The organism is Helicobacter ailurogastricus, assembly GCF_001282945.1.
GTDB lineage: Bacteria > Campylobacterota > Campylobacteria > Campylobacterales > Helicobacteraceae > Helicobacter > Helicobacter ailurogastricus.
Window position 1 is genome coordinate 17,071 of sequence record NZ_CDMG01000009.1, and the last position, 57,671, is coordinate 74,741.

Annotated in this window: 54 protein-coding genes, 5 tRNA genes and 1 other RNA gene (1 of these 60 running past the window's edge); 33 read left to right on the forward strand and 27 right to left on the reverse strand. The window is 47.4% G+C overall.

Going from position 1 to position 57,671, the window contains the following annotated elements; all coding sequences use genetic code 11:
* Positions 1-290: 290 nt before the first annotated feature.
* The 10 genes from HAL07_RS05365 (at position 291) to HAL07_RS07960 (ending at position 8,998) form a co-directional block, all read left to right on the forward strand.
* Complete coding sequence (locus HAL07_RS05365; RefSeq protein ID WP_053945378.1) at positions 291-557, forward strand: hypothetical protein; 267 nt, start codon at positions 291-293, stop codon at positions 555-557.
* A gap of 214 nt (positions 558-771) precedes the next feature.
* Positions 772-912, forward strand: a complete 141-nt coding sequence (locus tag HAL07_RS07955) for a hypothetical protein (RefSeq protein ID WP_156295952.1) — start codon at positions 772-774, stop codon at positions 910-912.
* Positions 913-958: 46 nt separating this feature from the next.
* A complete protein-coding gene (locus HAL07_RS05370) occupies positions 959-1,192 on the forward strand; it encodes a hypothetical protein (protein ID WP_053945389.1) in 234 nt (77 codons plus the stop codon).
* A 197-nt stretch (positions 1,193-1,389) separates the two neighbouring features.
* The gene (locus tag HAL07_RS08210) at positions 1,390-1,584 is read left to right on the forward strand and encodes a hypothetical protein (protein WP_233702513.1); all 195 of its coding nucleotides are present in this window, start codon (positions 1,390-1,392) and stop codon (positions 1,582-1,584) included.
* Between the two features lie 467 nt (positions 1,585-2,051).
* On the forward strand, positions 2,052-2,180 hold the full coding sequence (locus HAL07_RS08305; RefSeq protein WP_274377886.1) for a hypothetical protein: 129 nt from the start codon (positions 2,052-2,054) through the stop codon (positions 2,178-2,180).
* A gap of 475 nt (positions 2,181-2,655) precedes the next feature.
* Positions 2,656-4,770, forward strand: coding sequence for an AAA family ATPase (locus tag HAL07_RS05385; RefSeq protein WP_238374495.1), 2,115 nt, complete (start codon positions 2,656-2,658; stop codon positions 4,768-4,770).
* Positions 4,767-6,416, forward strand: a complete 1,650-nt coding sequence (locus HAL07_RS05390; protein WP_053945391.1) for a coiled-coil domain-containing protein — start codon at positions 4,767-4,769, stop codon at positions 6,414-6,416. Before HAL07_RS05385 ends, HAL07_RS05390 begins: the two co-directional genes overlap by 4 nt.
* Before the next feature lie 10 nt (positions 6,417-6,426).
* Complete coding sequence (locus HAL07_RS05395) at positions 6,427-8,259, forward strand: AAA family ATPase (protein WP_053945392.1); 1,833 nt, start codon at positions 6,427-6,429, stop codon at positions 8,257-8,259.
* The gene (locus HAL07_RS05400) at positions 8,253-8,837 is read left to right on the forward strand and encodes a 4Fe-4S single cluster domain-containing protein (RefSeq protein WP_053945393.1); all 585 of its coding nucleotides are present in this window, start codon (positions 8,253-8,255) and stop codon (positions 8,835-8,837) included. The genes HAL07_RS05395 and HAL07_RS05400 overlap by 7 nt, the downstream gene beginning before the upstream one ends.
* Positions 8,838-8,845: 8 nt before the next feature.
* Positions 8,846-8,998, forward strand: a complete 153-nt coding sequence (locus HAL07_RS07960; protein ID WP_156295953.1) for a hypothetical protein — start codon at positions 8,846-8,848, stop codon at positions 8,996-8,998.
* Between the two features lie 2 nt (positions 8,999-9,000).
* Here HAL07_RS07960 and HAL07_RS08215 read toward each other — a convergent pair whose 3' ends face one another.
* From HAL07_RS08215 to HAL07_RS05425, 5 genes are read right to left on the reverse strand one after another with little or no spacing between them, the layout of a single operon-like run.
* The gene (locus HAL07_RS08215) at positions 9,001-11,700 is read right to left on the reverse strand and encodes a molecular chaperone DnaK (protein WP_238374496.1); all 2,700 of its coding nucleotides are present in this window, start codon (positions 11,698-11,700) and stop codon (positions 9,001-9,003) included.
* A 26-nt stretch (positions 11,701-11,726) separates the two neighbouring features.
* Positions 11,727-14,804 carry an acetate and sugar kinases/Hsc70/actin family protein gene (locus HAL07_RS05410; protein ID WP_053945394.1) on the reverse strand — a complete coding sequence of 1,026 codons (3,078 nt, stop codon included), beginning with the start codon at positions 14,802-14,804 and terminating at the stop codon, positions 11,727-11,729.
* 9 nt (positions 14,805-14,813) lie between these two features.
* Positions 14,814-15,740, reverse strand: coding sequence for a coiled-coil domain-containing protein (locus tag HAL07_RS05415; RefSeq protein WP_238374497.1), 927 nt, complete (start codon positions 15,738-15,740; stop codon positions 14,814-14,816).
* Positions 15,741-15,751: 11 nt separating this feature from the next.
* Positions 15,752-16,945 (reverse strand): HP0729 family protein, encoded by a 1,194-nt coding sequence (locus tag HAL07_RS05420; RefSeq protein WP_053945395.1) that lies wholly within the window; start codon positions 16,943-16,945, stop codon positions 15,752-15,754.
* Positions 16,942-17,133 (reverse strand): hypothetical protein, encoded by a 192-nt coding sequence (locus HAL07_RS05425; RefSeq protein WP_053945396.1) that lies wholly within the window; start codon positions 17,131-17,133, stop codon positions 16,942-16,944. The genes HAL07_RS05420 and HAL07_RS05425 overlap by 4 nt, the downstream gene beginning before the upstream one ends.
* Before the next feature lie 1,564 nt (positions 17,134-18,697).
* Here HAL07_RS05425 and HAL07_RS05440 point away from each other — a divergent pair.
* The 12 genes from HAL07_RS05440 (at position 18,698) to HAL07_RS05495 (ending at position 27,514) form a co-directional block, all read left to right on the forward strand.
* On the forward strand, positions 18,698-19,465 hold the full coding sequence (locus HAL07_RS05440) for a replication initiation protein (protein ID WP_053945397.1): 768 nt from the start codon (positions 18,698-18,700) through the stop codon (positions 19,463-19,465).
* 111 nt (positions 19,466-19,576) lie between these two features.
* Positions 19,577-20,590: an ABC transporter permease gene (locus HAL07_RS05445; protein ID WP_053945398.1), complete on the forward strand. Its 1,014-nt coding sequence runs from the start codon at positions 19,577-19,579 to the stop codon at positions 20,588-20,590.
* A 4-nt stretch (positions 20,591-20,594) separates the two neighbouring features.
* Entirely contained in the window at positions 20,595-22,127 is a 1,533-nt protein-coding gene (locus tag HAL07_RS05450; RefSeq protein ID WP_053945658.1) for a dipeptide ABC transporter ATP-binding protein, read from the forward strand.
* Positions 22,128-22,220: 93 nt separating this feature from the next.
* Positions 22,221-22,295 (forward strand) — tRNA-Gly (locus HAL07_RS05455).
* Between the two features lie 26 nt (positions 22,296-22,321).
* Positions 22,322-22,639, forward strand: a complete 318-nt coding sequence (locus HAL07_RS05460; RefSeq protein ID WP_053945399.1) for a TRL-like family protein — start codon at positions 22,322-22,324, stop codon at positions 22,637-22,639.
* 57 nt (positions 22,640-22,696) lie between these two features.
* Positions 22,697-22,783: transfer RNA gene (locus tag HAL07_RS05465), tRNA-Leu, on the forward strand.
* A 2-nt stretch (positions 22,784-22,785) separates the two neighbouring features.
* A tRNA-Cys gene (locus HAL07_RS05470) sits at positions 22,786-22,860 on the forward strand.
* Positions 22,861-22,891: 31 nt separating this feature from the next.
* A tRNA-Ser gene (locus HAL07_RS05475) sits at positions 22,892-22,979 on the forward strand.
* A 19-nt stretch (positions 22,980-22,998) separates the two neighbouring features.
* Positions 22,999-24,495, forward strand: a complete 1,497-nt coding sequence (locus tag HAL07_RS05480) for a Na+/H+ antiporter NhaC family protein (RefSeq protein WP_053945400.1) — start codon at positions 22,999-23,001, stop codon at positions 24,493-24,495.
* 117 nt (positions 24,496-24,612) lie between these two features.
* On the forward strand, positions 24,613-25,659 hold the full coding sequence (gene adhP / locus HAL07_RS05485; protein WP_053945401.1) for an alcohol dehydrogenase AdhP: 1,047 nt from the start codon (positions 24,613-24,615) through the stop codon (positions 25,657-25,659).
* Positions 25,660-25,679: 20 nt separating this feature from the next.
* Positions 25,680-27,185 carry an acetaldehyde dehydrogenase ExaC gene (exaC, locus tag HAL07_RS05490; protein ID WP_053945402.1) on the forward strand — a complete coding sequence of 502 codons (1,506 nt, stop codon included), beginning with the start codon at positions 25,680-25,682 and terminating at the stop codon, positions 27,183-27,185.
* Positions 27,185-27,514 carry a DUF779 domain-containing protein gene (locus HAL07_RS05495; RefSeq protein ID WP_053945403.1) on the forward strand — a complete coding sequence of 110 codons (330 nt, stop codon included), beginning with the start codon at positions 27,185-27,187 and terminating at the stop codon, positions 27,512-27,514. Before exaC ends, HAL07_RS05495 begins: the two co-directional genes overlap by 1 nt.
* Positions 27,515-27,541: 27 nt before the next feature.
* On the opposite strand, the gene HAL07_RS05500 is transcribed toward HAL07_RS05495, so the two are convergent.
* Positions 27,542-28,990 carry an outer membrane family protein gene (locus HAL07_RS05500; protein WP_053945404.1) on the reverse strand — a complete coding sequence of 483 codons (1,449 nt, stop codon included), beginning with the start codon at positions 28,988-28,990 and terminating at the stop codon, positions 27,542-27,544.
* Positions 28,991-29,263: 273 nt separating this feature from the next.
* Here HAL07_RS05500 and HAL07_RS05505 point away from each other — a divergent pair, with 273 nt between their 5' ends.
* On the forward strand, positions 29,264-30,040 hold the full coding sequence (locus tag HAL07_RS05505) for a hypothetical protein (protein ID WP_053945405.1): 777 nt from the start codon (positions 29,264-29,266) through the stop codon (positions 30,038-30,040).
* A gap of 74 nt (positions 30,041-30,114) precedes the next feature.
* Here HAL07_RS05505 and HAL07_RS05510 read toward each other — a convergent pair whose 3' ends face one another.
* Positions 30,115-31,158 carry a hypothetical protein gene (locus HAL07_RS05510; RefSeq protein WP_053945406.1) on the reverse strand — a complete coding sequence of 348 codons (1,044 nt, stop codon included), beginning with the start codon at positions 31,156-31,158 and terminating at the stop codon, positions 30,115-30,117.
* Between the two features lie 207 nt (positions 31,159-31,365).
* Here HAL07_RS05510 and ssrA point away from each other — a divergent pair.
* Both ssrA and HAL07_RS05520 read left to right on the forward strand, forming a co-directional pair.
* Positions 31,366-31,726: a transfer-messenger RNA gene (gene ssrA / locus HAL07_RS05515) on the forward strand.
* Positions 31,727-31,760: 34 nt separating this feature from the next.
* Complete coding sequence (locus tag HAL07_RS05520) at positions 31,761-32,252, forward strand: hypothetical protein (RefSeq protein ID WP_053945407.1); 492 nt, start codon at positions 31,761-31,763, stop codon at positions 32,250-32,252.
* Here the strand turns inward: HAL07_RS05520 and HAL07_RS05525 are convergent.
* From HAL07_RS05525 to HAL07_RS05535, 3 genes are read right to left on the reverse strand one after another with little or no spacing between them, the layout of a single operon-like run.
* Positions 32,245-32,577 (reverse strand): chaperone NapD, encoded by a 333-nt coding sequence (locus HAL07_RS05525; protein WP_053941285.1) that lies wholly within the window; start codon positions 32,575-32,577, stop codon positions 32,245-32,247. The two genes, HAL07_RS05520 and HAL07_RS05525, sit on opposite strands and share 8 nt — an antisense overlap.
* Complete coding sequence (locus tag HAL07_RS05530; RefSeq protein ID WP_053941284.1) at positions 32,574-33,047, reverse strand: 4Fe-4S dicluster domain-containing protein; 474 nt, start codon at positions 33,045-33,047, stop codon at positions 32,574-32,576. The genes HAL07_RS05525 and HAL07_RS05530 overlap by 4 nt, the downstream gene beginning before the upstream one ends.
* Positions 33,040-33,795, reverse strand: coding sequence for an exodeoxyribonuclease III (locus tag HAL07_RS05535; RefSeq protein ID WP_053945408.1), 756 nt, complete (start codon positions 33,793-33,795; stop codon positions 33,040-33,042). Before HAL07_RS05535 ends, HAL07_RS05530 begins: the two co-directional genes overlap by 8 nt.
* Before the next feature lie 82 nt (positions 33,796-33,877).
* On the opposite strand from HAL07_RS05535, the gene HAL07_RS05540 reads away from it, so the two are divergent.
* Positions 33,878-33,953: transfer RNA gene (locus HAL07_RS05540), tRNA-Phe, on the forward strand.
* Here HAL07_RS05540 and HAL07_RS05545 read toward each other — a convergent pair.
* Positions 33,954-34,712, reverse strand: a complete 759-nt coding sequence (locus tag HAL07_RS05545) for a TSUP family transporter (RefSeq protein ID WP_053941282.1) — start codon at positions 34,710-34,712, stop codon at positions 33,954-33,956. It lies immediately after the preceding tRNA gene.
* Positions 34,713-34,805: 93 nt separating this feature from the next.
* Between HAL07_RS05545 and gatA the strand changes: the two genes are divergently transcribed.
* The 3 genes from gatA (at position 34,806) to dnaJ (ending at position 38,810) form a co-directional block, all read left to right on the forward strand.
* Positions 34,806-36,179 carry an Asp-tRNA(Asn)/Glu-tRNA(Gln) amidotransferase subunit GatA gene (gatA, locus tag HAL07_RS05550; protein ID WP_053945409.1) on the forward strand — a complete coding sequence of 458 codons (1,374 nt, stop codon included), beginning with the start codon at positions 34,806-34,808 and terminating at the stop codon, positions 36,177-36,179.
* Complete coding sequence (gene guaB, locus HAL07_RS05555) at positions 36,170-37,615, forward strand: IMP dehydrogenase (protein WP_053945410.1); 1,446 nt, start codon at positions 36,170-36,172, stop codon at positions 37,613-37,615. Before gatA ends, guaB begins: the two co-directional genes overlap by 10 nt.
* Before the next feature lie 76 nt (positions 37,616-37,691).
* A complete protein-coding gene (gene dnaJ, locus HAL07_RS05560; RefSeq protein ID WP_053941279.1) occupies positions 37,692-38,810 on the forward strand; it encodes a molecular chaperone DnaJ in 1,119 nt (372 codons plus the stop codon).
* Here the strand turns inward: dnaJ and fliY are convergent.
* The 16 genes from fliY to fliI all read right to left on the reverse strand — a co-directional run bounded on the left by fliY (position 38,807) and on the right by fliI (position 54,673).
* Positions 38,807-39,685 carry a flagellar motor switch protein FliY gene (gene fliY / locus HAL07_RS05565; RefSeq protein ID WP_199766973.1) on the reverse strand — a complete coding sequence of 293 codons (879 nt, stop codon included), beginning with the start codon at positions 39,683-39,685 and terminating at the stop codon, positions 38,807-38,809. The two genes, dnaJ and fliY, sit on opposite strands and share 4 nt — an antisense overlap.
* Positions 39,685-40,746 (reverse strand): flagellar motor switch protein FliM, encoded by a 1,062-nt coding sequence (gene fliM / locus HAL07_RS05570; protein ID WP_053941277.1) that lies wholly within the window; start codon positions 40,744-40,746, stop codon positions 39,685-39,687. Before fliM ends, fliY begins: the two co-directional genes overlap by 1 nt.
* Entirely contained in the window at positions 40,739-41,434 is a 696-nt protein-coding gene (locus tag HAL07_RS05575) for an RNA polymerase sigma factor FliA (RefSeq protein ID WP_053941276.1), read from the reverse strand. The genes fliM and HAL07_RS05575 overlap by 8 nt, the downstream gene beginning before the upstream one ends.
* Before the next feature lie 3 nt (positions 41,435-41,437).
* Complete coding sequence (locus HAL07_RS05580) at positions 41,438-41,749, reverse strand: hypothetical protein (protein ID WP_053941275.1); 312 nt, start codon at positions 41,747-41,749, stop codon at positions 41,438-41,440.
* An 8-nt stretch (positions 41,750-41,757) separates the two neighbouring features.
* Entirely contained in the window at positions 41,758-42,630 is an 873-nt protein-coding gene (locus tag HAL07_RS05585) for a P-loop NTPase (protein WP_053945412.1), read from the reverse strand.
* Positions 42,627-43,979, reverse strand: coding sequence for a flagellar biosynthesis GTPase FlhF (gene flhF, locus HAL07_RS05590; protein WP_053945413.1), 1,353 nt, complete (start codon positions 43,977-43,979; stop codon positions 42,627-42,629). Before flhF ends, HAL07_RS05585 begins: the two co-directional genes overlap by 4 nt.
* Positions 43,976-44,458, reverse strand: coding sequence for a 2-amino-4-hydroxy-6-hydroxymethyldihydropteridine diphosphokinase (folK, locus tag HAL07_RS05595; RefSeq protein WP_053941272.1), 483 nt, complete (start codon positions 44,456-44,458; stop codon positions 43,976-43,978). Before folK ends, flhF begins: the two co-directional genes overlap by 4 nt.
* A gap of 7 nt (positions 44,459-44,465) precedes the next feature.
* Positions 44,466-45,488, reverse strand: coding sequence for a M24 family metallopeptidase (locus tag HAL07_RS05600; protein ID WP_053945414.1), 1,023 nt, complete (start codon positions 45,486-45,488; stop codon positions 44,466-44,468).
* A complete protein-coding gene (gene aroQ, locus HAL07_RS05605) occupies positions 45,485-45,973 on the reverse strand; it encodes a type II 3-dehydroquinate dehydratase (RefSeq protein ID WP_053941270.1) in 489 nt (162 codons plus the stop codon). The genes HAL07_RS05600 and aroQ overlap by 4 nt, the downstream gene beginning before the upstream one ends.
* Before the next feature lie 56 nt (positions 45,974-46,029).
* Positions 46,030-47,673: a methyl-accepting chemotaxis protein gene (locus HAL07_RS05610; protein ID WP_053945415.1), complete on the reverse strand. Its 1,644-nt coding sequence runs from the start codon at positions 47,671-47,673 to the stop codon at positions 46,030-46,032.
* A 58-nt stretch (positions 47,674-47,731) separates the two neighbouring features.
* On the reverse strand, positions 47,732-48,508 hold the full coding sequence (locus tag HAL07_RS05615; RefSeq protein WP_082346402.1) for an HpaA family protein: 777 nt from the start codon (positions 48,506-48,508) through the stop codon (positions 47,732-47,734).
* Positions 48,509-48,587: 79 nt separating this feature from the next.
* The gene (locus tag HAL07_RS05620) at positions 48,588-49,568 is read right to left on the reverse strand and encodes an iron-sulfur cluster assembly scaffold protein NifU (RefSeq protein WP_053945416.1); all 981 of its coding nucleotides are present in this window, start codon (positions 49,566-49,568) and stop codon (positions 48,588-48,590) included.
* A 12-nt stretch (positions 49,569-49,580) separates the two neighbouring features.
* Positions 49,581-50,750, reverse strand: coding sequence for a NifS family cysteine desulfurase (locus tag HAL07_RS05625; protein WP_053945417.1), 1,170 nt, complete (start codon positions 50,748-50,750; stop codon positions 49,581-49,583).
* 137 nt (positions 50,751-50,887) lie between these two features.
* Positions 50,888-51,928 (reverse strand): glycosyltransferase family 8 protein, encoded by a 1,041-nt coding sequence (locus HAL07_RS05630; protein WP_053945418.1) that lies wholly within the window; start codon positions 51,926-51,928, stop codon positions 50,888-50,890.
* A 130-nt stretch (positions 51,929-52,058) separates the two neighbouring features.
* Positions 52,059-53,351 carry a glycosyltransferase family protein gene (locus HAL07_RS05635; protein WP_082355892.1) on the reverse strand — a complete coding sequence of 431 codons (1,293 nt, stop codon included), beginning with the start codon at positions 53,349-53,351 and terminating at the stop codon, positions 52,059-52,061.
* A gap of 11 nt (positions 53,352-53,362) precedes the next feature.
* The gene (gene fliI / locus HAL07_RS05640; protein ID WP_053945419.1) at positions 53,363-54,673 is read right to left on the reverse strand and encodes a flagellar protein export ATPase FliI; all 1,311 of its coding nucleotides are present in this window, start codon (positions 54,671-54,673) and stop codon (positions 53,363-53,365) included.
* Between the two features lie 87 nt (positions 54,674-54,760).
* On the opposite strand from fliI, the gene tig reads away from it, so the two are divergent.
* The 4 genes in view from tig to HAL07_RS05660 are tightly spaced (at most 11 nt apart) and all read left to right on the forward strand, a layout consistent with a single transcriptional unit that may run on beyond the window.
* Complete coding sequence (gene tig, locus HAL07_RS05645; RefSeq protein WP_053941263.1) at positions 54,761-56,071, forward strand: trigger factor; 1,311 nt, start codon at positions 54,761-54,763, stop codon at positions 56,069-56,071.
* Positions 56,068-56,661, forward strand: coding sequence for an ATP-dependent Clp endopeptidase proteolytic subunit ClpP (clpP, locus tag HAL07_RS05650; protein WP_053941262.1), 594 nt, complete (start codon positions 56,068-56,070; stop codon positions 56,659-56,661). The genes tig and clpP overlap by 4 nt, the downstream gene beginning before the upstream one ends.
* Positions 56,661-57,176: a peptide deformylase gene (def, locus tag HAL07_RS05655; protein WP_053945420.1), complete on the forward strand. Its 516-nt coding sequence runs from the start codon at positions 56,661-56,663 to the stop codon at positions 57,174-57,176. Before clpP ends, def begins: the two co-directional genes overlap by 1 nt.
* A gap of 11 nt (positions 57,177-57,187) precedes the next feature.
* On the forward strand, positions 57,188-57,671 hold the start of the coding sequence (locus tag HAL07_RS05660) for a YifB family Mg chelatase-like AAA ATPase (RefSeq protein ID WP_053945660.1). It continues 1,028 nt past the right edge of the window; 484 of the gene's 1,512 nt are visible here — the first part of the coding sequence; the start codon lies at positions 57,188-57,190; its stop codon lies off the right edge, out of view.

Below are 57,671 nucleotides of genomic sequence, written 5' to 3' on the forward strand. Positions count from 1 at the left end.
TTCTTTGGGCGGTGGGTAAATGGCTGGTGTAATCTAGCACTTCTTTAAGGCTAAAGCCCTTGTCTAAAGTGTCTTTCACCTCTGCGCTTCTAATTTGCCTAATGAGTTTATCGGTGTTAAACACCTCTTGAAGCTCTGTTAGCTCGGGGTCTTTGACTAGGGCAAAGTCTAGGCTATCTGTGGGCTTAGGGTGATTTAAAGCTTTTCACACAAGAAGACTACAAGAGCTTAAGAGCCTTAAAAGATGAGGACAGAGATAGATGCCATTAAGAACGAGAACACCCAAAAAGATGAAAAATATCAATGGTTTAAAAGAACGGATTGCTAAACACACTCAAGAGCTTGATAAGATGAAACCCGAGCTTGCTACACTCAAAATCACAAACCAAGAGCTCCAGCAAGAGAATCTAAAGCTCAAGCCCGTGTATCTCACAAAAACACAGATCAGGGCTAGGCGTTTGGCAGAAAGGCAAGAACTCATGGGCAAGGGCTGCCCTAAAGAAGCTTTTAGAGAATTGAGTGCTTTAGATATGAGAAACTCACCCAAGCGCAATTAGATGAGCGCATTTTAGATATTTGGCTTAAGTATGCCCCCAACTATATTACCAGTCTTGAAAACACCAACACTAGCCTAGAACAAGAAACCCAAGCCCTTAAACAGAGTTAAAGTCAGCCAAAGCAGAAACAAAGAGTCAAGCACACATCAAGGCTTTTGAAAGGGAAGCTATAGGCCTTATTAGAAAGTATGTAGCCCCCGTTACAGCTGGTGTAGTGGCGCATATCCAAGCCAGTGGTGAAAAGATTACGGAAATCCATAAACAATGCCAAGAGGAGATGATCCAACAGGCGAGCGTTTGTGTGGTGTTTGGCGAAGAGTTAAAAGCAGGCAAATTCAAAGTTTTTAAAATGTGAAAAAGCTTTTTGGTAAAGGGTCAAAGACCCCATAACCTATGAGTATGTGGAGTGGGGTAAAATCCATTACAGAGAGTTTAACAGACGAGAGCGAGACATTAAAGAAAAGCTAGCCGACACCCTTACAAAGCACAGCCAAGCAGTGCAAGCCATCAACAATCAAGCCTGCACTATGATCTTAGAAGCTGTGGAGAGTGTTAAAGGTGAGATTACCAAGCTTGCCACAGAGTTTAAGAGCAGTGCAGAGTATGGGGCAGAGCTCAATCAGGCTAAAGGATAGATAGACAGCCTAGAAGGAGATAAAGAGCGGTTGCAAGGTAAAGTGAGTGCCTTAGAACAAGAAAAAGAGACTAATAAGCAAGAGGTAGAATAGGCAAAAGCTAATAATGAAGCTTTTAAACAGAGTGGCATTGAGAACACAAGACTTAAAAGTGAGCTACAGACCCGAAAACCACGCTACAGACCACACAAAAGGATTTGGAAACCACAAAGACAGAGCTTAAAAAGATAAAGGCGCAATTAGATGGCATGCAAAGCGATTTTGGAGCTTTGGATGCGCTAGAAAATAACATCCACGCCACAATCGCCCAAATAGGCAAGACTAGCCCAGAAGTGGCAAGAAAACTAGAAGCGATGGCACAAATGACTTTTAGTGGCTTTAGCACACTTTAGCACACTTAAAGAGGATTTACAAAGAGCTTTGGCACAAGTAAAAGCCATCCAAGAGCAACAGCAAAAGGGAGATGGGGTTATCATAAGTCTACAGACCCTCGCGTGATCCAAGTAAGAGAAAATCTTCTTAAAAAAAGTAAGGGGGTATCCCTTGACCATGAGAGTTGTCTCTCCAAGATGACTTTGGGAGTGATGACCCATATTATTGAGCAAGAAAGATGATTTGCGCGTGTTTTAAATGCAGAAAAGATTCAGTTTGAACGCTATGATTCAAGCTATCAACAAAAAGGATTTTCATTAAGGGTAAAAAAAGTTACTTGAGCTGCTATAACAAGGCTGAAGTGGCTCTAAACTTATTTCACACTCTACGCAACCGCTGTTACCACTGGGGAAACATCACAAAAACAAGACAGACAAAAGAGGGGAGACCCTATCCAAGAATAACAACAAAAATCCTAAATATTCCTATGGGGATACACCCAAACAAAATAGAAAATTTTCTGAATGACTTGACGGCAAGCTTTAGCGAAGAATTACTGGAATACGCCAACCACCTTTTAGACAAGCGGCTGGCTGGCGAGGGTCCGACGAATTAGGGGTCATTATGACAAAACACACATAATGGGCTTGCTGAACTGAAAGAAGCCAACGAGGATGAGAGTTTGACAGTCAAACCTACATTAACACCACTAGATTGATGCTATTTTCAAATATCGATTGTTACTGAAAACGATGAGGGGATCAAGACAAAAGCGCAAGGCTAAGATTAAGGCTAAGACTATAGTCAGTCCTGGTGAATGCGAGTCTTAAAACATGCGATGGGCAAAAATTACAAGTCACAGAATAATCTTTTCAACATGAAGTGTTTCTTCTCCGGGATTGGCTCTAGCTCAGCTGGCTTGTAACCCGGACTCGGACGCTCGGTTACGGCTTACTTAAACTACACTTTTTAAATCTTGTTTGGGCTCTGCCCGCCTCCAATTTACCAAGCGGTGCTATAATCTCGCCAGACTGGGGGTTTGGATGCAAAAGCTCTATATCAAGGTTGCGCAAGGGTTTAAGGTTGCTTGTTTGCAAAGCGATATTATCTATTTGCGACAACGATTCCCTAAAATAGACACCGCCTTAAAAATTTACGATGGCGTGCCCAATAAAGAGAGGGCGATGCTGCGAGCCTTGCTTGAGATCTGTTTTCAAGCACGAAGCGCACCAGAGGTTTTATATGGCATCAATGCCACAAGAGAGACCCAACAGAGGGCGTTCATCTATGGCGATCCTAGCCGCTCAAGCGCGTTTTTTAAGGGAGAGAGCCTTGCTTTTGGAGGCTGTGTGGATGGGGGCTTTTTGGTGTTGGATCGGGTGGTGCTTGTGCCTTTTGGGTTGGGGGTGCGTTTTGAGGGGGTGGAGCTTTTGATTGATGCGAGTCAAGCACAAGGGCAAGATTTAGCCAATGCTCTAAAATCTATGGATAGCCCACAAGAGTTTTTAACACAACTGCAAACACACTTTTCTTGGGAAAAATGGGGGGGGTATTTGGGGTCTTGCACCCATAACGCCAGCCACAATGCGCAAAAGAGGGTGTGTGTCTTGCAAAACGCCCACACTTTGCCCGGCTTGCTTGGTGTGCGTCCTTATCCTCTATGGCTTTTAAACCCCAAAGAGGCGCAAGAATTACACCCCGATCACATCTGCCAAAGCGTTTCGCAGAATATGGCAAAAACCCTCATCAAGCGTTTTGCACCTCCCTTGCGTGCCGCCCTTGTAAAGATGATTGCTAGCTTGCAGGTTTGCTTGATCCAAGTGGAGGGCCAGTTACAACACAGCCTAGAGCTCATAGCCACAGTGATCAAACACCACACCAACCAGCAAGATAAAATTTTACTAGCCAGCTCCATAGCCTTTAAAGAGTCCTTAGAAAACAAGCTAACAAGCCCACACACGCCCTTGAGCTTTTGTGATTTGAGCACCCAAGAGTTAGGGAAAGTGATGGCACAATGTGTTGCCTTGCAAGCGGATTTAGATAACTTTGGGAGGCTTTATGCCCAAAGCCAAAGCATGGATATAACTAGCCTACGAGCCCAGCTAGAGGCAAGTTGCCAACAACTAGAAAGCCTCCAAGAGCAAACCAGCAATGCCCCCCAACCACAAACAAATTTGGATAAATTCCTCAGCTTCTTAGAGGGGCAAAAGGGGGATTTTATTTTGCCTAGCGGGCTTTTAGAGCCCATCTACAATGCCCTCAAAGAGGATTTAAACGCCCTTGCTCCCCTTAAATTTAGCCCCCTCTCTTTAGGCATGCCCGCACACGACTTTTCAAGCGCGCTGAAAGCGATTTACCAAGACATTTTGCACTTTGAGCAATGCGATCAAGAGGTGGCAAAGATTGATTTTAGTGCCTTGCAAGAAGGGCGCGCCAAACTCACCCAAGAAATCCAAGAGCTTAAAGCCCAAAAGGACAAAGCCACCGATATAGAGAGCCTAGAGGCGCTCCAAGAACAAATCCGTCACAAAGAACAAGAGCAAAGGGGGGCGTTTGCTTTGGGCAAGTATGCTAAATTCTTTGGCACGGGCAAATTAGAACAGATCAAGCATTTATTAGAAACCCATAGAACAAAAGTGGCGCAATTAAAGGCGCATTTTAGCACCACCCTACGCGCCCAAGCGCAAAATTTTAGACCAGAGCCAAAAACACAGCCCACGGAATGCCAAGTCCTAAAGATACAAATCCAAGATTTAAAAGCCCAAATGGAGCAAATCACCACCCGAAAAGCACAAGTGCAAGCCAGCTTAGAGCAAATCCAAAAAAAATACAGCCTTGAAAATTTGGAGCAAATCCCAAATGCTCTAAACACCCGCCTAGAGGGCTTAAGAGAGGCATTGAACCCAAGCACCCCCACAGACACAAGTTTGTGCTTTATCCCCTTTGGGAGCGATCCTAGTATTTTAGAGATGGCTAGCCCTTTTGATGTGGTGGTGATTTTAGACGAGGGCGGGTTGAATCTCGATCTCTTGCCCTTGATTTTGAATACCAAAAAGACCATTTGGCTCAAAAGCACGCATACCCCTAATTTGGCAGATTTACCAGAAATGCCTAGCCTAGAGTTACAAGAGTCTTTATTTGCAACTTGTTTTGCCAATGCCCCAAGTGGAATCAAGGCACAAATCCATTTAAGGGAATTACCATGAGTCAAGAACATTATGCCCGCATTGAGCTAGAAAGACAACGCGCTAAAGAACGCCAAAAACGCGCCCTTGCTAAGAGGGCACGCGCCCTAGAGATGAGTCTAGCCCATTTGGAGCAAGCCAAACAACACATAGAACGCATACACGCCCAAGGCTTAGATGCCTTTGTCTCCTTGCAAGAGATCAAGGCACAAATGCAAAATGCCCGTCAATTAACCCAAAACACCCGCCTAGAATTGCCACCCCCCGCACAAAAATACGGGGGTTACGATTCGACTTTTGAAGATCATGTGCGTCTTTTAGATGACAACCCCTTTAAAGCCCAAGAATTAAGCCATGCCATCCTCTCCCAGCTCAACAGTCTTGAAAAGCATGCTAAAGGATTGCAAAAGGCACAATTTAGGGCCAATCAAGCCAGCGTTCAAGAGTATTTTTACACCCAAAGGGAGCAAATCCAAGATGATTTGGTGCTGGAGTTTGCCAAAGAGGGTTTACAAAAACTAGAAGCCCAAGTGAAAGCCTTTGATGGGCGGGATTTCAAGGGCTTTTACTCGCAATTACAAACCCAAATGGGCGTGCTTTTGCAAGAAGCGCAAGACAAAGCCTTAAGGCACCGCCAAGAACTCGCCCGCCAAGAGATCAAAAAAGAGAACGCGACCAAGAATGCGCAACAAAATTGCAGGGATTTACAAGGCAACTTGCAAAAAATGCAAGCACAAGGGCTGGATGCCTTTATATCTTTAGAATCTCCTAAGCAAGAGCTAGAAAACTTGCAAGCCCTCATCCAAACAGACCCCCTAAAAGCCCAGCAACAAAGCCTAGAGGCGCTCTACAATTTAGAAAAATTGCAAAGGCAGGCTTTGGATTTGCAAAGGGCACAAGCAGGGGCAAACCAAGAGAAAGCCCAGCAAGATTTTTACGCCCGTTTGCAAGAGATCAAGGACCCGGCAATCATCGCCTACGCTAGAGGAGATTTAGCACTTTTACAGGAGCGTCTAGCCGCCTTTGATGGGCTCAATGCAGACACACAGCACCAAATCCAAGCAGATTTAGAGCAAGTGTTACAAAAAGCGCAAGCGCAAGCGCAAGCCAATAATGCCCAACAAGAGAGCCAAAGGCAGATGTGGCGGCAAGAATTAGAGCACCTTAAAAACGAGGTGGCACAAATAGCAACTAGCCACGAGCAAGCAACGCTTTTAACACAAATCACGCAAACTATGAGCGCGCTAGAGAGCCAAGATTTTAACGCCTTAGAGAGCCAAGTGGCGCAAATTAACGCCCAAGCCGATTCGCTCATTGTGGAGGAAAATGCCCGCAAAGAGGTGGTGATCTCTATTGTCAAAACCCTAAGAGGGCATGAGTTTGAAGTGCAAGCCCCCGTTTTAAAAGAGGGGGCAGTGATCATCAAGGCGGCTCGCCCTTCGGGTAAAAGGGTGCAATGCCGCATTGAGCGCGGTGGGGAGCGTATTTTGTATAAGTTCGACCAATACGAGGGGCTCACTTGCAAGGAGGACATTGCCAAATTTAAAAAAGAATTGGAGGATGTCTATGGCTTTAGGCTGGAGGATAAAAAGATTCTTTGGGAGAATCCCGATCGCATTTCTAAGGGGGCGATTGATTTAAACAACCCCCATAAAAAATCGCTATAAGGAGGTTTGCATGGAGAAAGAAAGCGAATGGTTGCAACAATTCGTGTGCGATGCCAAGCTTAGAGGCGTGGTGATTTTAAGCGGGAATGTAGGCGATCTTTTTAAGAGCAAATTTGATAAACAATACAAAGATCTAGATCGCTTTTTGATTGAGTTGTTGCACCAAGAATTGGGCTTTTCAAGCGTGTGGCTGTGGGATTGTGTGGGAGGGGTGGATTGTGATCTATCCATCTTGCCAGAGGCCAAAGCCGCCCCACAGCCTCAAGCTAAGGATGCCTATGATATTGGCGAGGCCAATACCTCCCAAGAGCGCCCCGAACACAAAAGCCCGGAAGAGTTTTTCTCTGTGATTATGAATGAGCTTGCCAAAAAGTCGGGGCAATGCTTTATCTTAGATTACACAGATTATATCTTTGGCGTGCAAGCCAGCCTTAGCGAAGCAGAACGCCATTGGATCGTTCGGCTCAAAAAAGCCATCCAACGCAACGCCCATTACACCTTAAGCGGTGATCAAGCCATGCAATCTAAAAATTTGGTGATCTTTTTAGCCCGCAAACGCACCGCTTTGCCCTCTTCCTTTTACATCAATGATTGCCACATCAGCAGCCTAGAAATCCCCTTGCCTAGCCGTCCTGAGCGCAAAAGCTTTATTGAAAAATTTGAGGAACTCCCCTTTGAGCCGCCCATCACCCAAGACCCCAGTAAATTAGCCGACTTCATTGACATGCTAGAGGGTTTTATGCTCAAAGAAATTGCCCAAATCTTGCAACTCGCCCATAACAACAAGCATTTAAGCCCTGAAAAGAGCGTGAAATTCTACCGCTACAAACAGAGTCGCAGCCCGTGGGAGGATTTAGACAAGCATAAATTAGACGGCATTCACCAAGCCCTAGAAAAGCGCGTGAAGGGGCAAAGCCATGCCATTAGCAAGGTGGAAAAGGTCATTATCCGTGCCTTTACGGGGTTTTCAGGGGCGGCACACTCGGCCAAGAGTCAAAAGCCCAAGGGAGTTTTATTTTTTGTAGGGCCTACGGGGGTGGGCAAAACCGAACTTGCCAAGTCTTTAGCCGAGTTTTTATTTGGCGATGAGAGCGCATTTCTGCGCTTTGACATGAGCGAGTTTAACCACGAGCAAAGCGATCAACGCCTTGTAGGCGCGCCCCCTGGATATGTGGGGCATGAAGAGGGCGGGCAACTCACCAACGCCATCCGCGCCAAGCCCTTTAGCGTGATTTTGTTTGATGAAATTGAAAAGGCGCATGGGAAGATTTTAGATAAATTCTTGCAGATTTTAGAGGATGGGCGGCTCACGGATGGGCGGGGGGAGACTGCCTCTTTTGGCGAGTCGGTGATCATTTTCACCTCCAACATTGGGGCGGCTGATACAGACATTGATGTCGATGACGATCCTAAAGAAGTGGCACAAAAATTCATACAAGCCGTGCGAGATCATTTTAACAAGACATTGAAGCGGCCCGAATTGCTAAACCGCATTGGCAATAACATTGTCCCCTTCCATTTCATTAAAAACGAGGATTTTTTGATCGCCATCATTCAAAGCAAATTTGAAAAGATTGCCCAACAGGTCGCTGAAAAATACAAAATCAGCCTAGAGTTTAAAACCCAGAAGAGCGCGCAAGAGGGCTTTAGGGCATTGGCAAGGAATGTCAATAAAGAGCAAGGGGGGCGGGGGGTAGTCAATCGCCTAGAAAGCCAAATTGAAAACCATTTGAGTATTTTTATTTTCGATCACTGGGAAGAAATGGAGGGCTGTCAAAAAATCTACATCAAACAGACTAGGCCCGAATTTGACAGCTTTGAATTTGAGTTAGGGCCGTGTTGAATATCGCCAGCGTGCGCTTATGCACGCAAGCAGAAGGCCCGGGAAAACGCATGGCTATTTGGTTGCAAGGCTGTTTAAAGCGTTGCTTTAATTGCTGTAACCCACACATGCAACCCTTGATAAAAAGAGAGTTGCATACAGAAGAGGCATTGATCGCCAAAATCCAAGAGGCGCATGAAAAATATGGCATTTGTGGGATCACGCTTTTAGGCGGGGAGCCCCTTTTACAAGCTAAGGGTTTATTGCCAGTAGTGCGCTGGTGTAAGCAAAAGAATCTATCGGTGTTGCTCTTTAGTGGCTACACTTTGGCACAAATACAAAAACTACCCCTTGAGGGGGCACAAGAATTATTGGACTTTGTGGATGTGCTGGTGGATGGGGAGTATGTGGATTCTTTATACGATGAGAGTCGGGGGATTGTGGGCTCAAGCAATCAAGAAATCCACTTTTTTACAGACACTTATAGCCTCAAAGATTTTAAAAGCCAAGTGCAAGTTGAGGTGTTGGTGGATGAGCAGGGAGTGAAATTTAATGGCTGGGCACTCAGCCCTAAAGACTTAGGCGCATTTAAAGCTTAGGGGATTGTATGCAAGATCAAGAAATTTTAACGCTATTAGAGGCGATTGCACAAGGCAAGATGCGGGGGAGTTATCAAGAGCCAAACTCTACAGAAGAGGGCAAAGAGGGCATAGTCGCGCATGCCAAGCGCATGCTCGCCAAAGAGCGCAAAAAACGCTAACCCTATAATTCTACCTTTTGGATTGGGCTTAAATAATTCTCATCCTCCAAGCCCTCATCAGTAGCCACCACAAACTCAAAGGCACTCGGGCTCACCAAACGGATAAAAATAAAAGCATGGGGGTTGCTTACGCCCGTTTCTAGGGATTTTTTCTTAATGGCCGGGTCGCTTAAGTGGCAATTATAGGGGTTGGTTTGCAAAGTGTAGTAAAGCTCAAATCGGCTTTCACTTGCATCTAAGAATTTGACCCATTCTTGGTAGGCCTGATCTCTTTCTAGCACGATTTCAAATTTTTGTTTGCGCCCCCGCCCCAAGATGTATTTAGAATGTGCTCCGCCTTGCGTGTAATTGTTGATCACTTGGATTTGCCCGCCCTTACGGGTGCGTATCAGCCCAAAAGCGACCCCTGTTTTGCCATTGGGCTTGGCTAAATCACGGCTTTCTAGGGGCGGATAGACTTGGTAGCGGGCTTGGGTGTCTTGGGTGATTTGATTAATCTTTGCTTCAAAGAGTTCTCGCACAAGACGCGATTTGCTCGCATTGCCTGCCAAGAAAATATGGAAAGTGTTGATGTCTCTTGCCTCTTGCACGCGCTCAAAATACGCATCTGTGGCGCGCCAAAACTCGCTAAAGAATAAATCTACCCCCCTTTGGATGCGCTCTTTGAAAAGATTTTGCACTTCTTGGGTGCTAAAATCCAAATCCACGCCGGCGATGTTTTGCCCACCGCTATCAAAGAGATTTAAAGACAACACCCCCTCATCTTCAAATTCTCTACCCTCCCAAAGGGGGCGGAGTTTCTCCATGAGGGTTTTAGTGTTGGTGTGGGCTTCTGCCGAGTCGTTTAACAAGGTTTCAATGCCTAAAGTGCCTTGCCCCTCGGCGGGTTTTTTAAAGGGGATTTGCCTAGACAACAATAAAGCGTGGTTGCGCTTGAAAATTTCAAAGCTGGCTAATTCTAATAAATGCTCCCCGCCTAAAAAGCGATCCCCTGCCCCGCCAAAATGCTCCAATTCATAATCATAGCGGCTAGATTCTGGCGTGCCCTGCAAAACCCCAAAGTCAAAATCCGTTGTCCCGCCCCCAAAGTCAAAGACCCCATAATACACCCGCTCGTTTTCGCTCGGATCAAAATTATAATTTTCTAAAGCGATGATCGCATAAGCCGCCGGCTCGCTTGCCCCTTCTTCAACTTTAAGTTGTTCTACCACCTTTTGAGAATGCAAAGTATTGGGCAAGGATTTAGCCAAGCCTCTTTTAAAACTCTCTAAGATCATGTTACGCACCGCTGGCTCGTAGGTTACCGGGAAGGATAAGAGATAATTTAAAAACACCCCATGGTGTTGGTTGTTGATGTATAGACCCAAATAGTAGGCATAAAGCTCGATGGGGTTTAAATCCCCCTCTTTGATCGCTAAACTCTCCTTGATCTCAAAATGTGCCCCTTGTTTGTCTAAAATTTGTAATTTTCTCTGCTTGTCCCCCGCCCATTGCTTTAACCCGCTCAAATAGGCGTTATAATCGCTTGAGGGGCTACCTAAAAAGGCGCTATAAGCGGCGTGGGAGACTTGCACTTGATCCCATTTTGTGGGGGGTCTGCCTCTTTGGGATTTATAGGCTTGTAAAAAGCTGGCTAAATCGTTAAAGCTTAAAATAGTGGGGTTTTCATAGTGGTTTTTCTCAATCTCTTGGGTTAAATCCCCTAACCCTACGCGCATGGGCACGCTTTGGTTTTCCTCTTGGCACACCACGACACTACTAGTCGTGCCAAAATCAATCCCCACTAGCCCCTCTTTGATGTCTGCTTTGGGGTTTCTAGCAATCAAGGGTTTTTCAAAACGCACAAAAGTTGCCCTAGATACGCTCAAGCTCTCTGCTAAATCCCACAGCTCCCAAGAGCCCCGATTAGCATCGCTTAAGATTTTAGAGTCATAGGGGGTGATGTCGGCACGCACTCTGTCAGCTTGGAGTAGGGCATTAATGTAATCTTGTGCCCACTCTTGGGGCATAGTCAAGCCCTGCACGCTTTTAATGCTCTTTTTAGAGTCAAGGCGTATTTTGACAAATAAATACACGAGCCACACCACAGACATAAATAAAATGATTTGCAAAGCAAAGAGGATTAAAGACCCAAAAATCGCCCAAAGCACGCCCAAGACCATGATGCCTGCTAAAATGCTTGTCAAAAGCAAGGACACATGCGACAAGTAGCGTGAGGCTTGGGTGTTTTTGTCCAAAATGTCTTGCCACGCATTTTGATACACTGCCCTCACTTTATCCCTAAAGGGAGCATTGTTATTGGTTGTTAAAAACACAAAAATAGAATAGCCCATCCACAAGAAAGCACAGTAAGAGAGAAAATATAACCCCTCACTTGTGGCTGATACAGCGATGGCAAACACTAAAACCCCTACAACCCACGCAATCAAGCGATTCTTAAGCCAAAAAAAGCGTTCCTCTTTAAAAACTCTTGTGAAAAATGGACTGCCCCATCTTTGAATCAGCCGATACCAAAGCACTCCCTCAGCCCAGCACAAGCCAAAGACAATCCCAAAGCACACCAAACCCAAACAAAAATCCCACACAAATTCCAAGAAAGATTTCAGCATGCCCGGGGCAATTTTCTCTGTAACCCACACCACAACCCCCAGCACGGCGAGCAACACCACAGACCCCCGCATTTTTGCAACCCATGCCATCATTTTTAGCCCCCTTTATCTGTTGATTTTCATAACTCCACTTTTTGCACGCTGCTTAAATAATTCTCATTCTCCAAACCCTCATCAGCGGCGACCACAAACTCAAAGGCACTGGGCGCAACTAAACGGATAAAAATAAAAGCATGGGGGTTGCTCACGCCCGTTTCTAGGGATTTTTTCTTAATGGCGTGATCCTCAAGGCTTAAATGATTATTGGCCGCGCTGGCTTGCGTGGTGTAATACACCTCAAATTGGCTCTCAGAGGCATCTAAGAATTTCACCCATTTATTGTAAGGGTGATCGCGATCAATGAGTGTATAAAACTTGCGCTTTTTGGATCGCCCTAGATAGTATTTAAAGCGGATATTCTCCTCCACATTGGAGTCAATGACTTGAATTGCCCCGCCCTTGCGGGCTTGCACCAAACCAAAGGCGACCCCGGTTTTGCCATTGGGTTTAGCAAAATCGGCACTCTCTAAAGGGGCGTAGAGTTTGTAGCTAATGGGGGTTTGGGCTTGGTTGGCATCTTGCTCGGTAATTTGGGCGATCTTTGCTTCAAAGAGTTCTTTGACGAGGGGCGATTTGCTCGAATTGCCCGCTAAGAAAATATGAAAGGTGTTAATGCCCCGCCCCTCCTCTAACATGCCTTTCTTTTCAAAAAAGCGCGCGGTTGCCCTAAAAAACTCGCTAAAAAAATTATCCACCCCTCTTTTAATGCGCTCTTTAAAAAGCTCTTGCGCTTCTTGCACGCTAAAATCCAAGCGCACGCCCACGATCTCTTGCCCGTGGCTATCAAAGAGATTTAAGGCTAGTTCGCCCTCATCGTTAAACTCTCTGCCCTCCCAAAGTGGACGCAATTTTTCCACTAGGTTTTTGGTGTTGCTACGGGCTTCTTGGCTTTGGCTAAGGAGCACCTCGCTACCGGCAAAAAACTGCCCCTCAGCTGCCCTTGTGAAAGGGATTTGCTGCTTTAACAATAAATTTTGGTTGCGCTTGAAAATTTCAAAGCTGGCTAGCTCTAGCAAATTCTCTCCGCCCAAATAGCGATCCCCGCCCGCTCCAAAATGCTCCAAGACATAATCATAACGGCTATGCTCGGGTGCCTCCATGAATAGCCCAAAGTCAAAATCTGTCGTCCCGCCCCCAAAGTCAAAAACCCCATAATACACCTGCTCCTCATCGCTAGGCTCAAAGCCATAGCCCTCTAAAGCGCTGATCGCATAGGCGGCCGGCTCGCTTGCCCCCTTTTCAACCTTGAGGCGATCTAGCACCCCTTGAGCATGCAAAGCATTAGGCAGGGATTTAGCAATGCCCTTTTTAAAACTCTCTAAGATCATCTCACGCACCTCTAGCTCGTAGGTTACCGGGAAGGACAAGAGGTAATTTAAAAAAATCCCATTGTATTGGTTGTTGATGTAAAGCCCTAGATAGTAGGCGTAAAGCTCGATGGGGTTTAAATCCCCCTCGCTCAAATCCAAGCTCCCCTTTAGCTCAAAATGCGCCCCCTGTCTGTCTAAGATTTGCATTTTTCTAGACTTATCCCCCGCCCATGCCTTGAGCGCGCTGAAAAAGGAATTGTAATGGTGGGAGGGGCTGTTGTGCATGTCATTCTTGGCTTCGTGGGCGATTTTCACGCTCTCCCATTTGGTTTTGGGGCGTCCTTTTTGGGCGTTGTAGGCTTGTAAAAAGGCGGTCAAATCGTTAAAGGCGATGATGGTGGGGTTTTCGTATTGGATTTTTTCGATCTCTTGGGTTAAATCCCCTAGCCCGATGCGCAAGGGATAAATTTGCGCGCTCTCCTCTTGGCACACCACAACGCTACTTGTGGTCCCAAAGTCAATCCCCACAATCCCCTCTTTAATGTCGGCTTTGGGGTTGCGCGCCATAACCGGGCTGGCAAAAGCGACTAGCTCGCCCTCGCCTGTGCCTTGATCCTCCCAAAGCTCCCATAGCCCCCGATTGGCATCGCTTAAGATTTTAGGGTCGTAGGGCTTGAGATTGGCGCGGATTTTATCGGCTTGCAAGAGTTCTTCAAAGCAATCCTCCCTAGCGCTTAGGGCTTTGGGGTCTTTAAGGGTGTATTTTTGTGCTTGGGGGTCGTAGCTAAAGGCTTGCAACACGGCATGATCGGGGCTTGATTTTAGAGAGTCTAGGATTTGGATTTTCGCACTTTGCAAGGCTTCTTGGTAGGTTTGTTTGATGACTTTATCAAGGAGCGGTAATTCTGCACCTTCGTCGTGTAGCTCTATGACATCAGCGAGTATCACTAGGTCGTCTAGGTCTTGTGGAGAATGTAGCTCTTGATAGGTTTCTAAGATTTTTGCTAAAAAATCCTTTTGTTCTTGGGTGGCAAGCTCTCTAAAAGTGTAACGCTGCAAATAGTATTGTATGTCTGATGTGTAGTTATTGCGCACATCGTTTCTCAATACATTTAGCCAATTTTGCCCCTCTAAACATTTAATGCCAATTTGGGTTTTTGGGGTGTTATAAAAGCGTTGGAATATCTTTTTTAAGGATTCAGAGGCGGGAACAAGGTCTAAAAACCATCGGGTGTAGTTTGGGTTGTAATCGCGCAACCAACTATCATTATCTCCGGAGCGGTAGTAATAATTGTTATCCCTCAAATAATTTTCACAAGAACTATCTAAGATATCTAGGTTATTGCGCCAAATGCGGATACCATTTGTAATTTTTTGTTGTTGTTGGTCTCTTAGGACGGGCAATTTAGGATAAAGACTTTTAAAAGCACTTTCCACTTGCTCTTGGCTAAATTTGGTGTCGTGGTAGGCATCGCCGGCTAAATGGGCGCATAGAACATGTAGTGGGCTTGGGATATAGCCATAATAGCCATTTTTGTTATTAAAATACACAAACCCAAAAAGCTTTTGTTGGGGCAAGTAAAAGCTTGTTTTATTGAGCGCGATCACCTCTGTTTTTGTGGCGTGTTCTTTAAAAAGCTCAAAGCATGCCACAATGTGCTTGGTGAAGGACTGTTTGGGATTCTCTAAATTTTCATTTTTGATAAACTCTTGCCAGCTTGCTCCCATTTGCGTTTCTAAGGCTTCTTTAGAAAGGTAAATCCCCTCGATGGTTTTGATATGTTCCATATTTGCTCCCTAAAGTTTGATCACAGATTGTCTTTTGACTTCGCCACTTTTGGCGTGTAAAAACCCACGCAACAGCACAGAGGTGATATTGCCACTGGCATGCGTGCTGGAGTGGTGGCGTTGGTGCTTGGTGGGGTTGTAGGGCTGCCCCACTTCTAGGGGGTCTAGCTTGTAAGGGGTGGCTTTTGCATAGTAGCCAAAGAGGGCATAAAAGATTTCTACAAGAATTTGCGCCCCTTCTTTGTTTTCTTTCAGGGCGTTGTTAGTGTAATCCCACAGCATTTCGATATTCTTGCCCTGCGTGCCGATGGCTAAAAAGGCAAGCGGGTCGTTTTCGCTAAAAAGATTGCTCAAACCCTGCTTGAGGCTAGGGGGCAGAGTTAAAAACAATTCATAGGCTTGCACTTGATGCCTTTTTAAGTCTGCTTTTGTGTTTTCTAGCTCTTTTTGTGTGCTCTCCAGCACGCTTTGGCTTTGGTTTAATTCTGCTTGCGCTTTTGCTAGCTTGGCTTGGTTTTCTCTCTCTATTTGTTGCAAGGCTAGTAACTCTTTTTCTAGCCGTGCTAGGACGCTTTGTTGCTCTTGGATTTGTGCTTGTGCCTGCTCATATTGCCGCTTTGTCTCTTGCTGGGCTTTTTCAACTTGCGTTAAAAGTGCCGTGTCTCGACTTCTAAAAAGATTTAACAACCATTGAAACATCGCCTCTTGCACCTCGCTATCTTGAAATAATTCTAAAACTTGGGATTTCAAAGGGTTTTGCGCATTTAACGCTTGCGCTTGCTCCATATTTTGCCTTTGCCAAACTTGCCCTTTACCTTGCTCTAGCGTTTGCCCCTGCAAATTTGTATCTTGCGCCCCTTGTGCGCTTGCTAAACCACCTAGCCCGCCCTCTTGGGAGTCTCTTTGTATCTGTGTTAAATCGTCATTTTTGCTCATATTCACCTTTCTTACTTGTACCCCACAACCCGAATTCCTCCGATGTTTTCAAGCACCTTTCTGGGGCTATTTTTGGGTTTGGGCGGAGTGAGGGTGGCTTTGTAGTTGGCGATCTCTTTTAAAATATTTGTCCCTGTGATGCCTAAAATCTCATTGCGTAAGCATTGTGCCTCTTTTAAAGAAGTGCGTTCATTGCCATGCGCGCTCTTGTTGCGGACAGAGCGGAAAATTTCAATCACCTCTAAAAGGCTCTTAGATAAGAATACACGCACCGAGCTAGGGAGCAAATCTAAAAGGGGCTGTTGGAGGCTGGGCAAGGCGATGATGTTTTTGTAGTCGGCTAAGACGGGCTTGTCTTTGTAGTCATCGCTTAAGATTTGACACAGAGGGGTATTCTCCTTTTTAGAGTGGGAGAAGTAGCGCATTTCTAGGATTTTAGGGTTGTTTTGGGCTAAAAAGCGCACTAAATCCTTAAACAAAGCATAGGCTTCTTGCTCTAAGATTTTAGAATACCTGAGCGCGATGGGTCCAAAGTCATAGAGGGGGTCTTGTTTGTTCTTTTGATACTCCATTTCGGCATAAATGACATTGTCTAGGCTGGCGTGGTGGAGCTTGTAGGCAGTAGCCCCAAAGTTGAGCTCAATCAAGCGCTCTTTGAGCTCTAAAAACTCCGCGCTTTTAAAGACATTTGGGTAGTGTTTTTTGGGGTCTTCAAAGTAATTGATCTCTTTTTTCATCTCTATGGCGAGTGGGTAATCGTAATCATTGCCATAAATTCTAAAGGTGTGGTTGTTATGATCAGGCGTGGTGAAGTTGGGTAGGTAGCGATCGCGCACAGCGGTAAAATCGTTGCGCTCTAGTTCGCGCATGTCTGTGATGATGAACCACGCCTCCACGCTAAACTTTCTATCTTCGCTAAAATAATACTCAGGCGCGCTCACACCTTCTAAATCCTTTTGCACCGCCTCCACTTTTGCCACGAATAAGCTGGCGAAATTAGTTAAAAAAAGTTGTAAAAAGTTTTGGGACGTGGTGCTTTGGTAAATGCGCTCTAAAGTTTGAGGGTGTTTGTGCTCTTGGTCTTTGCTCCGGGGGCGGATTTTACCAAAGGCGACTTTGCCTTTTTCTTTCAGTATTTCTAAGTGCAACTCAATGACATTTTCTTGGTAAAAGGGGTTGTAAAGAATCAAGAGATTTTGAATCATTTCTTAAACACCTTAAATATTTGATCGAATAAATTTAAAGAAACCTTTTGCATTTGTTGCCCACACTGGGGGCAAGTTGTTGCCATTTTGGCTAAGTCTAGAGGACTCAAGGCATCACTCTTAAAAGCCACAATCTTAGAAAACCCACAAGGGCATTTGAGTTTATAAGCTTTAGGGGGCAGGGGCATGTTTGCTCCTTTTTTGTAGTCTTTGAGCGTAACAGAGACTTGCTCTGTACGAATTTGGAAAAATACCGGGCAAGATAGATAAGATTGTGCTTAAGATTGTGCCTACAAGCGGATTGATTGTAAAGCCCAAACGCCCTAAAGTTTGCAAAGCCACAGCACCTGAAAAGGCAAGGGCAAGATTGGAGAGAAACCCTGCTTGCCCTCTTGCTTGTTCTCTAAAGCCCGCATCGCAACAAAACAACCGCCCCCTATGTTGATAGGCATGTAAAAAAGGGGCAGGCATGCTATCTCCTCACTACAAATTTCTGTAAAACCCCTACATTGTAGGGTTGTTGAGGGATTTTTAAGCGGTGTGGCATTTTGGCATTTCTAAAGGCCGCAAACCAAAACCTAATTTTTTTAGAAGTCTTGCAAATGCCATGCCGCTATCCTCTAAAACAGCTCTAAGCATAACTTAAGCGCACTTGATCGGAGTCTAAGAACTCGGCTACACTAAAGGGTTTAAAGGTTACGGGCATGGACAATCCTTCAAGATTTTTTATGCCTTAATTATATCCTTTTATCGCGTGCTTTTGTCGCCTTAAGCGCGCCACTGCACGGCGCGCCACAACAAAATCACCAACACCTCGCCCCGTTTAGCCACATACAGGCGGTAGCCTGCACCCGTGTGGATACGCATCTCAAAGATTTGACCCGCAATGTGCTTATGATCGCCAAAGTGTCCGCTATTTTTAAGTTCTGTATGTGGCGCGTGATCGCACTTTTCCGTTTAAATCTTTGAGATTTTTCAACCACTTTTCAAATTCACTTAATGTCTGTATTTTCATACCCTATTTTAGCGCACAAACCCCACGTTTTAGGCTTCAAGACCCATAAATGGGCAACATCCTAACTAAGGCAGTACATTGACAAAACTCAGCAAACAGGTAAAAGCGATATTCAAACGGAACGATGGTATATGGGTTTAAATAAGGCACAAGCACCCTAAAAACAGGTGTGTTTGAAGTTATTGGTGTTGGGCGCGATTTATCTTGGTAGCCACATCCAAGTTACTCTAAATCTTTATCTTTGCTATCCATGATTTTTATATATTCCACGTAGTTTAAATGGCAAAGGAGTCTTAGGTGCAAGCCCAGATAAGTTTTTTGGATTCTGTGGGATAGATACCCCGTTACATTGCCCGGAATGCCTAAGCACATATCTTTCTAAGGTGTAGCCGCAAGATAAGTGAAACTTCTAAACAGTAATAAGGACTGCTAGTATTAGCGTAATGGTTAAAACCTTCATAAATCCCACGGCAACTCCCAACCACAAAACCATAGTTTTTTTTTTGAACTCCCAACCCCTAAACTTGCACTCTACGACCCTTTAAAAGCGCTTTAAACGCTATATTTGATTTATTGTTTCTCTTCATCTTACTCTCCAAAAATATAATTGCCCTAAATCAATCAGTTTTTCACTCTCTCTTCAAAGGCATGATTATCCCATAATCATAGATACTTCAAGACTAAAGACTAAAAAATCTAATCCTCACTTCAAAGCCCTCTCTTGGGGGTTTGGGGGCTTGCCCCCAAGAGCAATAGAGTACTATAATTATCTCCATGGCAACTTCACTTCTTTTGAACTCTTGGAGTTTCAAAACATTAGCGGTAAATACGCCAAGACTCTTTATAGGCTACTCAAGCAATGGAAAAGCACAGGCGTGCCCCCTGAAATGGAGTGGGGGGAGTTTAGGGAGTTGATGGGAATACCGCCAAAAACTCTTTTTGAAAACATAGAACGCCTTATCCTCAAACCCGCCCTTAAAGAACTCCACAAGCTCCCACACTTTGAGAACCTATGCTATGAAAAGATAAAGACCAAAGGCATGGGCAACCGCATCACCCATACCCATATCCAATTCTATTTTCAACCCATTACTAAAACCAGCAAGGACAGAGAACGAGCTAAAAGAGATTTAAGAACCATTGCGTGGAAAATTAGAAGTGAAAAGGCGGTTAAACAACTCAAACGCTCTATGGAGCAAGCAAAACAAACCAAGCTAGACAATGAAATGCTAGAAGTCATAGATATGGCCTTTTACAAACCCCAAGACCCCAACATTGTTCTTGTGGTTGATGGCATACAGCCTGCCAAAGATGGCTATGAAATTTTAGTGAAATACTACAGTAACAATGGTGTACCTGCTGTCCTTAAGATTAAAGACATTTACTTTATAGAGAACGGACACATTAGAGTAGATGTCCAAGACATAGACAAGCCCCATAAGATTTTAAACCCTTTTATCTTTGATGATGTCAAACACTTTAACCTCCTCTTTCTTGCCCCTTAAAAGGCTGTAAAAATCTACTAAATCGTTCTAAATTTTCGGTCTTTGGCTGACTAAGCCCTTTATGCGCTTTTTTCTGTAAAATACCCCTTTTATCAAGTGCAAGGATGGCTTTTGGATTTACAAGCACGGCGTTTAAGGGCGTTTAAGGCGAATAAACGGGCGTTTTGGGCGTTGGTTGTCTTTGTGGTGTTGTTTGTGTTGTCCTTGGGGGCTGAACTTTGGGTGAATGACAAGCCCCTTTTTATTTACAAAGACCATAAAGCCTACTTCCCCATTTTTAAGGATTACCCCGAAACCGCCTTTGGGGGGGATTTTTACACCAGTGCGGACTACACCGACCCCTATGTCAAAAACCACCTGCTGAAAAACGCCTTTGTGATTTGGCCCTTAATCCCCTACTCTTACGACACCATCATTATGGATTTAAAAACCCCAGCCCCCACCCCCCCAAGCCTAAAGCACTGGCTAGGCACGGACGATCAAGCCCGCGATGTGCTCGCACGCCTCGTCTATGGCTACCGCATTTCTATTTTATTTGGGCTAATCTTAAGCGTGTTTAGCGTGGGGCTTGGCGTGGCAATTGGTGCGCTTCAGGGCTATTATGGCGGGCTCATTGATCTTCTTGGCCAGCGCTTTTTAGAGATTTGGAGCGCCATCCCCATGCTCTTTTTACTCATTATCTTGTCTAACTTATTCACGCCTAATTTTTGGTGGCTTTTAGGGCTGGTGCTGGCGTTTTCTTGGATGGGGTTAGCGCAGGTGGTTAGGACCGAGTTTTTAAGGGGACGCAACATGGACTATGTCAAGGCTTCTTATGCCCTAGGCGTGAGCGATGCGCGGGTGATTTTTTACCACATTTTGCCAAACGCCCTAGTCGCCACGATCACCTATTTACCCTTTGTGATGGCGGGCAGCATCGGGACTTTGGTAAGCCTTGATTTTCTAGGCTTTGGCATGCCTGTTGGCAGTGCAAGCCTAGGCGAGCTGTTAAACCAAGGCAAGAACAATCTTTACGCCCCCCATTTAGCGTTGGTGGGCTTTTTTGCCACCGCACTATTGCTTTCTATCTTAGTCTTTATCGGGGAGGGGGTGCGCGATGCCTTCAGCGCCACAAGTGTTAAATAACCCCTTGCTCCGTCTTGAAAATCTAAACGCCCGCGTGGGGACGGATTTTTTACTCAAAGATTTAAATTTAGTCGTGGAAGTGGGCCAGAGGGTGGCACTAGTTGGCGAGAGCGGGAGTGGGAAGAGCTCGCTAGCCAGTCTTATTTTGCGCTTAAGCGGGCACATCCAGCCCATAAACGGGCGCATTGTCTTTAAGGGGCAGGATTTATTGCGCCTAAGCGATAGGGCGATGCGTGCTCTAAGGGGGCAACACATCGGCTACATTGCCCAAGAGCCCTTAAGCGCCCTAAATCCTTTGCATAAAATCCAAAAGCAGATTTTAGAGGCTTTGTATTTGCACGCCAAACCCAGCAAACAAGAGGCGCAAGAACGCTTAGAGGCCGTAATGACGCAAGTGGGCTTGAGTATGGATTTGTGCCAAAGGTATCCTTATGAGCTCAGTGGCGGGCAGAACCAACGAGCGGCACTAGCGATGGCTTTAATCAACCGCCCCAAGCTTTTAATTTGCGATGAGCCCACCACCGCCCTAGATGCACAGGTGCAATTACAGATTTTAGAATTGCTAAAAACTTTAAGCACACAACACCAAATGGCGCTGTTATTCATCAGCCACGATTTGGGGGCGGTGGGCCTGCTTGCCGATTCTGTCTATGTCTTGCAAAAGGGGCAAATTTGCGAGCACAACGCCACAAAAGAGCTCTTTAACGCTCCCAAGCACCCTTACAGCCAAATGCTCTTACAGGCTAGGCAGTTGCAAAAAAAGCGCACGCCCGCCCTAGATCAGCCCACTTTAAGCGTCCAAGATTTTAGCGTGTTTTACACCAAGTCCAAATTCTTTAAAAAAGACATTTTTGAGGCGATTAGGGGCGTGGATTTTGATTTACGCAAACAAGAGACGCTAGGCATTATTGGGCAGAGTGGGAGCGGGAAGAGCTCTTTGGCTTTGGGCTTGTTGAAATTAGCCCAAAGCACGGGCACACAGGTTTTAATGGGCCAAAGTGTGGGGGGTTTGAAGCGGCAAAGCTTTAAGCCTTATAGAAAATCCTTACAAATGGTCTTCCAAAACCCCTTTGCGTCGCTCAATCCCCGCTGGAGCGTGCAAGAGATTTTATTAGAGGCGTTTGTGGGCGCAGGGCTTAAGAGGGACAGCGCACAAGCCAAAGAGAGTCTAGAGGCGGTGGGGCTAGAGGCAAAGCATTTGCATTACTACCCCTTTGAGCTCAGTGGCGGGCAGCGCCAAAGGGTCGCCATTGCAAGGGCGATTCTCACCCGCCCGCAAGTGGTGGTGATGGACGAGCCCACTTCGGCATTAGATAAGAGCCTACAAAAGGTCGTGCTTGCCCTGCTTTTAGAGTTGCAAGAAAAGTTGCAATTAAGCTATGTGTTCATCAGCCACGATTTAGATGTCATTGAGTGCATGTGTGATCGCGTCTTGGTCGTGCATAAGGGGGCGGTGGTGGAGAGCGGACGAGTAGATGAGGTCTTTAGCGCCCCCAAGCACCCTTACACCAAAGAGCTTTTAGAAACAAGGTTATAAAGCCCGTTTAAATGGCGTTTAAAGCCCCTTTGTGGGGCGTTTTAGGCGGTGCTTGACTTATTCGTTAAATCTTGCTAAGATCGTGGTTTTTATGCGGGAATAGCTCAGTGGTAGAGCACGACCTTGCCAAGGTCGGGGCCGCGGGTTCGATCCCCGTTTCCCGCTCCATTTTCAAAAAAACACAAAGGACTCTAATGTTGCGCTTTGCTAAGGTTGCTAGTGTGTGTGTGTGTGTGTGTGTGGGCGTTTTAGTTAGCGGTTGCGCTTCTTCAATACCCAACGGAGGGCTTTACACAGGGGTGCAAGTCCCTGTTTCGGGTAATGGTGAAGCCGGTTCAAAAACCGGCACCGCAAGTTGCACGAGCATCATTGGCTTGATTGCCATCGGCGATTGTTCTGTAGCCACAGCAGCAAGAGCCGGGGGCATTAGCAACATTAAGTCTGTAGATAGAAAAGTTGTGAATTACTTGGGTCTCTATGGTAAATACACAACGATTGTTAGAGGAGATTAGCCGTAGGCTGATCTTAGGCTAACCTAATGTTTCCCCCTAGGCTAAAGTCTAGGGCATGCCCAGGTGGTGGAATAGGTAGACACAAGGGACTTAAAATCCCTCGGTAGCAATACCGTGCCGGTTCAAGTCCGGCTTTGGGCACCAGCGGCGACGTAGCCAAGTGGTAAGGCATGGGTCTGCAAAACCTTGATTCCCCGGTTCAAATCCGGGCGTCGCCTCCAGATTTGTTTTTGCTTAACTTTTCTGCACTAACGGGAGATGGCTGAGTGGTTGAAAGCGGCGGTCTTGAAAACCGTTGAGGGTCACACCTCCGGGGGTTCGAATCCCTCTCTCCCGGCCACTCTTACCGGTAGGATTTTATGGGTCATTCTGTTTATAGTCTAGCCGTCCCCTTTCTTGTCATTTTTATGGTCATTTTCACCAAGCGCGTTGCCCTTTCGCTCTTTAGCGGGATTGTTCTAGGTGGGCTTTTAATCACCGATGGGCGTTTAGGCTCACTTGTTACCTACATTTATTCTAAAATCAGTGCTGTCTTTTACACCCAAAGCCCTAGCGGATTTAGCCCAAACCTCAGCAGCCTCTGCGTCTTTGGCTTTTTAATCACGCTAGGGGTGCTAAGCCAAGTGATCGCCAGCTCAGGGGCGATCAATTCCTTCGTGCATTGGGCAAAAAACTATGTCAAAAGCCCGCGCCAAGCCGAGGGCGTGGCCCTCTTTGCCGGGCTGGTGATTTTTATTGACGATTACTTTAACGCCCTCATTGTGGGGCAAATCAGCCGCTCGCTAAGTGATATGCATAAATCCAGCCGCGAGAGATTGGCCTATATCATCGACTCCACCTCTGCGCCCGTGTGTTTGCTCATGCCCATCTCTAGTTGGGGGGCTTACATTGTGGGGGTGATGCAAAATGAGGGCTCGCCCTTGTTGAAAGATAGCTTCGCTCTGCTTTTAGCCAGCATTGGCAGCAATTATTACGCGTGGTTTGCGCTTTTTGCGGTGTTCTTAGCCATTGTGTGGCAAATCAACTTGCCCGCCATGCAAAAATACCAAAATGTGGGTGTGCAGGACTTGCAAATGCCGACTAAAGAGGGCAAAAGCGCGCCCGTGTCCTTGCTTATTACCAGCATTGCAAGCTTGATTGTGAGCATCACCGCCTTAATGTTTTACACGGGCTACATCCACAGCCAAAGCAAAGAGATTTTAGACATTTTAAAGCACACCAACAGCGCGTTTTCGCTCTTTGTGGGCGGACTCTTTTCGCTAGCCCTTTGCGCCCTTTTAGCCCGCCCCTATTTGCCTAAAAACTCTTTTTTAAGCCTGTCTAAAAAGGGCTTTTTAAGCATGGCAGGGGCAATTTGGGTTTTGGTTTTAGCGTGGGCGATAGGCCCCATGATTAGGGACGACTTGCAAACGGGGGTGTATTTAGCAAGTCTATTGCAACACTTTGAGGGGGTGTTTTTACTCGTTCCTTTACTGCTCTTTTTAATCTCTGGCTTCATTGCTTTTACCACCGGCACGAGTTGGGGGGCGTTTGCGATCATGTTGCCCATTGGCGCGGGGATGGTGAGCGTGGTCGGGGGCGACATTGTCTTGGTGCTCTCAGCGATTTTATCTGGGGCAGTCTATGGAGATCACGCTAGCCCTATCTCAGACACCACGATTTTATCGGCCACGGGGGCGGGCTGCAGTGTGCAAAGCCACTTTTTAACCCAACTGCCTTATGCCACGCTCACCGCCTTTTGCGCCATGTGCGCCTTTTTGGTCGCCAGCCTGACCCTCTCTAAAGCCATGGGTTTTCTCTTTGGGCTAGGCTTGCTTGCAGGGCTATTTTACTTCTTAAAGACCTTCTTTAAATAACTTTTGGTAACACTTTTAGCCCTTTTTAGCGCGCCCACCTAAAGCATACTGAGCGTTAACCTTCATCCATTAAACTCGCCTTGTCTTAGCACTAAAACACCTAAAAAAGGAGAAACGATGTCTAAGAAAATGAAAGCCGCGGTTGCTAAGGAGTTTGGCAAACCCCTTAGCGTGGAAGAAGTCGATGTCCCTAGTGTGAAAGAGGGCGAGGTTTTGGTGAAAATCCAGGCTTGTGGGGTGTGCCACACTGACCTACACGCCGTGGAGGGCGATTGGCCCATCAAGCCTAAATTGCCTTTAATCCCCGGGCATGAGGGTGTGGGCTATGTTGTGGAAGTGGGCAAGGGCGTGAAACACATTAAAGAAGGGGACGCGGTGGGCATCCCCTGGCTTTACAGCGCGTGTGGGCATTGCACCCATTGCATGAGCGGGTGGGAAACGCTGTGCCTCCATCAAGAAAACGGCGGGTATTCGGTGAATGGCGGGTATGCTGAATACGCCCTAGCCGATGCCAACTATGTCGGGGTGCTCAAAAAAGACACCAACTTTTTAAGCATCGCCCCCATTCTATGCGCTGGGGTCACGGTGTATAAAGGGCTTAAAATGACAGACACCAAGCCCGGGCAATGGGTTACGATCACGGGCATTGGCGGTCTAGGGCATTTAGCCGTGCAATACGCAAAAGCGATGGGCTTGAATGTGGCCGCCGTGGATGTGTCTGATGAGAAGTTGGAGTTGGCTAAAGAGTGCGGGGCAAGTGTGGTTGCCAACGCTAAGGAACTGGGCGAACAAGGCACGATCGACAAAATCCTCAAAGAAACCGATGGAGGCACGCATGGGGTTTTGGTTACGGCCGTGCACCCTGTGGCCTTTAAGCAAGCTCTAGGCTTTGTGCGCCGGGGTGGCACCGTGGCGATGAATGGCTTGCCCCCGGGGGATTTCCCCGTGAATATTTTTGATCTCGTTTTAAATGGGATCACTCTACGGGGTTCTATTGTGGGGACGCGTTTGGATTTACAAGAGGCCATCCACTTTGCTGAAGAAAACAAAGTCAAAGCCCATGTAGCTCCCGCGAAGCTTGAAGACATCAACGCCATTTTTGAACGCATGAAAAAAGGTGGCATCGATGGACGCATGGTGCTCGATTTTAGCCACGGACATTGAGGAAAAAATCAAGGAAAGACATGAGCATTGACAAAGACAAAAGCCAAATTTTTAAAGCCCGCTATGAAAACTACATCGGTGGGGAGTGGGTCAAACCCACTAAGGGGCAGTATAAAGCAAATAAAACTCCCATTAATGGGGAGGTGCTGTGCGAAGTACCCATGTCTAGCCCAGAGGACATAGAAAAGGCCCTAGATGCCGCGCACAAGGCTAAGGACGCTTGGGCGGCCACTCCGGTAGATACTAGGGCGCAGGTGTTGTTTAAGATTGCAGATCGCATGGAAGCAAACCTAGAAAAACTCGCCTACACCGAAACTTGGGACAATGGCAAACCCATTAGAGAAACCCTAAATGCCGACATTCCCCTAGCCATTGACCACTTTAGGTATTTTGCTAGCTGTATCCGGGCCCAAGAGGGGGGCATTAGCGACATCAGTCCCGATTTGGTCGCCTACCACTTCCACGAGCCCCTAGGCGTGGTGGGGCAGATCATCCCCTGGAATTTCCCGCTTTTAATGGCGGCTTGGAAGTTGGCCCCCGCGTTGGCTGCGGGCAATGCTTTAGTGCTCAAACCCGCTTCAGCCACCCCGGCGAGCCTCTTGGTGCTCTTGGAAATCATTGGGGATTTGCTCCCCCCTGGGGTGGTGAATGTGGTCAATGGCAATGGCGGGCAAATTGGCAAACACCTAGCCACCAGCCCCAAAATCTCTAAGGTGGCCTTCACGGGCTCTACCGCGGTGGGCCGCCAAATCATGCAATTTGCCACAGAAAACATCATCCCCTGCACTTTGGAGCTTGGGGGCAAAAGCCCAAATATTTTCTTCCCCGACATTTACGCGCACGAGGACGCGTTTTTAGATAAAGCCGTTGAGGGGCTTGTGCTCTTTGCGCTCAATCAGGGCGAGGTTTGCACCTGCCCCTCACGCGCCCTCATCCACGAAAAAATCTATGACAAATTCATGCAAAAAGTCTTAGAGAGGGTGCAGGCCATTAAAGTGGGCAACCCCCTAGAGCTAGACACCATGATGGGCGCGCAAGTCGATGAAAACCAAGTGCACACGATTTTAAATTACATGCAAGTGGCCAAAGAAGAGGGGGCCGAGTGTCTCATCGGTGGAGGTAAAAACCACATCAAGGGGCTAGAAAATGGCTGCTATGTCCAGCCCACCATCTACAAAGGGCACAATAAAATGCGGATTTTCCAAGAAGAGATTTTTGGCCCCGTGCTCGCTGTAACGACTTTTAAAGATGAAAAAGAAGCCCTAGAGATCGCCAATGACACCATGTTTGGGCTAGGGGCGGGAATTTGGACGCGCGACATCAACCGGGCTTACCGCGTGGGGCGGGCGATTAAGGCCGGACGGGTGTGGACCAACTGCTACCACCTTTACCCCGCGCACGCCGCCTTTGGGGGCTATAAACAGAGCGGAATCGGACGGGAGGGGCATAAAATGATGTTGGAGCACTACCAGCAAACCAAAAATATCTTGGTGAGCTATAGCCCCAACAAGTTAGGCTTTTTCTAGTGGCTTTGCAAGCCAGCGAGAAAGCCCGCACCTTGCTTAAAAAGCTCAAAGAAGCGCACCCACAGGGTTTTATCCTTTACCACTCTTGTGGGTGCTGTGAGGGTGGGGCCGTCTTGGTCTATGCTAAAGAAGATTTTAAGCTCGGACAAAATGATTTGTGTTTGGGGGAAGTGGAGGGGGTTAGCCTGTATCGGCACGCCACACAAGAGCAAGCCCAGGGACCTATGCCCTTGATCTTAGATGTGAAGCCCTTTGAGGGGAGTGAGTTTTCTTTAAGTTATGGCTTTGGCGAGAGTTTTTATCTAAGACCCCCCACTAAAGAGTTGTAAGCCACGCAAAAAGCGGGGCTTTGGATGTTAAAAAGTGGCGATGAGTTGGGTATAAAGCGCACTTCTGTCTTGATACCCACCCCCGCAGTAAGTGAGGTGAGGATTACAATAGGCATTCAAGCCGGCTTGATAGCCTTCGTTTGTGTGTACACCGTAGTAGGCGATGTTTACGAGCGCCTTTAAAAATGGCGTGAATTGGTAACCTAAGGCCAGGATAAAGCGCCCTTCGTAAGAAACGGGTGCGCTGCTCCACTGCCAAGTCATGTTCCAGGTGAATTTTCTCTTGAAATGTATCCCCCCATAGGCAATAGCCCCAGTTATAGAATCAGCTTTTAAGGCTGTGCCAAGATACCCCGCCCATGTGCTGTTGCCGTAAAATTCAACCCCCGCCGGGTTACCTGTGTTGCCCACCCAAGCGTTGGCATTGCCAAAATTCTTATAAAAAGTCCCAATGACGTAGAATTGGTTGATGTCAAAGCGTTGGCGGATCACAAGGCTTTGCCCGTTAGCACCTACAGGGTTATCGTAACGATAAATAGCCGCACCCTTGCTATTTATGATCATCCAGGGCGGGTAAAAAGCAAACATGGCGATTAAAATCGTGTTGGAGCGAAAACCTTGTCCGCTAAAGTTAGGGTCGCTGTCCCAACCCACTTTAAAGCCCGGGTCGTTAAACATTTTGGGGGAGAAGTAGTAAAACCCCTCCACTAATAGGTGGTGTTTTTTATAGGTGAGCTGCACGGCATGCGTGCCTAAAGAAACGGGATGTCCGTGGTGGGTGTAGCCGCCTTGGGCATTCTTGGTGTAATCGCCGCTATAAACCACACGGGGGGCATACCAATCCCGCATCAAGGGTCCTGTGGCGTAAGCCCGCCCAAAGGAGCTAAACCACCACAAACGCACCTTTTTATACTGACCAAACACCTCAAAGCCTTCGGTTTGTCCGCTTTCATAGGCAGCAGTTGAGTTGTAGCGCCCCGCCTTGATTCCAAAGTAGTCTTTGTATTTGTAGTCTAAATAGGCATCGCTAAACACATAAAAATGGCTAAAATTAGAAAGCTTGCTGTTTTTGACCGGAGTCGAGTCGCTTTGTAAAACATCAGCCCCCCCGCCATAAAACCCGTCATAAAAAGCAAACCTTTGGTACACAACCGAACCGCCCGAGAAACGCTTTGTCCCATCAAAGAGCACCCCCCCGACCATCCCCCCCACGAGTCCTTTTAGACTATGCCCCTTTTTTTCTAAATCCTTGGGCAACAAAGAAAAGCCCAAAGAGAGATACCCGGCGATGGTGGCGTATTGCTGCATGGGGTAGATGCCCTTGCTTTTGTTAATGGGGGCTTCGTTAAAGCCGATGGTGGAAGCTTGGTTGGCAAACCCGCTCAATTTGTAGTCGTAAGCCAAACAAGGGTCGTTGAAAGCCAGCAAACCCAAAAGGGCGCAAAATTTTCGATAAACCGGGCTGGGGGTTGCCATTTTTTCCTCGCAACGCTAAATGCAATTTTCTCGGATTTTAGAGCATAGTGGAGTGTAAGTCTTTTAAAAACCTTGTAAAATCCAGAAAAATAGGGGATAAACGCTACATAAAGTAACTAATAAAATGAAAGACCACGACTCCTAGGCTCTTTGTTAGACCATTGGTTTTTCCAGTTTATGGAGGGTTTGGCTTGTGGCAACACATTTAAGATGTTTTGGGGAGGGATTGGTATTCTCATAGTATAATGCGCTACCCCAACAAGAAAGGCCTAAATGAATCCCTTAAAAGAAGTTTTGGAGCAAAAAAAAGCGGCACTCATTGCAGATGCCCGTGCTTACGCCCATAAAGTGCTGATGCAGCACAAGCCCTACCCGTGGCACGATCCCACCTTATATAGCAACTACATGAAACAAGTGGCCGCACTCCTAAGGGTAGATGTGCTCGTTTTGCGCTTTGACAAAATGCTAGAAGAAGAGCTAAAGACAAACGCTGAGTTGGTTGCCAAAATGGGCGAAAAGAAACGGCAGGGCTATGCGCTCAAGGTGTTCATGCAAGATGAGGGCATTAAAGAGAGCACCAGCTCTTTAGTCAATACCGCCACAAACACCTTGCATGTGCATATCCTCACGCAATTGCCCTCCCCACAGCAACTTTTGCAAATGAGCGCACAGGCTGTGGGGGCGCAAGCGGATTTTAGCGAGGAAGACATTGAAAACGCGAGCATGTATTACGCCGATTGGTTACGCTCTTACAAGGATTCTAAAGTCAGGGGGTTGCTCTTTGATGAGCGCACGGGCACGGTTAAAGAAAGTCTGTATCAGCCTATTTTAAACACCGCAAACAACTACCATTGGGAGATCGGCTTTAGGCGCACGGACGCTTTGCACTTTTGCGGGTTTGAAAGCTCTATCCCCGTTTTAGGTGCAGATTTTTGGCTCAAAAAAGATGCGATTAGCCCGCAATTTGAACACCCCTTTTTCACAGAGATACACGAGGATGCCATCCCCGAAGTGGTGCTTGAGAAGTTGCATGCATTTTTTCACTTGTAAGCGCACAGGGACTTTTTTGCATTTCGTGGAATTTGCTCGTGCAAGCTGACAGGCTCAAGGCGAGTAAAAGCAGGTTACACAATTTCATGGCTCTCCTTAGTGTTGTGGATATGCACTTGGGGGCTTCTTAGAGTTTGCACTCTAAAAGAGGGCTCTTGTGTGCTCTCTTGTTGGCTGTGGGTGTTGCTTTGCGCAGTGTAGGCACTTAAAAAGCTGGCGCTGTGTTGCTCCCATGCGTTTTTGCTCGCCTTGAGTATGGTTTGCAAATCTTGCACGCCCCCTTGCGTGGCAAACAGGCCATTGAGAAAGGCGGGCACGCGGCGCAATAAAAACAAGAGCAAAAGGGTGCTGACGATTAAAACCAAGTACGCCTCCGCGAGTTTGGGCGTGGGGGCTGTGGGGGCGGGCAAAATGGTGCTGATTAGAGTTTGCAAAATTTGGGCGTTGTAAAAGGCGAGCAGTAAAATGAGAGGCTGGTAAAATGCCAAAGCCCAACATTTTTTGCCATAATGCCACACAAGCAAAGGGGCAAACAGCCCCAAGGGCAAAATAAAGACAGCCAAACCCAGCCACAGCAACAACTCAATGGAGATGATGAGCGTTAAAGCCAAAATGTAGGTGAGTAGCCCGCCCTGAGCGAGCACGAGGCCTAGCACAAACACAGCCCTAAAGGTTTCTAAATGCGCTTGGGCTTGGGTGCTTAAAAGCACGAGGCTGTGAAAACTTTGGTTGAGCAAAAACTCTAAATTAAAATGCGCGGGGTCTGTGCTAAACGCCGCGCTTGAAGCTTGTAGGCTCTTTTGCACAATCTGGGTCAAGACATTGGGGGCGTAGAAAAAGACTTCTTGAAGCTGGGCATAAAATGCGCTGGGGTTGTGTGTGGCATAGTTAAAGAGCGTGAAAAATAGGGCAAATGCGCTAAGGGAGATGAAAGTTCTTAGAAAAAAGAAGTCGGCCAAGCGTACCCGCTGGTAGGCCCAAAGCATGAGCGCAACCACCATACAAAGGTTACAAAACAGCCGAAAGGGGGCATTGTGTAAAACCTCTAGCCCGATTTGCTCGAGAAGTACATGGGTGGGGTCTAAAAAGAAGTGCAAGACACTTTGGTAAAGTTGCAAGTTTAAACCTTGTGATGACAAGGCATTATAACTTGTCTTTGTTAATGGTTTTGAGCGATTTTCGCTCTGTGTTTGACAGAATTTACGCTCCATATCTTAAAAACGCGCGACACTGGTCTTTCCTGCTAAGACGAGCAACAAAGTTGCCAAAATATTTAAAGCTGTAAAAAGATTATTATGCTATACTTCTCAGGCTTATTTTTTGAAGGGGCTGAAACAGGATTTCGACAGGAGTTGCGTCACGTGGGTGGCATGCCAAGTGTCTCTTGTAAAACGACACAAACAATAACCGTAAATAATCCTAATTACGCTCCCAACTACGCTAAAGCAGCGTAGCGAGCTGGAAGCTTGGCGAATCGATCGGTGTTTGCTAGGCATTCCATCATCTTTAGCCGATTGCCTTTAAGAAACGCTCGCTTCTTAAAGTAAGACTAGAGCTAGGGGTTTCTTTGGGGCTTTGAGAAGTTAGCCCGTGAAGCCTTAAGACTTTTAACTTCTCTAAGCATGTAGAAGCCCATGGCATGGATGTGATTTTTGGACTGGGGTTCGACTCCCCACAGCTCCACCATGAAGATTTGGTGTGCAAAGAAGGATTAACAAATATGGATTTACGATTGCGTGCGTTTTTAGCTCCCCTATTAATGCTTTTTTTTGGATTTTTTCCCCTATCTGCCATCGACATACAAGCTTTAGTAGAAGAACAGACTAAGAGCGCGGATTTAGCCAAGCAATTAGTCGGCGTGAGTAACCACATGCTTGAGGGGGCGATCGATTCGGGTAAGAACTACCAACAGGTCAAACAGCTTGACAAGTTCTACCAAGAGGCGAGGGACTTAATGGCTGTTTTGATGCCCAATAAGGGCACATCTAAACCCACAGGCTTAGGCGCAATCTTTAAAAAAGCCATTGAGCCTCCCATCGACTTAGACAAGGCTTTAAGCCTAACAAATACCCTGCAAAAGGAAGTGAAAAACGCCAACCAAGATGGACTAGATTACAGCCAAATGCTTAGTGTATTGAACCAACTTGAAAACTCTTTACAAACAGCCCTAGATTTAAAATCCCAGTGGCTCGACACTAGAAAGGCTAATTAAGCCAGTTATTCACATCTCCTCCATAGCGCACGCTCTTAGCGTCTGTGTTTTCAATCTTTTCTAGGCTCGTTTGTATGTCAGGGGGCAAAGGGTTTTCATCGCTGTAACTATAATGCATGTGCGCGCTTAACACCCCTGCCACTTGCTCGATGGCTCGGTTTGCCCTCACCTCTTCATTGACATTTTCCGCTTCAATCACGGCAATGATGACCCCCTTATCTTTGTCAAACGCCGCCACCTCAACTTGTTCAATGCTTTTGATCGCCTCTAAAGCCTCATTAAACGCCGCCACCTCAACCCGTACAATCACGCTTGAAATATTCATACAGACCTTTTCATAAATAAAATTGCCTCTGTGGGACAAACCCCCACACAAAACCCACAACCCGTGCAAGCCCCCAAGTCTATACGGGGTTTAAACATGCCTAAAAAATGAATCGCCTTGTCCTTGCAAGCGTCTTGACATGCCACACACACCACCCCCTGATGTCCTAGACATTTAGCCGTGTCTATGAGGGCCACCGCCTCAATCCCGCCTAGGCTCTGCTCTAACACTCCCCCGCACTCTTTACACGCCCTTAAACACGCCCCACAAAAGGTGCATCCACTCTTAGAAAAATCCAAATGGGGGGCTTGCCCCGACTCTTTAAAGACAATCTTTTCAGGGCAAGAAGGGACACAGCCTCCCACGCACTCCACGCACTCCATAGCCCTTTTGCGGTTAAAGTAGGGCAGGGGCACAGCAAAGGGCTTGCCCTGCGCTTTAAAAATGTCTCTTAAAGGCTTTTTATCCATGCAACTCTAGCCCCACAGGACAGTGGTCGCTGCCCAATACATGGGCATAAATGTGGGCGTTTTTAAGCTCTGCTTGTAAGTTTGTGGATACCAAAAAATAATCAATGCGCCAACCGATGTTGCGCGCCCTAGATTGCCCCATGTAACTCCACCAAGTGTAGGCCTCTCTTTGATCGGGATAAAAATGGCGGTAGGTGTCGATAAAGCCCGCTTGTAAGAGTTGCGTGAAAGCCTGCCTTTCAGGGTCGCTAAAGCCGGCATTGTAGCGGTTGCTCTGTGGATTTGTTAAATCGATCTCGGTGTGCGCCACATTTAAATCCCCACACACCAAAACCGCCCTTTTCGCCATAAGCCCGCCTAAAAACTCCCTAAAAGCCCTCTCCCACTGCAAGCGGTAAGGCAGGCGCACCAATCCCCTTTGCGCGTTGGGTACATAAACATTGACTAAATAAAAGTTGGGGTATTCACACACCACCACCCGCCCCTCCAAGTCGTGCTCCTGCATGCCAATCCCATAGCTGACATTTAAGGGCTCCTCTTTGCTAAGGGTGAGCACCCCACTATAACCTTTCTTTTGTGCGCTGTTCCAAAAGGCGTGATAGCCCTTAAAGGCAAAGTCTGCCTGCTCGGGGTGCATTTTGGTTTCTTGCACACAAAAAATGTCGGCCCCACTTTGTTCTAAAAACTCTTGAAAACCTTTCTGCATGCAGGCGCGCAACCCATTGACATTCCACGAAACCAAGCGCATAGCATCCCTTTGCCACAAAATCGCCTCCATTATAGCATTTTAAGTAAAATTTTAGGCGATGGTGTCTAGAATAAGCGTTTATGGCTTGATAGCTCAGTCGGTAGAGCAGAAGACTGAAAATCTTCGTGTCGGTGGTTCGATTCCGCCTCAAGCCACCACTAGTGCAAAAAATCCCAAAATAGTTTTAAAATAGTCGCTCCCACTACGCTTAAGAAGACTTTACGGATAAACTTCACCTCTTTACGCACCACCAAATTAGAGCCCACCCACGCGCCCAGCATCTGCCCCCCGCCCATTAAAAGCCCCACCGTCCAAATGACATGGCCACTGATTAAAAACACGCTCAGGCTAATGACATTGCTTGTGAAATTAAAAACCTTGGTGTGGGCGGTGGCTTTTCTCATGTTAAAACCCAAGAGCGCGACCAGCGCAAAAGTCCAAAACGCGCCTGTGCCCGGGCCAAAAAAGCCATCATAAAAGCCCAAAGCCACGCCAAAAAGGCCATAAAATAGAGGTGTTTTGAGTTTAGCGGGGCGATCGCCCTCGCCCATTTTGGGGGATAACAAGGTGTAAAGAAAGATGATCGATAGAAAAAGGGGGATGAGCAGGCGCAATAAATCCGCCTTGAGGTGTAAGATTAAGCTTGTGCCACAGCTTGCCCCCACCACCACACAAGCCACTCCAAAGGCCACTTCTTTTAAAGACACCATGCCCTTTAAACAGAAATTGAGCGCAGCGGTGAAACTCCCAAAACTGCTTTGTAATTTATTCGTGGCGAGGGCTAAGTGCGGAGGGATGCCAAGAGCCAGCAGTGTGGGCACCGTGATGAGCCCCCCGCCCCCGGCGATGGAATCGACCAGCCCCGCACAAAAGGCCGCCAACCCCACAATGACATAGACATACCATTCTAACAACACCAATTCTCCTTAAGGCAAGCACTGCCCTTAAAATTTTTACCATACCTTAGTTTTACCCTGCATTTGCTAAGATAAACGAAAACAGGAGAGTCAATGCTAACACTCAGGCAGGCCATGGATTTGTCAAACCCAGAGTTAGAAGAGCTGAAAGCCCAAATCGCTCAAAAAGTCGAGCAAAGCAACTTAAACGCCTACATCCGCCCGCCCCAAAACGAGGGCGCAAGCAGGGCGGGCGTGCCTATCCTCATTAAGGACAACATCAATGTGAAAGGGTGGGAAATCACTTGTGCGAGTCGCATTTTACAAGGCTACATTGCGCCCTACAACGCCAGCGTGGTGGAAAACCTGCACCAAAAGGGCATGTGCGCCTTTGGCGTGGCAAACATGGACGAGTTTGCTATGGGCAGCACCAGCGAGTCGAGTTTTTACGGGCCTGTGAAAAACCCCAGAGATTTAAGCCGTGTAGCGGGGGGCAGCTCAGGCGGGTGTGCGAGTGCTGTGGCGGGGGGGTTAGCCATCGCAGCCCTTGGCAGCGATACGGGCGGATCCATCCGCCAGCCGGCAAGCTTTTGCGGGTGTGTGGGGCTCAAGCCCACTTATGGACGGGTGAGTCGCTATGGGCTTGTGGCCTACAGCTCTAGTTTGGATCAAATCGGGCCCATCACGCAAAATGTCGCCGATTGCGCCTTGTTATTAGATGCGATCAGCGGACACGACCCCAAGGACTCCACGAGCGCACAGCAAGAAGCCCTTTTGACCTTTAAAAATTTAGACCCCAACAAACGCTTTAAAATCGGGGTCCTAGAAGACTATTTGGACGATGCCGACCCTTGCGTACAGAAAGCTTACTTTGACACCATAAAGCTGCTAGAAGAGATGGGGCATGAGATTGTCCCCCAGCAAATGGCAAATGGCAAGTTTGACACGGCGGCTTATTACATCATCAGCACGGCCGAGGCTTGCTCTAATTTGGCCCGCTTTGATGGGGTGCGCTATGGGCGCAGGGCACAGGCACACAACCTTAAAGAGGTCTATACCAAAAGCCGCACCCAAGGGTTTGGGGCTGAGGTCAAAAGGCGCATCATGCTGGGTAACTTTGTCTTAAGCAGTGGCTACTACGAAGCCTATTACCAAAAGGCGCAAAAGGCTAGGGATTTTATCCGCCAACAATACGCCCAAATTTTTAAAGAAGTCGATGCATTGTTGGCCCCCGTAGCCCCCTCTGTTGCGCCCCAATTTAACGCGCATGCCACGCCTTTAGAAATGTATTTAAGCGACATCTACACTGTGGGGGTGAATTTAGCCGGTCTGCCGGCCATATCCTTGCCTGTGGCTAAAAGTGAGGAGGGCTTGCCCATAGGCTTGCAATTGGTCGCCCCCGCTTTTGAGGAGCAAAAAATCCTAGACATTGCTTTGGGGCTTGAGGGCGCGTTGAACCTCACTTTTAGAGGTGTTGCATGCAATTAGTCCAAAAAGCCCTCACTTTTGAAGATGTCTTGCTTTTGCCTGCTTTCTCTGAAGTTTTGCCTAAAGATGTCAGCGTGGCCTCTAAACTCAGTACCCGTATTTCTTTGAATATCCCCTTTGTGAGCGCGGCGATGGACACGGTGACTGAGTACCAAACCGCCATTGCGATGGCGCGGCTTGGAGGCATCGGCATTATCCATAAAAATATGGACACACAAACCCAAGTCAAGCAGATTTTAAAGGTCAAAAAGAGCGAGAGCGGGATCATCCACGATCCGGTTTATATCCACACTGAAGCGAGCCTAGAGGAGGCTAAGGAAATTACAGACAATTACAAGATTTCAGGCGTGCCGGTGGTGGATGAGCAAAACAAGCTCATAGGGATTCTCACCAATAGAGATTTGCGTTTCGAGTTGGATTTGAGTCGCCGCGTGGGGGAGGTGATGACAAAAGAAAACCTAGTGACCGCCCATGTGGGGGTGAGCCTAGAAGAAGCGCAAGCCATCATGCACCAGCACAGGATCGAAAAGCTTCCCCTAGTCGATGCCAACAACACCCTAAAGGGCCTCATCACCATTAAGGACATCCAAAAGCGCATTGAATACCCGCAGGCAAACAAAGATCGTCTAGGGCGCTTAAGGGTGGGCGCAGCCATAGGGGTTAATCAGCTCGATAGGGCTAGGGCTTTGGCTAAGGCGGGAGTCGATGTGTTGGTGCTAGATAGCGCGCATGGGCATTCGCTCAATGTCCTTAAAACCCTAGAGGCCATTAAAAAAGAGTTAGACATCGATGTGGTCGTGGGCAATGTCGTGACCGCGCAAGCCACAAAAGATTTGATCAGTGCAGGGGCTGATGGCGTGAAAGTGGGGATCGGGCCGGGCAGCATTTGCACGACTCGCATCGTGGCCGGGGTGGGCATGCCCCAAATCAGCGCCATAGACAATTGCTACCAAGAGTCTAAAAAGCACAATATCCCCTTAATCGCCGATGGGGGGATTAAATACTCTGGCGATGTCGCCAAGGCTCTAGCGGTGGGGGCCACTTGCGTGATGGTGGGCTCTTTGATCGCCGGCACAGAAGAATCCCCCGGGGACACCTTGATTCATCAGGGCAGGCAATATAAGAGTTATCGGGGCATGGGCAGCATTGGGGCGATGACTAGGGGCAGCTCGGATCGCTACTTTCAAGAGGGCTTGGCTTCTGAAAAGCTCGTGCCAGAGGGCATTGAGGGGCGGGTGCCTTATCGGGGCAAAATCGCAGACATCCTTTACCAGCTTGTGGGGGGACTGCGCTCGTCAATGGGCTATTTGGGCGCGCCAGACATCCCCACGCTCACGGCTAATGCCCAGTTTGTAGAGATCACCGCAGCAGGGCTTAAGGAGTCGCATGTGCATGATGTGGATATTACCAAGGAAGCCCCCAATTACCACGCTTAAATACCGCCCCTTTTGGGGGTTTTCAAAGATTTTAGGGTAAAATAGCCCCTTTTAAACCAAGCAATGAGGTGTTTTAGTGGATTATTACGAACTCTTGGGCGTAGAAAAGGGCGCGAGCAAGGAAGCCATTAAAAAGGCTTTTAAGCAACTTGCCCGCAAATACCACCCCGATTACAACCCCGATAACCCCGAAGCCGAAGAGAAATTTAAGCAAATCAGTGAGGCTTACGGGATTTTAAGCGACGATCAAAAACGCCAAATCTACGATCGCTATGGCAAAGAGGGCCTAGAGGGGCGGGGTATGGGGGGCTTTAACGACTTGAGCGACATTTTTGCCGACCTTTTTGGAGAAGATTCGCTCTTTTCTAACGCCTTTGGTTTTAGCAAACGCCCACAGAGCAAAATCCCTAAAGATTTGCTTGTACCTTTAGAATTGAGCTTTAAAGAAGCCGTTTTTGGTTGTAAAAAAAGCGTGAAGCTCGACTTTAAAGCCCTTTGCCCTGATTGTCAAGGCAGCGGAGCCAAGGACAATAAAATGCAGGCGTGCAAGGCGTGCCAAGGGCGGGGGCAAACTTTCGTGCAACAAGGCTTTATGACTTTGGCGAGTACTTGTGCTAAATGTCAGGGCAGCGGGCAGGTGGCCGTGGATAAATGCCCCACTTGTAAAGGTGAAGGCTCTACCTTGCAACAAGAAACTTTTGAGCTCGATGTGCCCGAGGGCATTGACAATAAAAACCGCATTAGGGTGTCTAATCGGGGCAATGAATACCAAAAGGGCTTGAGGGGGGATTTGTATTTAGAGGCGATCGTAGGGCATGACGAGCATTTCTTGCGCGATGGGTGCAATATTTACATTGAAGTGCCCGTGTTTTTCACTTCAATTCCGCTGGGCTCTAAAATCATGGTGCCTTCTTTGAAAAAAGAGTTAGAGTTGCAAATCCCGCCAAACACGAAGGATCGAGCGCAATTTGTGTTTAAAAACGAGGGCATCAGAGACATCCACACGGGCAGATATGGCAATTTAGTTGCCGTAATCAAAATCCTCTATCCCGAGAAACTGAGCGAGAAACAAAGAGCCCTTTTGACGCAACTGCACGAAAGCTTTGGCTATGAGAGCGAACCTTATAAAAATGTGTTTGAAGTGTGTTATGGCAAGGTCAAGCAATGGTTGCAAGACCTCGTCAAAAGTAGCTAGCTGTTTTTAAGTTGCTCTAGGCGTTCTTTTTTACTGCCGATGTCGGTGATTTGGATGCCAAAGTTGCCATCCACGATCACCACTTCCCCCTTAGCGATCACTTTATCATCCACTAAAATCTCTAGGGGGTCATTGACCATTTGGTTGAGCTCCACCACGCTGCCGATGTCCATAGACACGACATCTTTTAAAATCATCTTTTTTTGCCCGATTCGCACCTTGACATTGAGCTTGATGTCCAAGAGCATGTTGATGTTGCGAATCTCTAGTTGCTCTAGGGAGTGATCGCCATCGGCGCGCTCTGTCCTTTGCACGACCGGGATACTGGGTGCTGCGGGGGCGGGACGGCCTTTGGAAATATTTTGAACCACTTCTTTTTTGTTAAAGAGTTCGATAAACACCCCCCCACAGAAAATAAAAAAGCTCGACTCCAAAGCGTCCAGTTTAAAACCAAATTCAAAGCCATCGCTGTAAGGGTCGAGTGAAGATGCATCGTTAGCAAAGACCGCCCCCTCTGTTTCAAAGCCTAGTTTTGGCAAGGTTTCTTGGGCTTTTAAAGCGGTGCTAAGAGCCCCAAAGACATTTGCCCCGATCTCTTTAATCGCGTCCAAATCATCGGGCTCTAAAGTTTGCTTAGAAGCCCCCTCCCCGCCCACCATTAAATCCGCCAAAGCTGTTGCCATCGGCACGGGGATGGCTAGGGTGATCGTTAAGTTTGAGTTAGGGGTTACATGGATGGTTACCGAGGCATGCTCGATGAAAATAAAATCCCCTACAGAGATTTCGTTTTTTAATTCCACTTGAGGGGCTTTACCCAACAAACCATTAATCGTTGTGGTGAATTCTTGTACAAAAAGTTTTAGAAAATCGTTGATCACTCTTCTTCCTCCTTAATGTTGCCGATTTTGATTTTTCTTTGGTTTTCCAGCACTTCTAGGATTTCTTTGACTTTGTCTTTTTCGGTTTGGATCACTTCTTTAATTTGGATGGTTTTGCGATAACCCTTATAGCCCACAGTGGCCAAATAGCGTTCTTTCTTATCTATATTCACCACCACCACATCGTTTGCCACTTTGTTTAAGCGGATCGTGTCGCCTACGACCAAATCCAGCACTTCTTTTAAAGTGAGTTGCACCCCGCCTAAAAACGCCGACACATCCACGCTTGCCCCCCCCACTAAGGCCTGCAACTCTTTATTGCGGCTTTTTTTAGAGCTGGTCTCTGTAAGCATCACATCGCGGTTGCCCATTTTAGAGAGGATGCCCTCAATGGAGATCACCGGGTAGCACAAGTTCATCATCCCCCGAGAATGCCCGATCACAATCTCCATCACAACCATGATCACGATCTCATTTTGCGCCACGATTTGCACCACATTTGCGCTCGATTCTTTAGCGTCAATCGTGGGGTAAAACTCGGTAACAGGGGTCCAAATCTCTTTTAGAATTTGCATGACTTGTTTTAAAATGGTGTCTAGGAGGTTTAACTCAATGTCGCTAAATTCGCGCATTTGCTCGTAAGAGCTGCCCTTGCCCCCCAATAATCTATCGATCATCGGAAAGACAATGCTAGGATTGACCTCTAAAACCCCATTGCCCCCCACGGGTTTCATCGAAAAGACATTAAAGCTTGTGGGGCTAGGCAAGCTCATTAAAAACTCCCCATAAGTCATTTGATCCACGCTGTGTAGCTGAATCTCTACAATGGAGCGCATGATCGCCGACACTTGGCTAGAAAGGCTTCTTGCCATTTTGTCGTGGATACTTCTAAAAGAACGCAGCTGTTCCTTACTCACCCGATTTGGGCGTTTGAAGTCGTAAAGGGTGATTTGTTTTTGGGGGATGATTTCGTGTTTTTGCAGGGTATTGACATCATCGCCCTCATCGACCACCTCTAAAAGGGCATCGATCTCTTCTTGACTTAAAATATCAGCCATGGCTCTCTCCTAGAGATTTGCGTACCTTTTTGATCACCTCTTTGATGATTTGCGAAATGCGCGACTCGGTGATGCCTAAAATCTCGCGAATCTCGCTCAAATTCAACTCTTCAAAAAAATAGAGTTGGATCAAAAGCTGTTCGCGATCGCTCATGGTTTTAAGCGTGGCTTGGATCGCACTTAACAACTCTTCAAACTCTAGCTTTTTAGTGATGTTGTCCTGCTCAATGGCGTTAAACTGCTCGTCCATGGGCACATGGGCGTAAATGTCTGAAGCCGCCTTAGCGTCCCTGATTTTGGCGATGTCCTCGTTTAACACTTCTGCCAAATAGACATCATCGGGCTCTTGCCCGTGCTCGTTGTAATACTTAGAAATCTCATGATCGATGTTTTTAATGAGCTTTCTTGAAGAGCGCGAGACCACATCTAAAGAGCGCAAATAATCCAACATCGCCCCATTGACACGGGTTTTGGCATAGCCCCAAAACGAGTCGTTTAACGCCACATCGTAGCGTCTAGAGAGCTTGATGAGTTCTTCTGTGCCCACTGAAACCAAATCGTTAAAATCCACAGAGCTAGGCAGGCGCTCTTTCAAACGAAACGCCATCGAACGCACGGCCGGGAGATATTGAATCGCCAACTCGTCTTGGGAGTTTTGGATTTGATCTAAATAAGGCGTTGCGCTCAAATTCTAACCCTCGTTAAACTCGTAACTGCGGACATAGTTTAACAAGTCTTCCATCTCTTTTTCTCGTTGCACAAACTCCTTGCTAAAGTACATCAATTTGCGCTCTAAATCCGCCTTGTTTAAAAATCTCTTGCGCGGATAAATAAAGCCCATATACACCGAAGCAAAGAGCAAGATGATTAAATAAAAGCCCACGGTGGAAACCAAAGTGCCGAATAAAATGTACTCAGCTTGATCGAATTTCAACAAGGACAAAATCAGCCCGATGAAAAACCCGCCCACAATGGAAAAATTGACAAAGTTATCTAGTTTCATGCATCACCTCACAGATACTTAAGCAAGCGTTTAAAAAACCCGATAAAATTATCTCTAGGCATTTCCACCACGCCTTGCTCAAGTTTTAGGGTTAAGATTTTGACAATTTGATTCATAGAAAACGAAAAGGCGTTAAAAGGCTCGCTCTTGCAAAGCAATTTGCGATCTTTGATGGAGCGTCTCACGGCGTTGCTGTTTTGGATATTGCCTAGATAGTTTAAGGTCATGTGGGGGATGTTCTCTTTAGCCACTCGCTGAATCCCCCCAAAGATTTGCAACCCTTTTTCCGCCGAATCGACCATATTCACCAAGACAAAGACATCGTCCTTAGTTTTGGAGTTGACCTTAATCGTGGTGTAAGCATCGGTGATGGCGGCCGGATCGGAGGTGGTGATCACCACGACCGAATCGCTTGCCCTTAAAAAAGCTTGCGTAAATTCGCCAATGCCCGCCCCCGTGTCAATGATCATATAATCCAAGTCATCTAGTATTTTTGTTTCATCCACAAAGCTATCTAGGATGTCTTGGCTCACATACTTAAAAATCTCCTCCCCGCTATCCCCGGGCACTAAGTAAAAGCCCTCTTCAAGCGGGTAGATCACATCGCTAAAATGCACCTCGCCACGCAGGGCGTGCAAAATATTTTTCGTGGTCTTGATGCCAAAGATGATGTCTAAATTTGCCAGCCCAATGTCTGCGTCTAAAATCCCCACCTTGTAGCCACTTTTAAACAAGCTGTAAGCCAAATTTGCGCTGATCGTGCTTTTGCCCACACCCCCCTTGCCCGAGGTTACGGCCACAAACTTCGTCTTGCCCCTTTTGTTAAAAATGCTTTGGGGTTCCATGATGTGTTCTAAACCGCTGGCTTGGTTTTGCTTCATGTCTGTTTCCTACCCGGGTGCGTGAATCCATCGAGCATGCAATCGACCAAATAATCGTTGCTGGCTACGAGCAAGTCCATAGGTACTTCTTGACCAATGGAGAGGTAGCTGATAGGCTTTTTGCTCTCATAGACTAAAGAAAACAAGTTTCCAAACCCTCGGCTTTCGTCTAATTTTGTGAAGATCAAACTGTCGATCTCTAAAGGGCTGAAGGCGTTATAAATGTCTGTTAAATCCTCGTATTTGGTGGTCAAAGACAACACCAAAGCGGTGTCAATTTTATACCCATTTTCTATAAATTTCTTTAAATTTTCAATTTTTTTGCTGTCGTGTTGGGAGTGCCCCGTGGTGTCGATGAGCACCACATCGCAATACTCCAAGGCTTGCATCTCCTTATTGAAGTCTTGCGCGTCCATCACCGTTTCAATGCTGATCTTCATTTTCTTGGCGTACCACACGAGTTGCTCCACCGCCCCGATGCGGTAGGTGTCTAAAGTTAAAATCCCCACCTTGTATTTTTTATCCAGCATTTTAGAGTAACGGGCGGCCAACTTGGCTAAAGTTGTGGTCTTGCCCACCCCCGTAGGCCCGACTAGCATGACAATCTTTTTACAATTTAAATCCAGCCCCTCGTGCCGGCAGTAAATCATTTTACGCAAAACTTCTCTAAAGTAACGCTTCACCGTGACGGAGTTTTCACGCATTTTTACGGGCATCAGCTCCAAACTCAAGCGCATGATTTCATCAAGGTGGGCTTTATGCATGCCGCTGTTTTTGGCGAGTCGATAGATTTCGGCAAACTCGTGGGGGATGAGTAGCCCCTGCTCTTTCTCCTCGCTCCACACCATGTTTTGGATCAACTTTAAGTTGTCGTTGATTTTACTAAGCTCTCCCTTTAAAGAGTGCAAAGCCGCGCCCTCGTTTTTATCCCTTTCTTTCTCTTTTGGGATTTCGGGTTGTTGCTTTTGCGCGTCTCTTAGGCTGTCTTGGGCGATTTTAGTGAGCTCTTTAGAGGCGTTGAGCGTGGCAGGCTTGATTGGGGCGTTTTGATCCACACCAGCCAGTTTGCGCATTTCTCTAATGGCCTCGGACAAATCCACTTGCACGCCCTCATCGGGTTTAGGCTTGGGCGGGGGTTGGCGGACATTGTCTAGTCTTTCTTGCATGTTGTTGGTTTTGGGCGGGCCCTCTTGATCCACCGCTACCACCACTTCATAAAGCCCGGGCTCGGTTAAAGTTTTCTTGCGAATTTCTTTGGCTTTCACCACTAAAGCGTTGTGCCCGTGTTCGCTTTGGGCGAGCTTTAAAGCCTCGGCTGTGGTCTCTCCGCTGTAAGTGTAGAGCTTCACACTTGCCTCCAGGCCAAGGCCTGTAAAAATAAGGGCAAAGTTACAGAGGGGCGTTTTGCCCATTTAGGGTGGGGCAAACTCAAATGGGCTTGTTTATAGACCACGCGGTTGTAAAAAATCATGTCTATGTCTAAAGTCCTTGGTGCGTTTTTAAAGGCTCTTTGTCTGTCGCGCCCATAGCGGCACTCCAAGTAACACAAAAGCCCTAAAAGCTGGTTTAAACTCCAGCGGGTCGTAAAAATGAGCGTGGCGTTGTAAAAGTCGTTTTGCGCCGTGTAACCAAAGGGTGGATTGATGTAAAGGGGCGAGGAGTGCAGGCAAGAAAACATGCGATTGTTCGCCAGCCAACGCCACAGCCTTTCTAAAATCGCCCCAGAAGTCCCCTCATTGCTCCCAATACCCCACACAACGCTATTTTTCAGGCGCAAAGCCCGCTTACATTTTCTAGGGTAGAAGGGAGAATACACCACAGTCTGCATAAACCCCTCACAACACAACAGCCCTTGAGTCTTGCACGGCCACCAAATCCTCAATGCGCACCCCATATTTGCCCGGAATGTAAATTCCCGGCTCCACAGAAAATACCATGCCCTCCTCTATGATGGTTTGGCTTCTTTGGGAGATGAAGGGCAATTCGTGGATGTCTAAACCGATGCCATGCCCCGTGCTGTGGGCGAAGTAAGCCCCATAGCCGGCCTTTTCAATCACGCCTCTAGCTAGACTGTCGATCTCTTGGCCTGTCATGCCCGCCCTTAAATTTGTGATGGTGTATTCTTGGGCCTTGCGCACCACATCGTAAATTTTTTGCAATTCCTTGTCTTCAAAGCTTTGATCTTTTGAGAAACTAAAGCCCTCGCCAAATCGGGCCGTGCGGGTGCGATCGGCGCAATACCTCTCATATTTTAAGCCCACATCCACTAAGAGCAAATCCCCCACTTTTAAGGGGTCTTTGGAGGGCAAAGCGTGGGGTTTAGCCGCGTTGGCGTTGATTGCCACGATGGGCTCAAAACTCAAGTCAAACTCCCCGCTGTGGGTTAAAAATTCCTTGACTTTAAATTGCAAAAAATGTTCGCTGGGTGTGTGTGCCGTGTGTAAATACTGAGCAAAGGCTTTGTAAGCCCCTCTATTGAGCTCTTGCGCTTTTTGTATCAGCGCGATTTGCTTAGGAGTTTTAACCATCCTTTGCTTGCGGTGGTAGTCTAACTCGCCTATGAGCTTTAAGTCAGGCAAAGCCTTTCGCAAACGCTCGTAAGCCTGCACACTCAGCTGGGCGGGGTCAAAGTGAATCTCTTTAAGCCCGCTAGAGATTTTTTCTATCAGCGCTTGCCACAAATCGCTAGCCTCGATCACCTCGGCGTTTTGAATGGCCGTGCGCGCCTCCAAAGTGTAGCGGGCATCGGTGATGAAAAACGCCTCTCCCCCAAGCTCTAAAAAAATGGCATGGTCGCAACTATAACCACAAGCGAAGTATTGGGCGTTTTCATCGGTGGTGAAATGCGCCAAGATCACTCTTTCGCTTCGATTTGTTGGTTGGCTTGACTCTCTTTAATCGCTTTTATTTCTGCCAAAATCTGCATCATCGCGATCATGGCGACATGGTAGCCAAACGCCCCAAAGCCAGTCACCACGCCCGCACTCACGGCACCGGTGTGGGACACTTTGCGGAACTCCTCGCGGGCAAAAATGTTGGTTAAATGTACCTCAATCACGGGCATGTCAGCGAGCATGATCGCATCGGCAATGGCAATAGAAGTGTGGGAGAACGCCCCGGGGTTGATGATGATCCCCTCTACATCGCTGCCCACGCACTCTTGGATTTTATCGATGATCTCACCCTCAAAATTGCTTTGAAAAAACTCTAACTCTAAGTCGTTTTGTTTGGCAAAATTTTCCATGTTTTCGTGGATTTGCTCCAAAGTTACAGGGCCATAGAGTCTAGGGTCTCTGTGGCCTAGCATGTTTAAATTAGGCCCTTGAATCACAAGAATTTTCATAAGAACTCCTTTCAAAATAAGAATTTGATTATAGCATAAAGCGTCCCACGCTGAACCTAAAGCGTGAAATTATGGACAATTTTTTGCAAATTCTGGGCGGTGGATTCTAGCGCGCCGATCTCTTGGGTGTTGCTTGTCATGGATTTAGACACTTCAGAGGCCATTTGGGCAATTTGATTCACTTTCTCGGCGATTCCCTCGATTTGGACATGCTGGTTGTGTGAATGCGCCACGACCTTTTTGGTGTCCTCTAAGGAATTTGTTGCCTTGTTGTAGATCGTTTCTAGCGCCTCTACGGCCTTGCTCACATGCTCTTGGTTTTTGCGCACCTCTGTCACCATATTCTCCATGCTGGCTACGGATTTTTTAGTTTCCTCTTGGATTAATTGGATGATGTGATCGATCTCTTGTGTGGCCTTGCCCGTGTGTTCGGCTAATTTGCGAATCTCATCAGCCACCACCGCAAAGCCCCTCCCATGCTCGCCCGCCCTAGCCGCCTCAATGGCAGCGTTTAGGGCCAATAAATTTGTTTGATCGGCAATGCCTTGGATAAGCTCCGTGCTGTGCCCGATGCTTTGGGCGTGTTGATCAAGGGATTGGATTTGGATGGCCGAGTCCTCCACTCCACTTGTGATCCTAGCCATGCCAGTGGCCATGTTCTCCATCGCCTCCTTGCCCTGTTTGCTAAGATCCACGCTTTGCATGGAATTGGCCTCTGTTTGCTCTACAATCGCCTCCACATCTTGGATGCTGTCTTGGATTTCTTGCATGCTGGCGATGAGCTGGGCGGTCATGTCCTCTTGTTTATTGGCGTTGTCCTGTGAAACCTTTGACAAATCCGAAACCAGCAAAGACTTTTTGGAAATCTCCTCTGAAGACTGGTTGATTTGGCGGATGATATGCACCATAGAGCTTTGCATTTCACAAATGGCACCTAGGGCGCTGTGTTTAAAGCGGGTTTGTACCTCTTTGGATAAATCCCCCTTTGCGATCGTGGCGATCACTTTGTAGATTTGCACAGGTTCAGCCCCTAAAGAACCTTTAATGTTGTAGGCGATCAAAAAGGCGATCCCAAAGCCCGCCCCCGTCATCACTAAAGTGAGCACAAACATTAAAAAGCTAAAGTGGCTGGCGATGCTGCGCGCTTTGGGGGTTAGGCGTTGGTTTAGATATTCTTCATAGTCGATGAAGGCATTGACGGCGGCAAGCCACTTTGTGAAGTCCGCAGCTAATCCATTTTGTAAAACTTTGGCCGCGGCGTGTTCGTCTTTTAAGGCTAGGGTTAAAGCCTCTTTGATTTTGGGCATAGCGCGCGTCTCAATGGCGTGCATATTTGCCACCAATTCTCTCTCATGGTCATTGACACGGTCAGGGATGCGCGCAAACAGGCGCACCATCGCATCTTTATTTTTGGCGTAATCTTCATCGAGTTTGTGGATCAAATCTGCTTGCGTTTTATAATAAGTGGTGTTTTGGGCTAAAATCGCGTCTCTTACAGCAATGGAGCGGTCGTGTACACTGCCGCGCATGTTGATGGCGTAGCGTTGTTTTACGGCATTGTAATCGGTGAGCTCTGTTAAAATATCGTTGATTTTGTGTACTCTGATCGCCCCCACACAAGCCACCACAACCATTAACATGATGACAATGGCAAACCCTCCATAGAGCTTTTGGGAAACACTTAATCTATCGACAACCATCCAATCAATCCATCCTTTCTTTTAAGAGGTTACCCACAGTGGATAGGGCAGGGGTTGGCTATTTTTTAATCTGCTCGATGGCTTGGCGGTAACGGTTAATATTGGTGTCTGTGAGCTCTTTGACTAATTTTTTCATCACCATGGGATACATTTGGTTTAAAATTTTGCGAATCGCCTCATCGTTATTTTTTTCTAGCTCGGTGTGGCTTGTCACCTTGGGCCCAGCAAACCCACCGGAATTTGTGGTTTCGTAAGTGTAGCGGTGAGTGGTGGCCTGCGCAGTCCCCACTTCTACGCCGAAGTTGTGGATGATGCGCCCGGTTTCTGGCTCAAAGAATTTAAACCACACCGACCCCGAGCTTTGATCGACCAAGACATCGACATTGTCTTTTTCAGGGTTTTTTGTGTCCATTTTGATGTCTTCTAAGATTCCAATCCAGCCACCCATGTCCAGCACGGACCACATTTTATGTTTCTGCTCGGGGGTTAGGGCTTGCTCAGTGCTCAAAAGCTCCACATTGTAGCCGCGTTTTTGGAAAATCTCTTTAATCTGCCCCACCAACGCGTTTTGGAACTGGTCGATATAGGGGGCTAGATTGTTTGTAACTTGGATGTGGGGGGCTAAAATCCCCACGATGTGGTGGTTGGGGGCTTCTGGAGCGATGTTGATGGGGTAGTTAAAATTTAAAATCGTGTCGCCCTTAACCGCCACTGCATGGCTTTTTTGGTTGGGGGTTTTTGCGCTGCTTGGGTTGCTCGTGTTGCCGCCATCCATAGCACAGCCTGAAATCAGTAAGCCTGCCAAAGAACCTAACAAAACAAGATTTTTATACATCATGAGATCACCTCTAAAAATAAAATGTAAATCTCCATTCTAGCATAGATTAACAAACATTAACCCCTCCCAAACCTAGCTAAATGGGCAACACCCGGATATTTTCGTCTAATTGCTCTTGCAACACCCCCTCGATCGCAAAGAGTGTCCCTGTGGCTGCGCTCGCGCACCCATCGCACGCTCCCATGTAGCGGATATAGACATCCACAAACCCCCCGCCCTCTTTGATGTCTAAGACCTCCAAATTCCCCCCATCCATCATGAGCATAGGGCGGATGTGGGTGTCGATGGTTTTATCGATCGCCTTGACCTTTTGTACCATGGTCATTTCGCTAAAGGCCAAATTCCCCTCTAAAGATTTTTGCGCCACTTCTTTGCGCTTCTCTGCCTCCATCTCCGCGCGCACCTCTTTTAAAATATCCACGAGGTAGTACTCCCTAGCTTCGTGCCCGCCGGGTTGTACGCAACTTTTGCAAAAACCCCCCGCTTTGGTGTAGTTGGTGATCTCCTCCACGCTTTTTAAGTCGTTGAGCCTAATCACCTCTTTAATGGTGCCAAGGCTCACCCGTGCGCACTCGCACACGATGATTTCGTCTTCAAAATCCTCGGGGTTTTTGCCCAAATATTGCCCCGCAGCTTGCTTGATCACATCATAAGCCATCACGGAGCAGTGCATTTTTTGCCCGGGCACGGCGGGCACATCGGGGTGATCTCTTAGGCCTTTTTCTACATCTAAATTTGTGATCTTCACCGCCTCTTGCACCCTTTTACCCAAACACAGCTCGACCATCATGTCAGAGCTAGCAATCGCCGTCCCGCACCCAAAGCTCTTAAACTTCGCATCGACAATTCGATCGGTTTGTGGGTCGATGAGCCAATAAAGGCGCACCGCATCCCCGCACGCCTCCGCTCCATAGTCGGCGACAATGAGTTTCGCCCCTTTGGCTTTGGCATCCTCTTCTGTGAGTACCCCTAAATGTGTGGGGTTGTCCATGCGTCTGCTCACCTCTTTAGAGTAAGCGTCCCACAAAGCCCCACCTAGTAAATTATTTTTTCCCATTTTTAAATCTCCTTAATGGCTGTAAGAGCTTGAAATGTTGCGTAGGCGTTTCACCGCTTTTTTAAAAACCTCAATGGTGCGCTCGATCTCTTCTGCCGTGTTAAAACGACTCAAAGACAATCTAATCGCCGTGTGGGCCAGCTCCACATCTGCCCCGATGGCGACCATCACAGGGTTGGCTTTTAAATCCTCGCTCGCGCACGCACTCCCCGTAGAAGCGGCGATGTTGGCGCGGTTTAAATCCCACAGCATCGCCTCGCCCTCGATCCCGCGGACACTCACTAAAGTTGTGTTAGGCACTCTATGCACCCGATCGCCGATCACAAAGACATCTTTTATCTCTAAAAGCGCGTCCTCTAAGCGATCCCTTAAGCCCCCCACAACTTCCCTTTCATAGTCTAAATTTTCCACCGCTAGGCGCATCGCCTCGCCCATGCCAATGATGTAGGGGACATTTAAAGTCCCGCTGCGCCGCCCGCGCATGTGCTCGCCTCCGTGCATTAGTGGAGTAAGCTCTACACCCGAGCGGATATAAAGCCCGCCAATGCCCTTAGGGCCGTGGAATTTATGCGCCGAAAAGGAGAGCAAATCCACTTGGGCTAGTTGCACATCCACGGGGATTTTGCCGATCGCTTGCACCCCATCGCTGTGAAACAACACGCCCCTTTCTTTGCAAATTTGCCCAATCTGCTCGATGGGAAAGATCAACCCCGTTTCGTTGTTAGCCCACATCACGCTAACCAGAGCGGTTCTGTCTGTGATTGCCTCTTTCACCTGATTAGCGGTGATGGTGCCTTGCGCACTGATGGGCAAATAAGTCACCTCCATCCCGACACTTTCTAAAAATTCGCAAGTGGCGCGCACGGCCGGGTGCTCGACCTCTGTGGTTACGATGTGGTTTTTGCCTTTCTTCAAAAAAGCGTCAAAATAGATCGCCTTTAGCACCCAGTTATTACTCTCGGTGGCGCAAGAAGTGATGATGATGTCGTCCTCATCGTGCGCGTTGATGCCTGCATAGAGCTTTTCTAGGGCATCTGTGATCATCGGGTGGGTTTCTGTGCCGAATTTATGCAATGAATTGGGGTTGCCGTAGTGCTCGCAAAAGTAGGGTTGCATCAGCTCCAGCACTCTTGGATCGACCTTGGTTGTGGCGTTGTTGTCTAAATAAATCCGATGGGACATGGTTAAAATCCTTTGGTTATGCGTAGGTCTGGGAGTTTAAAGGCTTCAAGTCGTTTTCTCATAGAGAGATGATAATACTACGCTATCCTTTAAGTTTGCTAAATGGCTTGGGCTTGTTTTCGGCAGAATGGTAGAGATTAGGGCGTTAATTCCTCCCCCCCCCCCCCCCCCAGTATTTTGTACCGCACACGGCGCGCTAAATCCAAGACACCCCTACTAAAGAGCCGGTGTTTAACCGCTTTGTAGTAGGCGCATAAAAAGCGGCAAGGGGTTTTAAACAACAAATGCAAAGTGCTGTGTTTTATAGAAAAGTAGTGTTGATGCACCATTTCTTGCGTAAATTGAGCTTGTCTAGCATCCCAATCTAGGAAAAAATCGCAAGAAAGGGGGGTTTTGGATAGAGTTGTGAGCCATAAACCAGACTTCACGCTAAAGGGCATGTACCAAGGTTTAGGTACACCGTGGAAGTCGCAATAGTGCAAAATGATGGGATTTTCTAGGCTCTCTTGAAGCTGGGGCACGTCTAGGGGGTGGATCGCGTCTAAACACCTACCCTCATAGAAAGCGGGCATGACACAATATTTTAGGGGTAATCTGGCAATCTCATTTGGCCAAACAAAGGTGATCAAATCGGGTTCATTTAAGTGCCGCTGCCGTTTTTGGATGCACTCTAGGACTTTTTGTGTCCAGTTGTGTGCGCGCATGTAGGCTAAATTACAAAACCAAAACCCCTCTAGAGCGTGCTCTTCTTCACTGGTAAAAACCGCGTATAAATAAACAGGTTGGGCTGCATCCATTTTGATAAAATCTAAAGTCGGGTCTTGCAAAAACACCACATCGACATCGGTCCAAATGATTTTGTCGTATTGTGGGAAGAAATCCACCAAGATGTATTTGATCAACACCATTTTAGAAAAACGGGCTAAAAACGCGTCTGAAAAGGGGTTATGAAACTTCTCTAAAAAGCCCCCAATGTCAATAAAATCTAGGTTCACAAAATCGGCATAAGGCTTTGCCAAGTCTTTCAGTTTTTCGATGTCTTCCTCTTGCAATTTTGCCCAAAAAATGTGGATGGTGTAGACAGCACTCTTGCCCCCTTCTTTGCTCTTTTGCAAGCACTCCAAAAGAGAGTAAATCGCCACGGCTGCCGGGATCAAGTAGTTTTTGTCAAAGGCCATTGCGATAGGGACGTGTAGAGGATTCAGGGCGTTGATCCTTTAGACAAAGTTACTAGATTTTAGTAAAAATTCCCATAAATGTAGCTGGAATGTAGCTGGGCGTGCCCTGATTTTTTAAAGACCTCTTAGTTTAAGCGCAACCCAATTCTTTAAAAACTTCTTTGAGGCGTTTTTCATAGGTGTGTTTTTGACTCGCCTCTTTAAAGGCGTTTTCTCTAATCTTGACCAGCTCTTCCTTATGTGCCAAGTAATGACGGGTTTTGTGGATGAGGTCTTTAATGTCTTTGTAAAAAATCACACTATCGGGTCTAAACAGCAGCTCTAAGTCCTTGTTGTGCGTGGTGATGTAAGCCGCCCCGCTCATGGGCGCGTCAAAATCTCTAAGTTTCATGTTGACAAAATCTCCCACCCCTACACTCCCACAGCCCAAGACCAATTCACACTGGTTAAAAAATAAATTTGTTTCCTCTAAGGGCAGCCGCCCCCCAAAGCCATAGCCATACGCTCTCACCTTAAACCCCTCTTGCTCTAGGGCTTTGATGATTTCCCCTCTAACGCCCACATTGGCACCCACAAAGCCAATGTCATAAATGCGCTCGACTCCCTCTAAAGGGTAGTAAAACTCTAAACTGCTGGCTAGGGGCATGTAAAAGGCTGGCGTGCCCTCTTGGAGTATCCACCTAACCCGTTCGGGAGCGGTGCTTAAAGCGCAATCGATGAAAGGCAAAATGGCGTGTGTGCCGATGGGCTTGTTTAAATGCCAGTCAAAGCGATCGTCCATTTGTAAATTTAAGATTTTTAAATCCTTGTAGCGGTGCTTGAGCCTCAATAAATCCCTAGGCGTGTAGTTCCACCCCCAGCCTTGGATGATGAGTAAATCGGGTTTGGCTGTTGCGGGGGCGGCGTCTAAAATCTCTAAAATCCTTGTGGTGTTGGCGTAAGAATTGGCCTCGCAAGTGTGGTAAAACCGATTAGTACCATTCTTGTAACCATAATGAAAAGTCCCATAACTCCCATCGGCTTTGGTAAATAGATACAGCTTTTCACACAGCTTTTCTAAATCTTGGATAAACCCGCTCTTGTCTTGGTGTTCATCGTTGCCGGCAAAGAGCACAAAGGGTTTTCTGGTTTTAAATTTCTCCTTAAAGGCGGCGTTAAATCCCCTTTGTTCTAGCAAGGCTTGCACCTCTTGGGGCGCGGCTAAGTGTGCATAGTGCTCACACTCTTTGTGGTGCGTTTTGACCAAATCGCCGTATAAATCGTTGTAGTCGTAGGCCTTTAGACGCTGGTCGACATATTGCTCTAAGTGGGGGTTTAGATAAAAAAAGCGGTTGTGGTAAACCCATGCCAGTGCTTTATAACAGGCGCGCCCTAAAGGTATTTTCTTTAAAGACTCCCGAATTTTGGCTTTCAAGGTTGACATTTTCGACTCTTTTAAGGGGCTTGCACAATTTCTTGCAACATCTGCACGCTCTCTTGGCTAGAGATGATCTCTTCCTCCTCTTGGGCTAAAAATGCATCCATGGCGCTTTTTTTATCCATCGCCTCGTCTAATTCCTCATCAAAACCCCGTTGGTAAGAACCGATGCGAATCAGTACCTCGTTTTCTTTAAGCATGGCATAAAGTTTGCGGAATTTGCGGGCCGCGAGCATGTGATCGTGGCTGCTCACCTCTTTACTCACCCTTGAAGCGGAGTTTAAAATATTGATGGGCGGGTAAATGCCATGGTCGGTGAGCTCTCGGCTAAGCACGATGTGTCCGTCTAAAATGCTGCGGCTTTGGTCGGCAATCGGATCGCTCAAGTCATCGCCCTCCACAAGCACGGTGAAAAAGGCGGTGATGCTCCCCTTGTTTTGCTCCTTGCCCGCGCGCTCCATCAGCTGGGGTAAGAGGGTTAGGCTTGAAGGGGGGTAGCCCTTGCTGGTGGGTGGCTCACCTAGGGCTAACCCGATCTCTCTTTGTGCCATCGCAAAGCGCGTTACAGAGTCCATCATAAAGAGCACATCATGCCCTTGGTTTTTAAAGTACTCGGCCACGCTCATGGCACAAAACGCCCCGTATTTGCGCATCAAAGGCGCGTCATCGCTCGTGGCGACCACTAAAACGGTGTTGTCTAAGTTGCCTTGTAAATTCTTGTGGATAAACTCAGGGATCTCCCGCCCCCTCTCCCCAATGAGGGCGATCACCTTAATTTGCGCTTCGCACCCTCTGACGATCATCCCCATTAAAGTGCTTTTACCCACCCCGCTGCCCGCAAAAATGCCTAACTTTTGCCCCTTGCCGCAGGTGAGCAAGCCGTCAATGCTTTTGACCCCCACGCCAAAAGGCTCGTCAATGATCCCCCGATCTAAGGGCTTGATGGGCGCAACCATCACGGGCGCATAGGCACTAGCCCTAACATACCCCAAACCATCTAAGGGGTTGCCAAGAGGATCGAGCACGCGCCCTAAGAGCCCCTCGCCCACAGGAAAGCTTAAGCCTGCGCGCATAAACAGCACCCGATCGCCCACTCTGCACCCCTCCACAAAGGAAAAAGGCGTGAAGCCAAATTGCTCTTTTTCCACAACCACGACCATCCCTAGACACTCTGACCCGTCTGCCTTTTGCACCTGCACCACATCCCCCACAGAGGGCAAAAACCCGCTCACAAAAACCATATTTGGCAAGATTTTTACCACCACGCCATAGCGGGGGGATAGGTCTCTTGGGTGTTGCAACTTGGAGCGCAAAACTTCTAGGGACATGAAAACTCCTGCTTAATTTTAGATTAACACACCTTTAGGTAGAATGCAAGGTTTATTATACTTTAATTAAACCCCAAGGAGTTTTGTATGGATTTAACGACTAAAAGGTTAGATGGCGCGAATGCGTCTATCAGCGCCAAGCCTTCGGTGCAGGATTTTGAGAAAAAGTCCCACAGCATCGCGCAAAAAATTGCCAAAAACACCAAGTTAGACGGGTTTAGAAAAGGTAAAGTTCCCCTAGACATCATCAAGCAGCGCTACCAAGGGCACATCCAACAAGAGAGCGAAAAAGAGATGCTCGATGCGATTTTGCAAGAGGGGAGCAAGGCGTTAGAGATCACCCCCCAAGATATGATCGGCAACCCATCGATTCAAAAGTTTGAAAAGCAAGCCGAGCATTTTGACATTGAAATGCACATTGGGTTGCGCCCCCAAATCGACCTTTCAGGGGTGTTTGCGTGCGTACCTAGTTTCTCTTTGGAGGAAATCCAAGAAAGCGCCGTTGAAGAACGCTTGCAACATTTAGCCAAAGAGAGGGCAACCTTTACAGACGCGCCTGAAGAAAAGGCGGTGGCCAATGGCGATGGCGTGATTTTTGATTTTGAAGGCTTGTTAAACAACCAACCTTTTGAGGGCAATCAGGCGCGCAACTTCGCCCTTGTGGTGGGTGAAAACCGCCTTTTGCCTAGCTTTGAAAAGCAGTTGGTGGGCATGAAAAAGGAGGAAGAAAAGTATTTTTCAGTCCCTTTCCCTAAAGACTACGCCAACGCCACGCTGGCGGGTAAAGAGGTGTCTTTTCATGTGAAATTGCATAAAATCCAATTGCGCCAAATCCCCGAAATCGATGATGCCTTTGTTAAGATGGTTTTAAACCAAGAGAAAGAGCCCACGCTTGAAATGCTAAAAGAGCGCGTTAAAAACCAACTCTTTTTGGAGGCCAAAACCAAGCTCTACAACCAACAACTCAAAGAAACCTTGATCGACAAGCTCGACAAAGGTCTAAACTTTGATCTGCCCCAAACCATCATCGAGCAGGAAATGGATTTGGTTTTTCGCCAAGCCCTGCAAAACATGAAGCCCGAGGAGATTAAAGAATTGCAAGAGGACCCCAAAAAGGTCAAGAAAAAAAGGGAGAGTTTTAGAGAACAAGCCCGCCGCAGTGTGAAAGTTACTTTCATCATCGATGCGCTCGCCAAACAGGAAAATATCCAAGTGGCAGACAACGAAGTTTTTCAAAGCATTTACTACGAGGCGATGATGACGAACCAAAACCCCCAGCAGACCCTAGAGTTTTACCAAAGAAACAACATGCTCCCTGCGGTGAAAATGGCGATGGTCGAAGATCGGGTTTTAACTTTCTTATTAGATAAACAACTCCCCCAAGAGGCACACGCATGAACTATGTCCCCATCGTCATTGAAAAAACGGGGCGGGGAGAGCGCAGTTATGACATTTACTCAAGGCTCTTAAAAGATCGCATCGTTTTGCTCAGTGGAGAGATCAATGACGCGGTGGCGGCGGCCATTGTGGCACAACTCTTGTTTTTAGAAGCCGAAGACCCCGAAAAGGACATCAACCTTTACATCAACTCCCCGGGGGGGTCTGTAACGAGTGGTTTTAGCATTTACGACACCATGAATTACATCCACCCTGACATTTGCACCATTTGCGTGGGGCAGGCCGCGTCTATGGGGGCGTTTTTACTCAGTTGCGGGACAAAGGGCAAACGTTTTTCTTTGCCAAATTCAAGGATCATGATCCACCAACCCATTGGAGGCACGCAAGGGCAGGCCACCAACATTGCCATTTACACCAAAGAAATTTTACGCCTTAAAGGGGTGCTAAACCAAGTCATGGCAGACAACACAGGCCAGCCCTTAGAGAAAATCGAGCAAGACACCGACCGCGACTTTTTTATGAGTGCTGAGGAAGCCAAAGCATACGGGCTTGTGGATGCAGTGCTCGTTAAGAGCCAAAAGCAAGGCTAATGGCTCTTTTGGAGTTGGTGCGTTACCCGGACAAACGGCTTAGAAAACGCTCTCAGGAGGTCGTGCTCTTTGATGAGGCTTTGCACCAGCTCTTAGATGACATGCACGAAACCATGCTCGCCAATAAGGGCATCGGGCTAGCGGCGATTCAAGTGGGCGTGCCTAAGCGCGTTTTGCTCGTGCATGTGCCAAGAGAGGACGACACCCAGCCGCCCGAGGACTGCCTAGAGATCATCAACCCCACTTTAATGCAAACAGAGGGGGAGATTTTATGGCGGGAGGGGTGCTTGTCTGTGCCTGAGTTTTACGAGGAAGTGTTGCGGCATGCCAACATCACACTGGGCTATCAAGATCGCTTTGGCAATGCTAAGGTGTTGCAGGCCAGCGAGCTTTTGAGCGTGGCGATTCAGCACGAAATGGACCACTTAAACGGGGTCTTGTTCGTGGATAAATTGTCGATGTTGAAGCGTAAAAAATTTGAAAAGGAATTTAAGAAAAACCTAAAGAGTCCTTAATGCAAACGCAAGTGGTGAATGCGCTTTATTGTGCTACAATGGCTGGGGCGAGTGCCCAAATCGTGGAGGTTGAAGCCACTTTTACCCGCGCCCTGCCCGCCTTTGTGATCTCAGGGCTTGCCAACAACGCCATCCAAGAGTCCAAACAACGGGTACAATCCGCCTTGCAAAACAACGGCTTTACTTTCCCCCCGCTTAAAATCACCATCAATTTATCCCCCGCCGACTTGCCTAAAAGCGGGAGTCATTTTGACTTGCCCATGGCGCTCTTGGTTGCCTTGCAAAAACAGCCTTTGCAGGGCCAATGGTTTGCTTTTGGCGAGCTGGGGCTAGATGGGCGCATCAAGCACAACGAGGCGATTTTTCCCATGCTCTTAGACATCGCCTTGCAAAAGCCCGGCGCGCATGTAATCGTGCCAAGTTTAGGCAAAGAGCTTTTTAGCTTGATCCCTAATTTGCACTTGCACTTTGTGGCACATTTGCAAGAAGCCTTGC

What these genes read in the sequence shown, in the direction of transcription:
- def (WP_053945420.1), top strand. Translation starts at nt 56,661, where the DNA reads ATGGCTCTTTTGGAGTTGGTGCGTTACCCGGACAAACGGCTTAGAAAA.
- HAL07_RS05520 (WP_053945407.1), top strand. Translation starts at nt 31,761, where the DNA reads ATGGATTTACGATTGCGTGCGTTTTTAGCTCCCCTATTAATGCTTTTT.
- HAL07_RS05615 (WP_082346402.1), bottom strand. Translation starts at nt 48,508, where the DNA reads ATGTATAAAAATCTTGTTTTGTTAGGTTCTTTGGCAGGCTTACTGATT.
- HAL07_RS05530 (WP_053941284.1), bottom strand. Translation starts at nt 33,047, where the DNA reads ATGGATAAAAAGCCTTTAAGAGACATTTTTAAAGCGCAGGGCAAGCCC.
- HAL07_RS05630 (WP_053945418.1), bottom strand. Translation starts at nt 51,928, where the DNA reads ATGGCCTTTGACAAAAACTACTTGATCCCGGCAGCCGTGGCGATTTAC.
- HAL07_RS05505 (WP_053945405.1), top strand. Translation starts at nt 29,264, where the DNA reads ATGAATCCCTTAAAAGAAGTTTTGGAGCAAAAAAAAGCGGCACTCATT.
- HAL07_RS05415 (WP_238374497.1), bottom strand. Translation starts at nt 15,740, where the DNA reads ATGAGCAAAAATGACGATTTAACACAGATACAAAGAGACTCCCAAGAG.
- tig (WP_053941263.1), top strand. Translation starts at nt 54,761, where the DNA reads ATGGATTTAACGACTAAAAGGTTAGATGGCGCGAATGCGTCTATCAGC.
- HAL07_RS05620 (WP_053945416.1), bottom strand. Translation starts at nt 49,568, where the DNA reads ATGGGAAAAAATAATTTACTAGGTGGGGCTTTGTGGGACGCTTACTCT.
- HAL07_RS05410 (WP_053945394.1), bottom strand. Translation starts at nt 14,804, where the DNA reads ATGGAACATATCAAAACCATCGAGGGGATTTACCTTTCTAAAGAAGCC.
- exaC (WP_053945402.1), top strand. Translation starts at nt 25,680, where the DNA reads ATGAGCATTGACAAAGACAAAAGCCAAATTTTTAAAGCCCGCTATGAA.
- HAL07_RS08215 (WP_238374496.1), bottom strand. Translation starts at nt 11,700, where the DNA reads ATGATGGCATGGGTTGCAAAAATGCGGGGGTCTGTGGTGTTGCTCGCC.
- HAL07_RS05535 (WP_053945408.1), bottom strand. Translation starts at nt 33,795, where the DNA reads ATGCGCTTGGTTTCGTGGAATGTCAATGGGTTGCGCGCCTGCATGCAG.
- HAL07_RS05625 (WP_053945417.1), bottom strand. Translation starts at nt 50,750, where the DNA reads ATGTCCCATCGGATTTATTTAGACAACAACGCCACAACCAAGGTCGAT.
- gatA (WP_053945409.1), top strand. Translation starts at nt 34,806, where the DNA reads ATGCTAACACTCAGGCAGGCCATGGATTTGTCAAACCCAGAGTTAGAA.
- adhP (WP_053945401.1), top strand. Translation starts at nt 24,613, where the DNA reads ATGTCTAAGAAAATGAAAGCCGCGGTTGCTAAGGAGTTTGGCAAACCC.
- HAL07_RS05425 (WP_053945396.1), bottom strand. Translation starts at nt 17,133, where the DNA reads ATGCCCCTGCCCCCTAAAGCTTATAAACTCAAATGCCCTTGTGGGTTT.
- HAL07_RS05580 (WP_053941275.1), bottom strand. Translation starts at nt 41,749, where the DNA reads ATGAAACTAGATAACTTTGTCAATTTTTCCATTGTGGGCGGGTTTTTC.
- guaB (WP_053945410.1), top strand. Translation starts at nt 36,170, where the DNA reads ATGCAATTAGTCCAAAAAGCCCTCACTTTTGAAGATGTCTTGCTTTTG.
- aroQ (WP_053941270.1), bottom strand. Translation starts at nt 45,973, where the DNA reads ATGAAAATTCTTGTGATTCAAGGGCCTAATTTAAACATGCTAGGCCAC.
- folK (WP_053941272.1), bottom strand. Translation starts at nt 44,458, where the DNA reads ATGCAGACTGTGGTGTATTCTCCCTTCTACCCTAGAAAATGTAAGCGG.
- HAL07_RS08305 (WP_274377886.1), top strand. Translation starts at nt 2,052, where the DNA reads ATGGGGATACACCCAAACAAAATAGAAAATTTTCTGAATGACTTGACG.
- HAL07_RS05525 (WP_053941285.1), bottom strand. Translation starts at nt 32,577, where the DNA reads ATGAATATTTCAAGCGTGATTGTACGGGTTGAGGTGGCGGCGTTTAAT.
- HAL07_RS07960 (WP_156295953.1), top strand. Translation starts at nt 8,846, where the DNA reads ATGCAAGATCAAGAAATTTTAACGCTATTAGAGGCGATTGCACAAGGC.
- HAL07_RS05420 (WP_053945395.1), bottom strand. Translation starts at nt 16,945, where the DNA reads ATGATTCAAAATCTCTTGATTCTTTACAACCCCTTTTACCAAGAAAAT.
- HAL07_RS05365 (WP_053945378.1), top strand. Translation starts at nt 291, where the DNA reads ATGAAAAATATCAATGGTTTAAAAGAACGGATTGCTAAACACACTCAA.
- HAL07_RS05460 (WP_053945399.1), top strand. Translation starts at nt 22,322, where the DNA reads ATGTTGCGCTTTGCTAAGGTTGCTAGTGTGTGTGTGTGTGTGTGTGTG.
- HAL07_RS05395 (WP_053945392.1), top strand. Translation starts at nt 6,427, where the DNA reads ATGGAGAAAGAAAGCGAATGGTTGCAACAATTCGTGTGCGATGCCAAG.
- HAL07_RS05635 (WP_082355892.1), bottom strand. Translation starts at nt 53,351, where the DNA reads ATGTCAACCTTGAAAGCCAAAATTCGGGAGTCTTTAAAGAAAATACCT.
- clpP (WP_053941262.1), top strand. Translation starts at nt 56,068, where the DNA reads ATGAACTATGTCCCCATCGTCATTGAAAAAACGGGGCGGGGAGAGCGC.
- HAL07_RS05610 (WP_053945415.1), bottom strand. Translation starts at nt 47,673, where the DNA reads ATGGTTGTCGATAGATTAAGTGTTTCCCAAAAGCTCTATGGAGGGTTT.
- HAL07_RS05480 (WP_053945400.1), top strand. Translation starts at nt 22,999, where the DNA reads ATGGGTCATTCTGTTTATAGTCTAGCCGTCCCCTTTCTTGTCATTTTT.
- HAL07_RS05390 (WP_053945391.1), top strand. Translation starts at nt 4,767, where the DNA reads ATGAGTCAAGAACATTATGCCCGCATTGAGCTAGAAAGACAACGCGCT.
- HAL07_RS05585 (WP_053945412.1), bottom strand. Translation starts at nt 42,630, where the DNA reads ATGAAGCAAAACCAAGCCAGCGGTTTAGAACACATCATGGAACCCCAA.
- HAL07_RS05500 (WP_053945404.1), bottom strand. Translation starts at nt 28,990, where the DNA reads ATGGCAACCCCCAGCCCGGTTTATCGAAAATTTTGCGCCCTTTTGGGT.
- fliM (WP_053941277.1), bottom strand. Translation starts at nt 40,746, where the DNA reads ATGGCTGATATTTTAAGTCAAGAAGAGATCGATGCCCTTTTAGAGGTG.
- fliI (WP_053945419.1), bottom strand. Translation starts at nt 54,673, where the DNA reads ATGTCCCTAGAAGTTTTGCGCTCCAAGTTGCAACACCCAAGAGACCTA.